Here is a 57,671-nt window from a genome sequence, read left to right on the forward strand (position 1 = left end):
GAACCACCACCGGAGCCACCGGAGCCACCGCCGCCGTCGCCGCCACCATCGCCGCCGCCATCTCCGCCGCCATCGCCGCCGCCATCGCCGCCGCCACCGGAGCCGCCACCGGAGCCGCCGCCACCGGAGCCGCCTGAACCACCACTGCCGCCGCCTTCACCGTCGCTGAGAGCGGCTGCGATGAGAGCCGTCGTGATGGGTGGGCACATTGCGATTTGTGCACGGCTCAGAATACTGCTGCGATTGCTCGCGATGCAGCAAAGCGCGTAGTTGGCTTCCGTCAGCGGCTGGCATTGCGCAGCCGTCATCCGCGGTCTGGGGCTATTCTGTGCTGCTGCTGGGAGTACAAAAGTCGCCGCCACGAGGGCGGTTGAAACAAGCAAGGTTGTGCGAACCCTGCTCGCGCAGGTTGAGTACAGGTGCATTTCTTCCTCCTAAGGGAAAAAAGGCGCTCCCGTCCCCAAACTGGGCGCTATATCAAAGTTTCCGACCATCGGAAACATATTGTTAAGTATACATTGTTTTAGAACCTGTGCAAACGCTATTGGCGAGCGTTGATTTACCATATTCCTCGAGCATGATCTCCGACGACGAACTCGAGGGGACGGAACGTGATTCGTTTGGCGGCGCTCATTGCCGCAGCCTTGGCCATGGCCGGCTGCAGTGAAACCATGCAAACCTCCGGCAGCGCGGCCATGATGGTCACCAAAGGCTATGCCTTTGCACCGCCCGCCTTTCGTCCCTTCTGCGCCCGGCAGCCACGGCTTTGCAGCACCGGCGGGCAGGTAAAGCAGGTTAAGCTCACACCGGCGCGCCGGGCTGACCTGCAGGCCGTGAACAGTTCCGTCAACGCCAGGATCAAAGAGCGGAGCGACGCTTCCGCCGGCAGCGCCGACGATTGGCGCATCCCGACGAAAGAAGGCGATTGCGAGGATTTCGCGATCCTGAAGAAGAGCGAACTCATGAAGCGCGGCTGGCCTGCCTCAGCCCTTCTGCTGACGGTCGTGACGCTTGGCGGTCAGGGACACACGGTGCTTACCGTTCGCACCGACAAGGGCGACCTGATCCTCGACAATCGCAGCGGCGCCGTCAGGAATTGGTCGCAGACCTCCTATCACTACTTTGCCCGGCAATCCCAGTCGCAAAACGGCAAGTGGACGCAGATCGACTCCTAAGGCAATTTCAGGAAAAGCGTACCGGGGTTCCGTCCGGAATTGCGCAAAAAAACATTTATAGCGATTTGGCGATTCAAAAGCTGAGCCGCTCCGACCGGCTACCCGGGCCAAATAGGCTGTTTTGCCTGCCGGTCTGACGGCAGGATTTCGCGCCTGGCTGTCTCCCGATCGCTCAATCCTTTGATCGTCTTGCAAGGCCAGTCCCGCCATGGGACCATGAGCGGCCTTGGCTTTGCCACGGGTTCGGGGGAAATAGCTCAGACCGCGACCAGCGCCTCTTGCCGACGCTCTTTGAGCACAGGTCAAACGCCATGCGTGTGGATGTCATCGATAGCTTCGATACTCTCGTTCAGCTGAGAGGCAATTGGGATGCGGTCTATGAGGCGGATCCCGAAGCTCAGTATTTCATGTCCTGGACATGGATGGCGGGCTGGTTCAAGCGGCTTCGCTACCAATGGCTTGTTCTGGGCGCGAGAGAAGACGATGCATCCGGCTATGTCGGCTTTTTCCCCTTGCAGCTTCGAACAGAGAGGGCCAGGGACGGCGCATTCCACAACGAACTGAGGACCGGAGGCGGCTACTTCGCCGGTTACGCCGGCTTCATCTGCGATCCGGACGTTCAGGATGCCGTCATCCGCGCATTCGCCGAACACACCAAGCAGCTGAACTGGGCCAAGCTGCACCTCGAGAACATCTTTGCGTCGCAGCGGCGGCTGGACGCCTTTCTGGGGGAGTTTGCGGCCCCCGAATTCCAGACCGGCAAGGTAAGGCGCCCGGACGACGGCGATCACATCGATCATGACATCTATGTCTATGTGAATCTGCCCGGCGACTGGGAGGAATTCCTCAACGAAAGGCTGGGCGCCGCGACGCGCAAGACCGCGAGGCGCACGCTGAGGGCAATCGACGATGCGGCCGAGTATCGGGTCGCCGATGTCACCGCCGCGACGCTGGAACGCGATCTGCAGACGCTTCTTCAGTTCTGGGAGAACCAGTGGGGCGCCAAGCTGGCGGCGCGGTATCACCCGGGCCTGCCGCAGGCCATGATGACCAATTTCCGCAACATGCTGCGGTGCGCTTTCGAGGATGATGCCCTCTACCTTCCCGTCCTCTGGCAGGGTGACAACCCGATCGGCGCGCAGGCCACCTTGATCGATCGGAAAAACCGGACGCTGATCGGCATGCTCAATGGGCGTGATCTCGAGATCAAAAAGCCGGCGCCCGGCTTTGCGCTTCACCTCTACAGCATACGCTGGGCCATTCAGAACGGCTTTGCCGTCTATGATCTGCAGACCGGGGACTTTTCTTACAAATATGATTTCGGCGGTCTCGAGCGCAGGGTCGAATGCCTTCTCGTGAGCACCGCGACGCGCCGCAATCTTCGCGACAGGCTGGAGGGCCGGGGCCTGCCCGTCGTGCTCGCGCGAGCAAAAGCGCTCCATCAGGCCGGCGACCTAGAAGGCGCCGCGCGCGCCTGCCGGCAAATCCTGGATGCCGATCCGGACCATGCCGGGGCACTTCAGCTGCTTCAGCAACTGGATACCGCGCGCCGGTCCCGTTTGCCGCAAGATCTCAGCACCGCCGCTCGCCTGCACCAGGCCGGAAACCTGGCTGAGGCGGAAAAGATGTATAGCGAGATACTGGATATCGAGCCTGGGCATTTTGATGTCCGCTATCTCCTTGGCGTGGTTTGTCTTCAGCAGCGGAGATATGAGGATGCGGAACGGCAGCTTAGCCAGGCAATAGCTATCAGGCCCGATGTGCCCGCGGCGCACTACAATCGCGGTCTCGCGCTGGTGAAGCTCGACCGCATCGAAGAAGGGCTCGCAAGTCTGGATGATTGTATCGGGCTGGAGCCGGGCCACGCCCAAGCTCTCGCCCTCCGCGACACTGTGTTGAAAACCTTTCAGCATGCCGCGCGCGCCGCGGAGTAGATGCGGCCCGCACGAAGAGCGCAACAGCAGCTTGCCCGGATCGCCTGCAGCGAGGCCACCTGGGATTATCTGAGCTTCTGAAGCTGGGGGCTTTGGTGGCCGCGAAGATACGTACGCCTCACCTCGGAAACGAATTCTCTTCAACAATTGACCAAATATCTTTGTTTATATCTCTTATGCGCTCGATAGACTCGTGTATTTTATTTATTTCCTTTTCGTCTATCTCTTCAATCTTGCCATACCTTACCTCGTCCTTGCCATCCACGATGCGCATCAGTTGCGTGCTTGCATGATTCCCGGTTTCGTCGAACGAATAAATGCAATGGCTGTATTTATTTCGCAACTTCGCTTGACGTGTAAGTTTGTCGGTAACAGTCAGGACTGCCTGGCGGCATGGCACCAACGTTTTCGGCATCTTCGCCAGCCGCTCGACCAGCTCGATCCGCGCCCGAGTTGTGTTCAGCGTCAGGAAAATGATGATTGCCGTTTCCTTGTCGACCTTCGCCAAGCCGGCAATCAGATAAATCAGCAGGCTTTCAGTATTGGTCCAGGTGTAATTCAACTGGCCAACGAGGAGCAGGACCTCCTGAAAGCGGGGCATCGTCGACTCAGAGCGAAGATTGAGAAAGGCGCGGCGGCCTTGCTCGTTCCATGTCGTTGAGAAACATACCCTTTCGATCATGGAATATCGCAGCCGCCTCGGTCCTGTTGTGGGCGCCGAGTTTGGTGATGATATTGTGCAGATGGATCTTGACCGTATGTTCGGAAAGACGGAGCGCCGCGGCGATGATCTTGTTCTGCAATCCACGAGCGACCATCTCGAGAATCTGAAATTCCCGTTCGGTCAGCTCGCCCATCTCATCGAAACCGCCATCGCTGCTCGTCGCTTGAAGAGCCCGTCCGACATCCGGAGCTTTGTCGGAAAAGCCCTTCGCATGGGACTGAAACATGGCCAGCGGAAAATACTCTCCGCCACGAAGCACGAGCCTGATGACGGAAAGCCAGACATCAAGTTTCAGATCCATCGGCAGCACACTGCGCACGATTTTCGAATCGAAGACCTCCTGGACGGAAACGGGAGCGCGGCTGTCGTGTTGCACCAGAACGACAGGTGCTGCCGAATGAAACCGCATGAGATCGGCGGCATGGTCGCCGATCCTGTCCAGGAATTCAGTGTCGACAAGTATCAAGCAAACGGGATGCTCGAACGTGGCGCATGCGGCTTCCAGGCTTGTAGCCTGCTCCACCGCTATGGAGGGAAATTCCCTCTCGATTGCGTATACAAGACATTCTGGAAAGCTGTCGGCCGAGGAAACTGTCAGTAGAATTCTGCGAGCCCAACTCTCTCCCACACCGCTACCCACGGTGCTACGCACATTGACGTTTGACATGGTTGCCACCCCACCTAGACCACTTTAGACCACTGTTTGGTCTCGTTTTTTTCCTTCTTCGATATCGCGGGCCTCTACCCCGCAAAACAGCTAGCCTTAACGACTTATACACTAAGTTAGCCCTGCCTGATATAGTTCGGAGGAGCTATTGCCGATTTACCACGTCGCTTCGAAGGCGGGCGGCGTCCAACGGCACGACAGCGACCGCAAATCATTGCGGAATTCAGGCTCATTAGAGGGCTGCAATACCTTTCGCCCCATTCCATTGAACGGGCTAGCCCGAACTGTCAGCTTACAATTCACCCCCCGTGGCCACAAACTTCCCGTGTTCACTACAGGAGCGGGGAGCTCCAGGCCTTGCCGTAGCTGAGCGACCGGATCTTTGAGGATCCGGCGCGATGACCGAGCATTGCCTGATCAAGCTGCCCCCTCCCCAGTCAACGGGAGGTATTCAAGCAAGCTTATGATGAAAGTCGGATTTCGGACCTCAGTCCCCTCGGTCCGACAATCCATTCACCGCATTAAACGCAACGTCCGCGAACAGCTCAAGACCGCGTAAGAGAAGAATGCGGTCCGGCAGTCGCGGCCTCAACTGAGGACACGATCATGTCTCTCGACCTCGACAAGAACAACATCAATGCATTCGGTTTGCAGATCGTCGATAGCGAATTCGATATCGGCGGCAGCGACGGTGAAAACAAGAACGAAAACAAGAACCAGAACACCAACGACGCCAAAAACGAAAACGAAAACGAAAACGAAAACAAGTCCTCGAACGAGAACGAAAATAAGTCCGAGAACCAAAACGAAAACAAGTCCTCGAACGAAAACGAGAACAAGTCCGAGAACGAGAACGAGAATAAGAACGCGAACGAGTCCAAGAACGAGAACTCGAACGAGAACAAGAACGTCAACGAGACCAAGGTCGACGTCGACGTCGATGTTGGCGTCAAGCTCGAAGGCGAGCTCGGAAACTCGGACGACGATTTCGCCGACATCTATTCCAGCGGCGACATGAAAATCGACACCATGATCAACAACAAGGACGGCAACGTCTCTTATGATCCTGGTGACGACGTCACGTTCAAGGACATCCTGAACAATTCGATGACCGGCGCCGGAACCAACACCGCGTCGATCATCAACCAGACCCTCAACATGTACGACAACGACAAGCTCGACAACGCGACCGTCAAGAACGACGCCGATTTCAAGCTTGATCTGAACGCCAAGGGTGGCGAGTCCCAGGCCGGCGACGGCATCTCGGCTGGCGGCGGTGGCGGCGACGGCGGCGATGACGCCAAGGCCAACGGCGGCGAAGGCGGCAATGGCGGCGACGCCAAGAGCGGCGACATCGAAGCCGGCGACGGCAAGGGTGGCCTGGCGCTCAGTGCGGCCATCGGTGGCGACTCCAAGAGCGACAACAAGGCCGACGGCGGCGACTCCAAGGCCGGCGACGCCGATAGCGGTGACGCCAAGGGCGGCACCGGCGATGGCGGCAACGCCAACGGCGGCGATGGTCTCGGTCTCGGTCTCGGGCTCGGCCTCGGACTCGGTGTCGGAGCGGCCGAAGCTGGCGATGCCAAGTCGGAAGACGGCGGCGACGCCAAGGCGGAAGCCGGTGACTCCAAGGCTGATGGCGGCGATGCCAAGGCTGATGGCGGCAATGGCGGCGACGGCGGCAACGGCGGTGACGTGACCGGCGGCGACGCCAAGTCGGACGGCGGCGACGGCCTCGATGTCGATGGCAAGCTGTCGCTCCTGAACTACGGTGAGGGTGGCGACGCCAAGAGCGAAGCTGGCGATGCCACCGGCGGTGGCGGCGGTGGCGGCGGCGGCGGCGGCGGCGGTGGTGCCGATGCTGACGGCGGCAACGCCAAGTCCGATGGCGGCAACGCCGATGCCGATGGCGGCGACTCCGAATCCTATGGCGGCGGTGCCCTCGGAGCAGGCTATGGCGCAGGCTACGGCGCAGGCGTGGGCGCAGGCACCGGTGGTGCTGGCGGCACGGGCGGCGACGGAACCGGTGGCACGGCCACCAGTGGCGACGCGACCGGTGGCGACAGCCTCGGCGGCTTCGCAGGGGCGTTTGGCGGTGACGGCGGTAATGCGCTGAGCGGCGCCTGGGCCGATGGCTACGGCGGCGATGCCAAGGGTGGGTTCACCCTCGCTGGCGACGGCGGTGCCGGTGGTGCTGGCGGCTACGCCTACAATGGTGATGGTGGCGCCGGCGGCGACGGCGGGACCTGGGGCTCGAGCAATGGTGATGACGGCTTCGTGACCGGCACCAGCAATGCTTCGGCCGACGGCCTGATCGACGTCAGTGCCTTCAACCAGCAGATCGTGATGGGCGCCAACCTGCAAGAAAACCTGGTCGATCAGACCGTGGTTGGCGGCAACTTCACCAACACGCTGACTGGCGAAGACGCCACCGACAACACTGGTGCGTAATTGGTTGCACGACTGATTTCTCAGGAAGTCAGACAGCTACGGGCTGCGCGGAGTTTTCCGCGCAGTCCTTCCATCCGGGAGACATGCCGCCCGATCGAGCGCGAATGATCTCAAGATACGGAGGCTACCGTGTATTCCATGCAGCTGGACAAGATCACCGAAGCTATTTCGCATTTCATAGGAATGCTCGAAATCTCGGTAGAGGAAGCACGGCAGCTTAAAACCTACGACGATTTCAAGATTGCCGAGGCCGTCGAGGAGGAGACCCCCGACCTTCCCAACACGAACATAAACGTCAAGGCGCCTTACACGCTGGACGATTTCGATCCGCATGTTCCGTATATGGGTCTCAAGCCGGAAATGGTGCCGTACACCGTCAGCACGAGCTTCTGGTACACGCCTCCCGAAATTCCGAACGCCGGCCATTTGAGCCCCGGCCACCACCTGTTTCAGATCCCGCATCTGCCGGGGTTCGGCAGCCACATGATCCTGCCGCACATCGAACCGCCCGGCGAGGTCGCCATTCACATCAACCAGGAGATCCGCCTGTCCGACAACGACTATGTCGGCGCTGGCGGACACGGCCTGATATTCACCCCGACGCTCGACGATGGCAGCCAGTTGGTGTCCTTGATGCACACCGCGGCGGAACTGTCGCCGCTCGATGACCTGGCAAGGCCAGGCTCCGCCGAGGACATCGCCACCACGGTCATCACCGCAAGCGAGCGCATCGCGGCTTATTCCGACAGCTATGATGGCGAAGCGAGCGTTTTCGTGTTGCACCCGGACGCGGCCTCGGGGCCGATCCAAGGAACCTACGTCAACGGACAGCTGATCGACGAAGCCGACGCGCCGAAGGCGGAGGACCATCTCAACATCCTCAAGGAACAGAACGACGACTCCGACGGAGCCGAGGAAGGCGCCGACAAGGACGACTACAACACGCCTCCGGACTCCTCCGACTTCATGTCGGGCTGGGGCAACGGCTTGCTGAATCCTGGTGTCGAATTGGACGCCGGCGGCAACACGCTGATCAACTCGGCCGTCATGACGAACAACTGGACAACGACGTCTGTCGTCGCCGTTGTCGGAAACAGCTATGAAATCAATGCCATCATTCAGATCAACGCGCGCTGCGACACCGATGCGGTCAGCTCCAGCCTGAACGGGTGGACGTTGGGCAACGCGCCTGACGAGAGCTTCAACATCGCGATGTTCAAGCACATCGATCCGTCGGCCGGCAGCGAAGCGCCAACCGCGGCGGACGGATTCCCCGCCGCCTGGGTGGTGACGCAGGTCACCGGCGACCTGATCATCATGAACTGGCTCGAGCAATACAGCTTCATGACGGACAACGACACCTTGATCCTGTCCTCGTCCGGCGTCAGGACCATGGTAAGCACCGGCGACAACACCCAGATAAACGATATATCGATCAATCAGCTGGGCCAGTACTACGACCTGATCATCATCGGCGGCAACATCTATGACGCCAACATCATCCACCAGCTCAACGTCCTGATCGACAACGACCTCATCGGCGCGGTGGATGGCTTCGAGACGTCCGGAGCCGGATCCTACTCGACAGCCGGAAACCTGCTGTGGAACGACGCCACGATCATCAATGTCGGCGGGCAGAACCATTTCGAGGCATTGCCGACCTCCTATCTGCAGGCGGCCCAGGATATGGCGGCAGGCAAGGGCGGCAATCCCGGCGACATCCTCAATGACGAAGCCTTCGCCGGTATCGCGACCTTGCGGGTTCTCTACATTTCGGGCGACCTGCTCAATGTGCAATACGTCTCGCAGACGAACGTGCTGGGCGACAGCGACCAGGTTGCCTTGGCGATGAACCAGTTTGTCGCCCACCCCGAAGCGGAATGGACAGTCACCACAGGCGGCAACCAGGTGGCCAATTTTGCCGGCATCGTCGACGTCGACGGAACCGACAAGACCTATGTGGGCGGCGAGCACTATTCGCAGGAAATCCTGATCCAGGCAGACATCATCTCGTGCGATCCGGAACTCGGCGGACAGAATCCGGACGCGCTGGTGAACGAGGCGGTTGCCTTCCTGGCCGACGACGCCACCGACGATGACGCGCAGATAGACCATCCGATCGTGCCGACGCCGGACCACGTCCAGGCGGACGGCATGCAGACAATTTTGGCCTGATCTGAGATCCGGGGGGATATCATGACCGACGAGCGCGATCTGGCTTGGGAGACGTTTGCCGAGGATCTTGAAGCAGCCTTGCAGGAGGGCGACCAGGCACCGCAAAACGCGAGTTCCGCGGCACCCCGCAAGACACTTTCGAACGCCTTGCGCCAGCATGAGCGGGCTATCGACCGGACCATCAAGGCGATCGACACCGTTGTCGACCAGCTGCACGACGTCGCAGCCCAGCCGGCGGCGAAGGCCGAGCTGGAATCCCGCAATCAGGCAGCCGAGGCTGCTGGTCGCAAGAGCACCCTCGCAACAGAGCAGGCCAAACCGCCTGCCGCTGCCTCCCAGGCCAGGATGGCGCCAGCCGCCGGAGCATCGGCGCCACCCATCGCAGCGAAGCTTGCGCCTGCGCCAAGCCGCGGCGAGATCAAGCCAGCCGGCACGGCGGCGACCCCAGCCGCGGACCCACAGTCCGTGACGGCGAGAAAGCCGACGGCCGATCCTGCCGCGCCCGCGCCTGCCATGCAGGAGAAGCGGCTTGAGGACAAAGCGATCTCCGCAGGACAGACGACCGCGCGTTCAAGCGACCCGTCCGCCCAGGCGCGTCCCGATGGCGCGCCGGCACCGGCCACCGTGCCAACCCCGAAGCCGGAGCCCGCCAGCGACAAGGCGACCGCTGAATCCTCCGGTCAGCCCGCCCGCCCGGAACCAGCCCGCCCGGAGCCGGCCCGGCAACCAAGCCAGAGCATCACGGCCGACGCCAGGGAGATCAATGCCGCGGCCTCGCCCGAACCCGTCCCGCCACGCGAGAGCAGGTTCCCGCGGCCGGCGCCAAAGCCGGAGCCAAGGGCAGCTTCGACGGCGGAGAACCAGGGCGCTTCGGCCGCGCCAGCGGCCAGACCGGAGCCTGTGCTGCAATCGCCTGCTGAACCGCTGGCCAAGGCAGCACCTGGTGCTCCCGGAACACCTGGTGCGCCTCGGACACCTGCTTCTCCCAAAACATCCGAGATGAAGGACGTCCCCAAAACACCGGGCATGATCGTCATAGAAGGCGACACGGGTCCGATAAAGGCCAAGGAACCGCACCAGGGCGGCGGGTCGCCTCCCAGCGACGACGACAGCGGCCGGCGCGGCGGAGGCGGTGGCGGCGGCGGCGTCTTTCACAAACGCCTCGGCCCGATCGATTTCGGCGCTTCTCTCAAAGCCGGGTTGCGAGCGGTCAAGAAAAACCTGCTCATCGTCATGCTGTTCACGGTCGCCTGCAATGTGCTGGTCTTGGCGATCCCGATCTATCTGTTCCAGATCTCGGATCGCGTTCTTACCAGCCGTTCCGCCGACACCTTGATCATGCTGACGGTGGTGATTGTCGGCGCGGTGGTCTTGCAGGCGGTATTCGATGCGCTTCGCCGCTTCATCCTGATGCGCACGGCGGTCGAGGTCGCGGCCCAGCTGGGCGCACCGATCCTCAGTGCCGCGGCCAGAGCCTCCCTTAACAGCAACGGCAAAGAGTATCAGGTCCTGGGTGACCTGCAGCAGCTGAGGACATTCCTGACATCCGGCACGCTGCTGTCGTTCCTCGACGCGCCCATGGCTCCCTTCATGATGCTGGCGGTGTTTCTCATCCACCCGCACCAGGGCTTCATCGTCATGGCCTCGGCGCTGCTGCTCCTGCTGATCACGCTTCTCAACCAGCGGGCGACGGCGGCGGCCTTCGGCGAGGCGAATTCGCATCAGAGCAAAGCCAACATCCATCTCGATTCGATGTCGCGCAATTCCCAGATCATCAATGCGCTGGCCATGATTCCCGAGGCGGTGCGGATCTGGGGCAAGGACACGGCAAACTCCCTGCGCGCACAGGTGATCGCACAGGATCGCAACATCGTCTTTGCTTCGATATCGAAGGCGGTGCGGCTTCTGACCCAGGTGACGATGCTTGGCTGGGGCGCTCATCTGTCGATCGAGGGCCATCTCACCGGCGGCATGGTCATTGCCGCATCGATCATCGCCGGCCGGGCTTTGGGCCCGATCGAAGGCGCCATCGAGGGCTGGAACCAGGTCGTGCATTCCCGTGCCGCCTACGGCAGGATTGCTTCGCTTCTGCAGTCGTCCCCACTCAATTTCGAACGATTGAATCTGCCCCGCCCCGAGGGCCGGCTCGACGTCGAACGCCTTCTCTTCGTGCCCCAGGGAACCAAGCGCGTCGTGCTCAACGGCATCTCGTTCGCGCTTTCGCCGGGCGACTCCTTGGCGATCATCGGCAATTCGGGCGCCGGCAAGACGACGCTCGGCAAGATGCTGGTCGGCTCGATCCTGCCCACATCAGGCAACGTTCGGTTGGACCTGATGGATCTGCGCAACTGGGATCCGCGCCAGTTTGGCGAGAACATCGGCTACCTGCCACAGGACGTTCAGCTGTTTCCGGCCTCCATCAAGGCCAACATCGCCCGCATGCGCGATGACGCGACCGATGCCGAAATCTATCAGGCAGCAGCACTGGCAGACGTCCACGAAATGATCTCCACCTTGCCGCACGGCTACGAGACCTTCGTGGCTGCCGACGGAGCGCCGCTTTCCGGCGGACAGAAGCAGCGTGTCGCCCTCGCCCGCGCGTTTTTCGGCAATCCTCGCCTGGTCGTGCTCGACGAGCCGAACTCGAACCTGGACTCGGCGGGTGACGCGGCACTCGAGCGCGCATTGCAGCACGCCAAGGAACACAAGATCACGGTCATCACCATCACCCAGCGCCCATCCTTGCTCAAGAGCGTCGACAAGATCCTCCTGCTCGTCAACGGCACCGTCGCCCTGTTCGGCATGCGCCAGGATGTGCTGCAGGCATTGGCGACCCGCGGGCTGAGCATCGAAGGCGGGGCGTTTGGTCATCAGATCCAGTAGCCGGGTAATCAAAAATGACAACCGAGATCGCAAAAGTTCACGACATGCAGTGGTACTCCGAGGTGCCACGCTCGATCTGGAAACAGACCATGTTTGGCGTCCTGCTCATCACGGTGGCCTTCGGCGGCTTCGGCACATGGGCTTTCACGGCGCCGTTGGCATCCGCCATCGTTGCCCAAGGCAGTTTCGTTGCCACCGGGCAAAACAAGGTCATTCAGCATCTCGAAGGCGGCATCATCAAGGAAATCCTGGTCAGCGAAGGCGACCATGTCAGCCTCGATCAGCCGCTGGTCAGGCTTGACGAAACCGCCGCCCAGACCAACGAACGGCAATTGTTCCTGCGAAAGGCCAGGCTCGAGGCCATCGCCGCCCGCTTGAATGCCGAGGTGCAAGGCAGCGCCGGGATCCAGTTTCCATCGATCATCCTCGACAACCGGCACGACCCGGAAGTCACGCCGATCATGGAGAGCCAGCAACTCAACTTCGAGGCTGCGGAACGCAAGCGTGACAGCGAGATAGGGCTGTTCGATCAGAACAAGAAGGCGATGGAATTCCGCAACGAAGGGATTGAGGAGCAGATCTCGTCGGTCCGGCGGCAATTGCAATTCCTCAAGGAGGAATACCAGGGCAAGAAGAAGCTTCTCGACCAGGGCTTGATCCGCGGAACCGAGGTGAAGGCGATCCAGCGGGCAATGGCGGACGCGGACGGCCAGATCGGCAAGATGCTGGCGGAAGTTTCCGAGAACCGCGAACAGATCGTCAGGTTCGAGCAGCAGATCACCCAGACGAAGGACGCCTACCGCCAGGCAGCGCTCCAGGAATTGCAGAGCCTGGAGGCCGAACTGGACGCGGTGCGCGAGCAGTCACGCGAGGCGCAGAATGTGCTTCGCCGTGTCACCATCAATGCGCCGGTGCCCGGCACGATCATACGCATGCATTACCACACCGCCGGCGGCGTCATCGAGAGCGGCAAGGCCATCCTCGAGATCCTGCCTTCAGACGTGCCTTTGGTCATCGAGGCGCAAGTCCCTCGCACCGACATCGACAACGTCAAGGTCGGGCAGCAGGCCTCGATCAGGCTGATCGCGCTCAACCGGCGCACCACGCCGGTTCTGGAAGGCGAGGTCTACTACGTCTCGGCCGACGCGCTGCCTGAGATGAGCGGCCCCACGTCTAAGGAGGTCTATCTGGCGCGCGTACGCTTGCCGGCAAGCGAACTGGCGAAGGCGCACGGCTTTACGCCGACGCCGGGCATGCCTGCCGAAATACTGGTGCAAACCGAGTCGCGGACGTTCTTCAGCTATCTGACGAAGCCGATCGCCGACAGCATGGCCAGGGCATTCATGGAACAGTGAACTTCGCAAACAAGGGACAAATTCGGGGGAAACCATGCATATCGATGTCATCACGACACGGGAGGGCCTCAACGGGCTCAGGCAGAACTGGGACGATCTTTACGAGAAGGACCCCGAAGCCCAGTTCTTTCTGTCCTGGACGTTCCTGTCGTCCTACCTTCGCCGGTTTGATGGCGCCTGGTCCATTCTGGCGGCACGGTCGGGACCGCAAGGGTCTCCCTATGTCGCCCTGCTGCCGTTGCGGCTCCGCACCAGGCTGAACAAGAAGACCGGCTTTTGCCACAACGAAATCAACATGGGCGCAAACTACGCGGCCGACTATACGGGCATCGTTTGCGCGCCAGGCTTTGCCGACCGCGCGATCCCGGCGCTTGCCAAACATCTCATGAAGATGAACTGGGCCAAGCTGCATCTCGAAAATCTGCGCATGTCGGAGAAGCGGCGCCGCCTGCTGCTCGACAACCTTGCCGACAAGCGGCTGACCGCCCAAAGGATGCAGCGCGTCAACAAGACCGACAATGTCGACAACTGCACCTGCCCGGCCACCAACCTGCCGGGGGATTGGGACGCTTATCTCGAGCAGAAGATCAGTTCAAACACGCGCCAGAAGATCAGGCGCTTCCTGCGCAAACTGGACGGGTCGGACGAATTTCGCATCACCCATGCCGACGCCTCGACGATCGACCGCGACATCGGCATCATCCTCGAAATGTGGCGCATCAAATGGGCGCCGCGGAAGGGCAACCTTTTGCCCGGCCTTTTGAGATCCAACCGGATACTGTTCAAGGATGCCTTCGAGAGCGGGACGCTGTTCCTGCCCATTCTCTGGCATCACGACAAACCGCTCGCAGGCTTGGCGTTCCTGGTCGACCCGGTCAAGAAGGCGATGCTCTTCCACCTCGCCGGACGCGACGAGACCGCCAACGAAATCCCCCCGGGACTTGTGCTGCATGCCTATTGCATTCGCCGTGCGATCGAGCAGGGCTTCCGCAGCTACGATTTCCTGCGCGGCAACGAGTCCTACAAATATTCATTCGGTGTCGAGGAGACCAGGATTCATTGTGTTCTGGTCAAAACGAGGACGGGCCGAAATCTCGGCGACCGGCTTGACGCCAGATCCGTGGCAAGCGTGCTTGAGCAGGCGACCAAATTCCACGAGGCGGGCAAGCTGGCCAATGCCGAAAATGCCTATCGCCAGATTCTCGAGGTCGCCCCTCGCCACGCTCGTACCCTGTACGGATTGGGTCAATTGCTCGCGGCCAAGGCGGATCACTGGTCAGCCGCCGATACCTTTGGCTCACTCGTGGAGATCGCCCCAAATTCGGTCAAGGCGTGGTCGCGGCTTGCCATTGAACTGCAGGCGCTAAGTCGCCACTCCGAGGCCGCGGACGCCTTCCGCAAGGTGCTTGAGCTCAATCCGGAGCTGCCCGGGGCACAGTACGGCCTTGGCCGCTGCCTGGCGGAACTTCGGCAGATTGACGAAGCGGCGAAGGTCTTGAGCGCGGTGCAGGATCGATCCGACAAGCCCATCGACCCTCTGCTTCGTGCCAAGGCACGCATGCAGTTGAACAAGCTCAAGCAGGATTTGAACCCTTGCTACATCAGGCTCGAACCGGTGAAGGCAAGCCCGCATCTCCTTGAGAAGGCTGACGCCTGACCGCCCCGATGGCCTAATCAGAGAGTTCCCATTTGGGCGCTCAAACGCCCTCTCGCCCGCGATGCGAAAACGCAGGATGCGCTCCATAGCATCTGCGTAGCGTCCGCTCTGCATCATCGATGAGCCTATTGCGCGCCATCTCCGGCACCGACGAAAAATCCATTTAGCACTCTGGAATTGGTCGACCGCCAACCGTCGGCGGTTCCCGGCCGACCTTGATCAATTGTACTCCTTACGTATAATTTCTGTGTACATATATTATACAATTTGTTGACTCCTTCGCCTAGGCATGCAAATCCTCCTGCCGTCGACACGGTCGATGGAAGCCGTTGTCGCGAGAATTCAGACAGCAGGGAGGCCTCGGTGAAGAGCGGAAAGAACGGTCTTTACGACGATCTGAAGCGTCAGATTCTGACGATGGAACTCGACCCCGACCAGGATCTGGACGAAGTGAGCCTGAGCGAGCGCTACGGCCTCTCCAGAACGCCTGTTCGGGAGATTTTTCGTCGCCTCGAGGGTGAAGGCTACATCGATATCCGCGCCAACCGCGGTGCGCGCGTCGTCCCCATGAACCATCAGACGCTCAGGCACTTCTTCCTGGTCGCGCCGATGATCTATGCCGCGATCGGCCGTCTTGCAGTCCAGAACTTCAAGCAGAAGCAGCTTGCGGACCTCAAGGACACGCAGGAACGGTTCCGCACGGCAAGCGTCACCGGCGACGTGCTCTCCATGGTCCTCGAGAACAATCGCTTCCACGAAATCATCGGCGAGATGTCGGGCAACGCCTACCTGCAGCCGAGCCTTGGCCGCCTCCTGATCGACCATGCCCGGATCGGCCACACCTTCTTCCGGCCCCGCAACGATGACATGCGCCGGCGCCTGGTGCTCGCCGTGGAGCACCATGATGGCTTCATCGCTGCCATCGGCTCGCACGACGAGGACACGGTCGTCGATCTTGTTTTCGAACACTGGGAACTGTCGCGCGAGAACATGGAAATGTTCATCGCGCCGCAAGGAATGAAGGCAGACGCGCTTGTCGAAGCGCCTGCCGGATCGATGGAGAAATCGTCTTGAAGTTCGAAGGTATCTACACACCGGCCATCACGCCACTCGGCCCCGACGGGCAGATAGATCGTGACGGCTTCGCGGCGGTGCTCGAGTCGCTCATCGAAGCCGGCGTGCACGGCATCATCGTTGGCGGATCGACGGGTGAATACTATGCCCAGAGCGCCCAGGAGCGCTTCGATCTCGCTGCCTACGCCAAGGAGGTGATTGGCACCCGGCTTCCGCTCATCATTGGAACGGGCGCCACCAGGACAGAGGACTCGGTCGAATACGCCAAGGCGGCGAAGGAGATCGGCGCCGACGCCATTCTCGTGTCGTCGCCCCCATACGCCTTGCCGACGGAGCGTGAGAATGCGGTCCACGCGCTTACGGTCGACCGCGCGGCGAACCTTCCGATCATGCTCTACAACTACCCGGCCCGCATGGGAGTGACGATGAGAGAGGACTACTTCTCCCGCGTCGGCAAATCCAGGAACGTCGTGGCCATCAAGGAGAGCTCCGGCGAGATGGGCAACCTCCATTTGCTGGCGCGGAAATTCCCCCATATCTCGCTCTCTTGCGGCTGGGACGACCAGGCGCTCGAATTCTTTGCATGGGGCGCCAGGAGCTGGGTCTGCGCCGGCTCCAATTTTCTCCCGCGCGAGCATGTCGCGCTCTACGAAGCCTGCGTGCTCGAAAGGAACTTCGACAAGGGCCGCGCCATCATGACCGCGATGCTGCCGCTCATGGATTTCCTCGAATGCGGGAAGTTCGTCCAGTCGATCAAGCACGGCTGTGAGCTGATCGGGCTGAACGCGGGCCCGGTGCGGGCGCCGCTGCGCCCGCTCAATTCGCAAGAAAAGCGAACTCTCCAGACTGTCGTCGCCACCTTGAAGCGCACGGTCGCCCAGATCACGTCGGGAGCAAACAATGCATGAACCTTTGACCGCTACCGAATACAAGGCGATCGCCGCGAACATCCAGTTCCCGACCAATGCCTTCATTGACGGGGCGTTCCGTCCTGCGAATTCCGGCAAGACATTCAAGACGACCAATCCGGCGACGGGCGACACACTTGCCGAGATCGCGGCGTGCGACTCGACCGACGTCGATCTCGCCGTGGCCAAGGCCAGGCAAGCCTTCGATGACGGCCGCTGGCATCTCCGCTCGCCTGGCGAGCGCAAGGCCGTGCTGCTCAAATTCGCCAAGCTCCTGGAGCGCAACCGTCACGAACTTGCGGTCATGGAGAGCCTCGATAGCGGCAAGCCGGTCCGCGAATGCCAGACCGTCGATATTCCGGATACGATCCACACCATCCGTTGGCATGCCGAACTGATCGACAAGCTCTATGACAACGTCGCTCCCGTGGGCTCGAACGCGCTGACCATGGTCGTGCGCGAGCCGGTCGGCGTCGTCGGTTGCGTCCTGCCGTGGAACTTCCCGCTGCTGATGCTGGCCTGGAAGATCGGTCCGGCGCTTGCCGCGGGATGCTCGGTGATCGTGAAGCCCGCCCAAGAGACGACCCTGACGACGCTTCGGGTCGCCGAACTGGCGCATGAGGCCGGTATTCCGGCGGGCGTCTTCAATGTTGTCCCGGGCGGCGGCAAGGATGTCGGCGAACCGATCGGCATGCATATGGGCGTCGACATGGTGGCGTTCACCGGATCGACGCCGACGGGTCGGCGCTTCCTGCACTACGCAGCGGACTCCAATCTCAAGCGCGTCGTCCTCGAATGCGGCGGCAAGAACCCGGCAGTGGTTCTGGAGGATGCCGAGGACCTCGACCTCGTCGCCGAACAGGTGGTCAACGGCGCGTTCTGGAACATGGGTGAGAACTGCTCGGCCACGTCGCGGCTCATCGTCCACGCCAAGATCAAGGACGAGTTGCTGCAACGGATCGGCGCCTATATGCGCGAGTGGAAGACGGGCGATCCGCTCGACCCGGAAAACCGCATCGGGGCGCTCGTCAGCAAGAGCCATTTCGACAAGGTGAAATCCTTCCTCGGTGACGTGAAGACCGAAAAGCTCTCCGTCGTCCATGGCGGCGGCACGCACAAGGGTATCTACATCGAGCCGACCGTCGTCGATGGTGTCACGCCTGCGAGCCGCCTGTTTCAGGAGGAGATTTTCGGACCGATCCTTTCGGTCACGACGTTCAATTCCCTGGCCGAAGCCGTGGCTCTCGCCAACGACACGAACTACGGCCTGACCGCATCCGTCTACACCGGAAGCCTGCGCAAGGCGATCAAGCTTTCGCGCGAAATCCGGGCCGGCGTGGTGACCGTCAACTGCTTCGGTGAAGGCGACGCGACGACGCCATTCGGCGGCTACAAGGAATCCGGTTTCGGCGGACGCGACAAGTCGGTCTTCGCGCATGACAATTATTGTGAATTGAAGACGGTCTGGATCGACGTCTCGGATCGCTCGCTCGACGAGACCATCCGGTGAACGACATCGTCGTCAAGCGGCTTCCGGCGGAATCCGGAACCTCGGGCTGGGAGGCGATCAGCAGACGCAGCTTCCCCGTCCGGACGCTCGACGGCGACATGTCGGCCGACTGGCTGGTCATCGGTGCGGGCTTCGCCGGCCTTTCCGCCGCGCGGCGGCTGTCTCAACTTCGGCCTGGCGACAGGATCGTCGTGCTGGAGGCGGGAGAGATCGCCAAAGGCACCTCGGGCCGGAACTCCGGCTACATGATCGACGTGCCGCACAATCTGTCCTCGGGCGAGTATTCCGTCGCCGACGAGACCGCGACCAAGGTGGAGATCGCTCAGAACCGTTTTGCGATCTCTTTCGCCGCCGACGTCGCCGCGGAATACGACATGTCCGAGCGCACCTTCGATCCATCTGGCAAGATCAACAGCGCGGCGACGGAGCGCGGAATAAAGCTCAACGCGAATTATGGCCGCTCGCTCAAGAGCATCGGCGAGGAGCACCGCTTCCTGGATGCGGGCGAGATGCGGGAGATCACCGGATCGTCCTACTATCTCGGAGGTCTCTACACGCCGGGCGCCGTGATGATCCAGCCCGCCGACTATATCCGCGGTTTCGCCGCCGGGCTGGCATCGAAAGCCGACATATTCGAGCACTCGCCGGTGCTCAAACTCGAGTGCCAGCGCGGAATGTGGAAGGCCGTATCGCGCAACGGAAGCGTCACGGCGCCGAAAGTCATCCTGGGCATCAATGGCCACATCGAGGATTTCGGCCATTTCCGCGACCGTTTGATGCACATCTTCACCTACGCATCGATGACGGCCCCCTTCACCTCGAGGTCCACGGGCGAGGACAGGTGGGCCTTGCTTCCGGCTGATCCGATGGGTGCGACAGTCAGGAAGATCACCACCGATGGATCCTCTCGTATCGTGATCCGGACCCGGTTCACTTACGACTGGACTGTTCAAGTGGGTGAGAAGCGCCTGGCCGGGATCGCCGCCGAGCAGCGGACATCCCTGAACGCCCGATTTCCGGATCTCAAGAACGTGCCGTTCGAGCACGTCTGGGCAGGACGGCTTTGCCTCAGCCGGAACCATGTGCCCGCCTTCGGCGAAATCGAAAAAGGCCTCTACTCCGCGTGCTGCGAGAACGGTCTTGGGACCGTGAAAAGCACGCTTGCGGGCGTCATGGCCGCCGATCTGGCGACCGGTACCCGCTCGGACATGCTCGACAAATTCTCGGATCAGCCGGAGCCCGCGCGCCTCCCTCCGGAGCCGCTCGCGTGGCTCGGCGTCAACACCGTGATCCGATGGCAGGAATTGCGTGCAGGCCGCGAGGGATGAGCCCTCGCCGCGCAATATGAAGGCGGAGCCGACCGCGAAGTCTTCAAGTGAAAATGGGAACAAAAATAAGGAGTGAGTAAAATGAAGACGTTGTGGAAAGCGCTCTGCGCTGCCGCGATGGTCGGTATGACCATGCTGTCCGCTCAGGCGGAAGAAAAGAATATTACCGTGGGCACGATGTCGTGGGAGGACCTCACCCCCATCACCGGCATCACCAAGAAGGTGCTTGAAGACGCCGGCTACACCGTAAAGGTCGTGGACTTTTCCGAATGGGGCATCGCCTACGCCGCGCTGACCAAGGGCGACATCCAGATCCTCGCCTCGCAGACGGACTATGTCGCCCAGGACTACTGGGACAAGAACAAGAAGAAGCTCGAGAAGATCTCCCCGGTTTCGCATGGCCTGTTCCAGGGCGTGGCGGTGCCGAAATACGTGACCATCGACTCCATGGACCAGTTGAACGACAACGCCGACAAGTTCGGCGGCAAGATCGTCGGTATCGAGCCGGGATCCGGTCTCATGCGCGATACGACTAACTCGGTGAAGGCATACGACCTGAAACTGCAGCTCGTGGAGGGCAGCACCGCTGCCATGACCGCAGCGCTCAAGTCGGCCGTCGACCGCAAGGAATGGATCGCCGTCACCATCTGGGAGCCCTCCTGGATGATGCAGAAATATGACGTCAAGTTCCTCAAGGATCCGAAGGCAGTTTTCCCGCCGCCGCAGAGCTATTACTGGATCGGCAAGAAGGGCTTCTCCGCCGACAATCCGCATGCGCGCGAAGTGATCGCCAGCGTCTACGTGCCGCTTGCCGACATCACCGCGATCAACTCTGCCGTCAACGAGGGCAAGACCATGGACGAGGCCATCAAGGCCTGGACCGACAGCCATGCTGACCTGCTGAAGCGTTGGGAAAACATCAAGGCCGAGTAATTTCGAAATGGCGGGCCGCTCAAATCGGCGGCCCGCACCCGAACTTCGAGAACATGAAGGCCAGCATCAGCCCGGCCCATGGGGAACGCAATGAACACTGCGATGAACGACTCCAGCGAAGTGCTGGTCGATTGCCAGTCCGTATGGAAGATTTTCGGTGGTCGTGCTCCGGCTGCCGTCAAAGCCATAACCGAACGTGGGCTCTCCAAGACACAGGTGCTGCAGGATTTCGACTGCGTGGTGGGTGTCTCGGATGCCAGCCTCCAGGTCCGCCGCGGCGAGATCTTCTGCATCATGGGGCTGTCGGGGAGCGGCAAGTCGACGCTGATCCGCCTGCTGAACCGTCTGATCGAACCAAGCCTCGGCAAGATCACGGTGAAAGGAAAGGAGATCGCGAAGCTCAATGCATCTGAGCTCCGCGACATGCGCGCGCGGAATATCGGCATGGTGTTCCAGAGCGTGGCCCTGCTTCCTCACCGAACAGTCCTCGAGAACGCCGCTTTCGGTCTTGAGGCCCAGGGCGTTGCAAAAGAGGAGCGCCACAGGATCGCCCGCGCGGCCCTCGAAAAGGTTGGGCTTGCAGACTGGACGTCGCGCTATCCCAGGGAACTGTCCGGCGGCATGCAGCAGCGCGTTGGCCTCGCAAGGGCCATAGCGGCAGATCCCGAGATCATCCTCATGGACGAACCGTTCAGTGCCCTCGACCCGCTGATCCGCCGCCAATTGCAGGATGAATTCCGACAGCTGACGAAGTCGCTCGGCAAGTCCGCCGTCTTCATCACCCACGACCTCGAGGAAGCCATCCGCATCGGCGACCGCATCGCCATCATGAAGGACGGCGTCATCGTCCAGGTCGGAACAGCCGAGGAAATCGTGACCAAACCCGCCGACGACTACGTCTCCGAATTCGTGGCGGGCATATCCAGGATCCACCTGGTCAAGGCGCACACCGTGATGCGGCCCGTCGCCGAGTTCAAGAATTCGCAGCCGAATTGCGATGTAAACGAGCTGCTTCGGACTTCTCCGGAGGCCGATATTGGCGAACTGATCGACCTCACCATGCAATCCGATCGCGACGCGGTTGCGGTCGTCGAGAACGGCACTGTGGTCGGTGTCGTCACCATCCGTGGTTTGCTCCGCGGTGTTGCCGGCAAGCCAGCAGGTTAGGTCGGGAGGGGGCAAATGGACATTTCAGTCATTACAGACACGTTCGATGCCTGGACGGATACTACGCTCGGCTGGATCAGCGACAACGGCGAATGGTTGTTCGAATTTATCCGGAGCGTGCTTGAAGGAACCTACGACGGCGTCCTGTGGCTTCTGCAACTGGCACCGTTTTATGTGATCGCCATTATCGCAGCGTTGCTCGGATGGCGATTGATCAACGCTTTGTCCGGCGTCCTCGCGGGGCTTGCCCTGGTCTTTTGCGCTGTCATGGGCCTCTGGACCGAAACCATGAGCACATTGGCCCTGGTGATCACCGCCACGATCCTCGCCCTTTTCGTCGGCATTCCCATTGGCATCGTGGCGGGCTTTGTCAGATCGTTCGACCGATTTCTTGAGCCGGTGCTCGACCTGATCCAGACCCTGCCGCCTTACATCTATCTGCTTCCTGCGATCGCGCTGCTCGGCTATGGGCCCGCGACCGCGCTCATCGCCACCTTTATCGTCGCGATGCCGCCCGCCATTCGGCTCACCTCGCTTGGCATCCGCATGACACCGCTCGAATTCATCGAGCTTGGCCAGGCAAGCGGCCTGACACCCTGGCAGATGTTCATCAAGATCAGGCTTCCTTTCGCCATTCCAAGCGTGATGGCAGGGATCAACCAGAGCTTGATGATGGCGTTCGGCATGGTCGTCATCGCGGGTATCGTCGGTTCGGGAGGTCTCGGCGAGACCATCTATTCAGCCGTGCGCACGCTCGACATCGCCACGTCGATCAACGCCGCGATCGCGATCGTCATCCTGACCATGGTGCTTGACAGACTCACTCAGAGCGCGGCCCGCCGTGCCAGCGGAGAAGCGAGATGAACCCTGATCTGGTCCGGTTTTCGCCGGGAGCTTACCTGGCCCCTGTAGTGGATTGGCTGAATACGAACTTCCATCCGTTCTTCGATGCGGTGACCAAGCTGATCGAAGCCGTGCTGAGCGCGATCGAAGCCACTCTCCTCTACCCGCCGCCCTACGCGACGATCGTCGTTGCAGTCCTTCTCGCCGCCTTCTTCGTCGGCGTTCGGGTCTCGGTGGTGACAGCCATCGCGCTCACCTTCTGCTTGCTGGCCGGGTTCTGGACCGCCTCGATGCAGACGCTGGCACTGGTGACGGTGGCGGTGATCATTTCCGTGTCGATCGCCTTCCCGCTCGGCATCCTGGCATCGCGGTATAAGAAATTCGAGGCCGGGATCCGGCCCGTGCTGGACATCATGCAGACCGTGCCGCCGTGGGTCTATCTCATCCCCGCCGTCATGATCTTCAGCCTCGGCCGTGTGCCGGCAATCATCGCGACGATCGTCTACGGCATACCTCCGATGCTGCGCCTGACCACCCTGGCCTTCAACCAGGTGCCGAAAGACCTCATGGAGCTTGGCCATGCGACCGGGACTTCACCGCGGTCGATTCTGTTCAAGATCGAAATCCCCTCGGCCACCCCGACACTGCTGGTCGGCCTCAACCAGTGCATCCTCCTGTCGCTGGCAATGGTCGTCCTGGCGGGCCTCGTCGGAGCAGGCGGTCTTGGAGCCGAAGTGACGCGGGGACTGACGCGGATGGAAATGGGTCTCGGCCTCCGGGCCGGACTGTCGATCGTCGCGCTTGCGATCTTCCTCGACAGGCTTTCCAGGGGCGCGCTGGAACGCGGTCGGAGTCCCGTAAGGTAAGCCGCCTGACCGCAAAAGGAAAAACCATGCGCCGCAGTTTCTTCTGCATCGATTCCCACACCTGCGGTAATCCGGTCCGTCTGGTCGCGGGAGGTGGCCCCTTGCTGCCGCATGTCCCGATCGCCGAGCGGCGTGACCTGTTCATGCGCGACCATGACTGGATCCGGCAGGCATTGATGTTCGAACCGCGCGGGCACGACATCATGTCGGGCGCGATCATCTATCCTGCGTATCGTGAGGACTGTGACTTCGCCGTGATCTTCATCGAAGTCAGCGGCTGCCTGCCGATGTGCGGCGCCGGCACGATCGGCCTGGTGACGGCGGCAATCGAGGAAGGCCTCGTAACGCCCAGGGTGCCGGGCAGACTGTCGATCGAGACGCCGGCCGGCAGGGTCGATATCGAATACGAGAAGCCGGGCGCGTTCGTGGACTCCGTCCGGATGTTCAACGTTGCCAGCTATCTGCATGCCGCGGACGTCGCCGTCGATATCCCCGGTCTCGGCCGGCTCGTCGTCGACATCGCCTATGGCGGCAACTACTACGCCGTCGTCGAGCCGCAGGAAACATGGCAGGGCCTGGACGGAATGTCGGCGAGCGACATCGTGGACCTCAGCCGCAGCCTCCGCGACGCACTCGAACCCGTCTGCGATCCAGTCCATCCCGAAGACGACAAGATACGCGGCGTGCACCACGCCATCTGGTGCGGCAAGCCTTCCAGCGGCAACGCCGACGGCCGCGGCGCGGTGTTCTACGGCGACAAGGCCATCGACCGTTCACCAGGCGGCACTGGAACTTCGGCCCGCATGGCGCAACTCCATGGCAAGGGGCGGTTGAAGGTCGGCGACACCTTCCGCCAGGAAAGCCTGATCGGCACGGTGTTCGAGGGCCGCGTCGAGGCGGAGGCCGACATAGGCCCCTTCAAGGGCATCAAGCCCAGTGTCGGCGGCTGGGCGCGGATCATCGGCCACAACACGATCTTCGTCGACGATCGCGATCCGTTGGCCCATGGGTTCCAGATCAACTAGGCGAAGCCTAGTGTTTGGTGAACATTGGGCGCGGAGGTGTGATCGGCGGAGTTGGATGGCAAGGAGCGGCGATCGACGCAGTTATTCTACGACGGTGGCGTCGTTTGTGGACCACAACGGGACGACAGCGGCTGGCATCATTTGCGATGCGGGAAAGCGGTTTCGAAACTGCGATCGAAGTTGGTCCGAACGCAGCGCCTCAGACGGCGCTGGCGCTGGCGGCCAGATGGGCAGAGGGTTAGGCCATGAAAGCAGCCAATGAAGCTCCGGGGGCCGGCCGATTGAAGATCGGCTTTATCCTGGCTCGTTCCTTCACTCTTTCCGCGTTCGCTTTGTTCGTCGACACTCTCAGATTGGCGAGCGACGAGATCGACAGGTCTGGCAGGGTTTTGGCTGATTGGCAGGTGCTGGCGAGCACCCGGCACCTGATCACCTCGAGTTGTGGTGTGCAGGTCGCTCCGACATCGGATTTCGTGGATCCCAGGGAATTGCACTACATCGTTGTCGTCGGCGGTCTGCTCAACAACGAGTTCCCGGTCGACAGCGAGACAGTCAGCTACCTGAAGAGAGCGGCAGCCAGCAAGGTTCCCCTGATCGGGGTTTGCACCGGCACGTTCATCCTCGCTGAGGCGGGCCTGATGAAATACCATCGGACCTGCGTAAGCTGGCTCCACTATGAGGCTTTCCGCCAGCGCTTCCCGGATCATGACGTCCGGGCGGACCGCTTGTTTAATCTCGACCAAGCCAGAGGTTCTTGTGCCGGGGGCAGCAGCGCGGCCGACATGGCCGCGTCGATCGTCAGGCGTCACATCAGCAATGAGGCTGAGAGAAACGCCCTCGAAGTGTTGCAGATCGAGAAGGCGCGCGCGCCCTCGGACATCCAGCCGCGCCGGCCCCCTTTCATCGAGTGCAAAAACCCCCGGCTCAAGGCGGCGCTGATCATCATGGAGAACCATGTCGACAACAAACTCTCCATACCCAAGTTGGCGGCATCTGTCGGATTGTCCCGGAGGCAGCTCGAGCGCCTCTTCAGGGAAGAAACAAAGAACTCTCCGGCACTGGTTTACCTAAGGGTGCGTCTTGAGCGGGCGAAGCGTCTCCTGATGCAGACCAAGGCTCCGATGATCGAGATCGCCATCGAGGTCGGGTTTGAAAACGCCTCGCATTTCTCGAAGGTCTTCCACAAGACGTTCGGGCAACCGCCAAGCAAGTTCAGGTCAGAGATTTCAAACTGACTTGCCGTGGCGGAAACCCAGGCTACCGCAACGCGTCTTGCAAGATCATCTCCGCCGCCTTCTCGGCTATCATGATGACCGGCGAATTGGTGTTGCCGGAGACGATGGTAGGCATGATCGAGGCGTCGGCGATGCGCAAGCCCGCAAGGCCATGGACACGTAAGCGGTCGTCGACCACGGCCATCCTGCCCTCCCCCATCTTGCAGGTTCCGACCGGGTGAAAGATGGTCGTGGCGATGTCGCCCGCCTTGCGCACCAGATCATCGTGACTGGAGAATTGCGGTCCTGGCAACATCTCTTCCGGCGAGAAACGTGCAATGGCCTTCGCCTTCATCAGCCGCCGCGCATGCTCGATCGAGGCCACTGCGATGCTGCGGTCGCCCTTCGTCGATAGATAATTCGGCCGGATCTTCGCGGGCTGTCGCGGGTCGTCGATTGCCATATGCACGGTGCCCCTGCTCTCGGGGCGCAGATTGCAGACCGAGACGGTCACGGCCGGGAAACGATGTAGCGGCTCGCCCAGTCGATCGGTGCTGAGTGGCTGCACATGATATTCGAGGTCGGGTGTTGAGAGCCGCGGGTCGGAACGGGCGAAGATGCCGAGTTGGCTTGGCGCCATGGACAGCGGCCCCCTGCGCCACAGGGCATATTCGGCCCCCATCGCCGCGCGGCTGAAGAGATTGTGGTAGCGCTGGTTGAGGGTAACGGCGTTCTTGACCTTGAAGACCATGCGTAGCTGCAGATGGTCCTGCAGATTTTCGCCGACACCCGGCATGGCGTGCCGGACCTGGATGCCAAGCTGCGACAGGAGTTCAACCTGTCCGACGCCGGAGAGTTCCAAGAGCTTCGGCGAATTGATGGCGCCGGCGGCCAGAATGGTTTCGCGGGCGCTGGCGAAATGCAGCGAGCCACCTTGACGGAAGACGACACCGTTGACGCGGCGGCCGTCGACCTCCAGCCGTTCGGTTTCGGCGCCGGTCAGGATACGAAGATTGGTGCGGCCCTTTATGCCACGCAGGAAGGCCTTGGAAGCGTTCCAGCGTACTCCCCTCCTCTGGTTGACCTCGAAATAGCCCGAGCCTTCATTTGTGCCCTGGTTGAAGTCTTCCGTGCGCGGAATTGCGAGCTCTTCGGCAGCATCGCGAAAGGCGTCGAGGATCGGCCAGGACAGCCGTTGCCGCTCGACACGCCACTCGCCGCCGGCGCCATGCATCGCGCTGGCGCCACCGTGATAATCCTCCGACTTGCGGAAATAGGGCAACACGTCGTCCCAGCCCCATCCGGCATTGCCGGCCTGCCGCCAGCCATCATAGTCGGCAGCCTGGCCGCGCATATAGATCATGCCGTTGATCGAGGAGCAGCCGCCAAGCACCTTGCCGCGTGGATAGTTGAGACTGCGTCCGTTCAACCCCAGGTCCGGCTCGGTCTTCATCAGCCAGTCGGTGCGGGGGTTGCCCATGCAATAGAGATAGCCGATCGGGATATCGATCCAATGATAGCGGTCGCTGCCGCCGGCTTCGAGGAGCAGGACTTTGTTTCGCGGGTCGGCGGAGAGCCGGTTGGCGAGCACGCAGCCCGCCGAACCGGCGCCGACGACGACATAGTCGAACTCACCGAAATCAGATGGACGAACGACGGTCACTGGAGAGCCTGTCGGCTGGCGATGCGTTCCCACATCGGGGCCATTGCCTCGTTGATCTCGCCATAGAGCTGGTAGCGCGCGGCATAGGCTGGGGCAAGCGCAGCGTTCGGCGCATAGCGGCGCGCGGCCGAGGTCATCGCCATGGCACCGGCAGCGAAATCCGCGAAGACGCCGACGCCGGTACCTGCTGCAATCGCCGCTCCCAGCGCGCCGGTTTCGCGGCTCTTCGCGACGGTGACCGGCACGCCAAGCACGTCAGCAAAAATTTGCGCCCAGACGCCGCTGCGTGAACCGCCGCCGGATAACACTGCTTCATCGAACCGCGCGCCCGCCGCATGCAGCGTTTCGATATGACGCTTGTGTTCGAAGACAACGCCCTCGAACAGGGCACGCAGAATATGCGCCCGAGTATGCCAGCCAGCCATGCCATAAAAGCCGGCGCGAGCCTGGCCGTTCTTCTGTGAACCGTAGAGGAAGGGGTGGTAGATCGGGATATCGCCGGTCGGATCTATGGAAGCGACAAGGTCGCTGCACAGTTCGAACGGCGACTTTCCTTCCGGTACATGATCGAGGAACTCGCGGACGATCCATTCCAGATTGGCGGCCGAAGTAGCGCTGGATTCAATCGCCAGATAGCGCTGCGGATCGAAGGTCGACAGCATGAAGATCGACGGCTCGCGGATCGGCTCGTCGGTGATGACCTGATTGATGCTCCAGGTGCCGGCAATGATCGAAGCGGCACCCGTGCGGGTGACGCCGGACCCGATGGCGCTGGCCACGACGTCGAACAGGCCGGCCACGACGGGAGTGCCGGCGCGCAGGCCGGTGAGCGACGCGACATCGCGCGTGACATGGCCGGCAATCTCGGCCGATTCCAGGACCGGCGGCAGCAGGTCGGCGCAGTCACCAAGGCCATAGGCCTCGAGCAAGTCCTGCTCGTAGCGCCGTCCCGGCATCGACAGCAAACCGCAACCGGACATATCGGTGGCATCCGTGGAGCGCGCGCCGGTCAGTCGGTTGACGATAAGATCCTTGCACAAGAATGCCGTGCCGATGCGGCCGAACAGTTCCGGGTCGAACCGCTTCAGCCAGGCGAGCAAGGTCGGCGACTGCGCGGCCCAGGGTTTTTGCAGGCAATACTTGTAGGTACGGTCGCCGACATTACTCTTCGCCCATTCGCCGACCAGGCCGACGGCGCGGGTGTCGAGCGACTGGATGCCGATCAGCGGCGCCCCCGCCCGGTCGAGTGCATAAAGGCCGTTGCCGTGCCCGGCGCAGCCGATCGCGACGATGTCGCCGGCGTCGATGCCGGCTTCAGCGATGCAGCGGCCGATCACCGTGACGGCGTTGCGCCACAGTTCACCAAGATCGCGCTCGACATGGCCGGGCTTCGGCATCGACGAATGCCCGTCGAGCGCCGCAAACGCCAGTTCGCGTCCCGTCATGTCGAAGATGATGGCCTTGATGACCGTATTGCCCGCATCAAGGCCCAGAATGTAACCGCTCATCGGCTTCTCCCGCAGTCGGCCTTACGCCTGGTTGTACAGATCCCAGGCGGTGGCGCCATCAGCGCCGTCGTGAATGATCGCCATCAGGCCCCGCACGACGGCGCTCGGATTGGCGTGCTGATAGATGTTGCGGCCATAGACCATACCCAGTGCGCCTTGCGCCATCAGCGCCGCCGATTTGTCGAACACGGCGTGCAGATCCTCCTTGCCGCCGCCGCGTACCAGCACCGGGCAGCGCGCCGCCTCGACCACGCGGTGGAAGTCGTTGGCGTCGGTCGTCGGGTCTGCCTTGATGACATCGGCCCCCATCTCGCGCGCCAGCCGCGTCAGCGTGACGATCTTCCCGGCATCGCCGTCGACCATGTAGCCACCATGCTCGGCGACCGGCAGCATGGCCAGGGGTTCGATCATCAGCGGCATGCCGTACTTTTCGCAGTCGGCGCGTACGCGGGCGATGTTCTGAACGCATTGGCGGAAGAGGTCCGGTTCGTCGGGCAGCATGAACAGATTCACGACCACGCAAGCGGCATCCATTTCGATGGCGCCGATCAGCGGTTCGACCTCGTTTTGCAGCACCGCCCACATCGCCCGGTGGCGCACCTTGTTGTACGGGTTGCCCATGTCGATGCGCATCACCAGTGCCGGCTTGTCCTTGCCGGGCAGGTTTTGCAGCAGGTCGGCCTGGCCGTAGTTCATCTGGATAGCATCCGGCCCGGCCTTCGCCAGTTTTTCGACCACGCCGGCCATGTCTTCCAACCCAACAAGGAAGCTCGGCTCGTTGCAGACCCCATGATCGATGGCAACGTCGAGGCAGCGTCCGTTGCCGAACAGCCGGTTCATGCGGACTTTCTTGTTCACGCGCATATTGCGCTCCTTTTGTTGTTTTCGCCGGGAAGGTTCGGCAGAAGGACGCCGTGCTGGTGCTCCAGCAGCGACAGAAAGGCGGTCCGTTCGGTATCGGCCTGAGCCATGCTCCAGCCCTTGCAGATGGCCAGGATTGAAAGCACGGCATCGACCAGTTGGCGTGTCAGGTCGCCTGCTATGGCTATGGTGGTACGACGCAGGAAGATGTCAGCCAGCGACTCGACGTGCTCACGCTCAATGATCAGCCGGATTTCACCGGTGGAATAATCCGTGCCAGGCAACATCGGGTCCGGCACGACCGAAATTGCCGCCGCGATTCCGCCCGCCGACGTGCCGTAGCGTTCCAGAAGAGTTTGCGCGCGCGGCATCGGCAATCCGTGTTCCGCCGCCAGCCTGGCACACCAGTCGGCGGGATCGGAAGGAAAATCGCGGCCACCGCCGATGGCGAGATCCTCGGTACCGACCGTGCGTACCAGCCCCGACCGCTCCAGCGCCATGTCGGCTGCCAGCGCGCCAAACGAGCGAAACGTCGTCCACTTGCCGCCGATCATGCACAGCGTCGCCGGCAAATTGCCAACCGGCTCGACGAATTCGCAGAAATGGTCGCGCGGGATGCGGCCCGTGAAACTGTGCTTGCTGGCTGGCAACGGCCTGACGCCCGAGAAGCGGAAGACGATCTCATGCTTGGCGATTTTGATCGATGGGAAGACAAAGGCCAGCGACTGCAGGATGTACTGGAGTTCGTCGTCCTCGCAGCGCACGGTGTCAGGATCGTCGACGCGGATTTCGGTCGAGCCGATCAGAACCTTGCCGAGATAGGGAAACAGGACGCAGATGCGTCCATCCTCGTTCTCGTAATAGACCATGTTCGCACCAAGCGCGTCCTGGAGCTCCTGGTTGTCGACGATCAGGTGCGAGCCTTTGGTGCCGCCCATCATGCGCGGTGCTGGCGCGCCGATCGCCTTGTTCGTCAGGTCGATCCAGCCGCCGGTGGCGTTGATGACGAGGCGCGGGCGCAGCGACAGGGTCTCCCCCGAAACGGTATCGGTCAGCGCGAGGCCGTCTTGGTCGGAGCCGATTCGCGCATAGTTGAGCGCACGCGCGGCGCGTGAAGCCGCCATCGCGTCGTTCAGCATTTCAAGGCCAAGCCGCTCGGGTCGACTCACCCAGGCGTCGTAATAGGTCGCCGAACTACGGGTCGCCGGATTGATGGCCGGCCACGTCTTCAGCGTTTCCTTGCGCCCTCGGAAGCGATGGGTCGGCATCAGCCGGCGCGATGCCGTGAAGACGTCATAGAGCGTCAGCCCGGCCTTGATGACGAGTGCGCCGCGCCGGCTCGGCCGCCGGGTGAGGCCGAGGAAACGGACGGCGCCATTGGCGATGCCGGAGAAGATGTCGAAGATCGGCACCGTCGTCGGCAGCGGCGCGACGTAGTGCGGCGCATTCCGCAAGAGCCGGTCGCGTTCCCGCAGCGATTCCTTGACCAGCTTGAACTCGCCATTCTCCAGATAGCGCAGGCCGCCATGCACCATGCGCGAAAGCGCTGCGCTGGCGCCGCTGCAATAATCGCCCTTCTCGGCGAGCAGCACGTCGACGCCCTGCAGGGCAAGCTCGCGAAAGACGCTGATGCCGTTGATGCCGCCGCCGATAATCAGCACGGCAATGTCGGGCCGCTCTCGCAGCGCGGCGAGTGTTTCGGTGCGCTTCATTGCGGAAATGCCTCGTTTGCTCAGGCAGCCATCTGGGAGAGATGCATGGCTATCGCTGTGTCGATGGCGGTCAGTTCATCGCGGCTGAGCCTGATCTCGCCGGCGCGCGCATTGTCGAGCGCCTGATCGGCGTTGCGGGCGCCGCATAGCGCAAAGGTGATGCCTGGCTGCGCCAGCGTCCAGGCAATCACGATCTGCGCCATCGAGGCTTCGTGCCGTTCGGCGATCGGGCGGATGGCCTGCTTGAGCGCCGCCACCTTCTGCCGGTTCCCGGCCGAGAAGCGCGGATTGTCCTTGCGCTGGTCGTCGCCGGTGAAGCTGCGCCCCGGATCGACCGACCCGGTGAGCAGGCCGAGCGCCAGAGAGGAGTAGCTCAGTGTCGCCACATCGTGCCTGCGCGTGATCGGCAACAGCGTGCCTTCGATCTCACGGTCGATCATCGAATAGCGTTCCTGGATGGCGTCAAGTTGCCCGGCGGCGACATAGTGCTCAAGGTCCCTGGTGCTGACATTGCTTGCGCCGATCGCCCTGATCTTGCCGGACGCCTTCAGCTTCTCCAATGCCGCAACCGTCTCGTCGATCGGCGTGGTCGGGTCCTGCCAGTGGGTGATGTAGAGGTCGATGTAGTCGGTGCCGAGCCGCTTCAGGCTGTGCTCCACCTCATAGGCGATGCCGTCGGCGCCGAGATAGCGGTGCACCGGCTTGTCGTCCTGGTCGAAGAAATGGTTGCCCTTGCCGGAATGCCAGTTCAGCCCGCATTTGGTGGCGATCACCACCTTGTCGCGCTTGCCCTTGATCGCCTTGCCAACGATTTCCTCGCTGCGACCGAGGCCATAGGCAGGCGCGGTGTCGATCAGGCTGACGCCGGCGTCGATGGAGGCTTCGATGGCGCGGATCGAGGCTTGCTCGTCAGTGCCGCCCCACATCCAGCCGCCGATCGCCCAGGTGCCGAGACCTACGGCGGATGCCTGGATGCTGGACGCGCCGATCGCACGCAGGATTTGTTCTGAACTCATGCTGCCTCTCTTTCGGCAAGGTCGAGAATGCCAAGGCCGGTGGCCTCGTCGGTTACGATGATGTCGAGATGATTGCCGCGCATGGCGCTGAGGATCGGCGCGATCTTGCTCGGCCCGCTGGCGACGCCGATGGAGCGCGGAATGGTGGCGAATTCGTCAAGGGTGAGCGACACCAGCGAGCGGTTGAGCGAATAGTCGCTGAGCTTTCCGTTTCGGTCGATCAGGTGTGCCAGCAATTCGCCGGATGCGCCCGAACGTTCGATAGCCTGGCGGTCGGCGCTGGAGGAGGGATGCAGGTCGTAGTAGCTGGAATCGTCGGTCAGGATAGAACCGACGCCGACCACGGCGACATCGGCCTCGCGCGCCCGGCGAAACACGTCCGCCACCGCGCGCACGCCCATCAGCATCTCTCGCTGTTCCGGCGTGTCGGCAAACAGCGGCGCATGGATCTGGTAGGCGCGGCCGCCCAGTCTGTCGGCCATCAGCGAGGCGACGTGATTGACGTCGGTGTAGTGTTTGCCCTGCACGAGCCCGGTCGCCGGAATGACTTCGACATCATAGCCGCGGCCGGGCTTCAGCCCGGCGACCAGCGCGCTGACGCCTTTGCCGCCGGTAATCGAGATGGTGTCGCCGTCCTTGATCGTTTCGAGCAGGAGGTTGGCCGCCGCCTCGCCGACTCGCAGCAAGGCCGTCTGCGGGTTTTCCGAGACCGTCGGCACCACGACCGCACGCTCGATGCCGCCGAGCCTCACCAGCCGCGCTTCGAGATCGACCAGATGGTCGATCGGCGACTTGATCTTGATCTCGACCAGGCCGAGCTGGTGGCCGCGCTTGATCAAACGGTTGACGGTGGCGTGCGAGATGCCGAGTTCCCTAGCGATCTCGGCCTGCGTCTTGCCCTCCATGTAGTGGAGGACAAGCGCCTGATGCATCTGGCGGACGGTCGAGATGTCGTCGCGTGTGTTTGGGGGTGCCATGATCGCTCTATCGTCTCGAACTCAGGACTTCTTGCGGTGCAGGAAGTGGTCGGCCGACACCGCAGCCAGGAGGATGCAGCCTTTGATCATGTCCTGCCAATAGACGGAGATGTCGAGCAGAATCAGCGAACTGGTGACCACCGACAACAGCGCCATGCCGAGTATGGCGCCGAAGATCGTGCCCGAGCCGCCCTTGAGCGAGGCGCCGCCGATGACGGCCGCCGCGATCACGTTGAGCTCCATGCCGGCGCCGAAGGTCGGCGTGGCGGCGCCGAAGCGCGCCATGTAGATCACACCCGCAAAACCGGAGAGCGTCGCGCACAGCACCGTCACCCAAAACTTCACCTGGTTGGTCTTGATGCCGGAGAACTGCGCCGCCTTCTCGTTCGAGCCGGTGTAGAACACCTTGCGGAAGGCGGTGGCGCGCCGGAGCAGGAAATCGAAGATCGCCACCACGACCACGAAGATGATGATGACATAAGGCACGCCCTGGAGGTTGCCCTGGCCGATCGCCTTGAATTCCGGCGGCAGCGTGAACAACGACAGTGGCGTACCCTTGGTGATGACCAGGCACAGGCCACGCACGATCACCATCGCCGCCAGCGAGGTGATGAAATGGTTCAGCCCCACGACCGTCACGAAGAAACCCATCACCGCGCCGATCAGCGCACTTACTGCGATGCCGATCAGGCTCGCAGTCCAGGGATCCAGCCCGGCCAGGAACAGCGCCCCCGAAACCACCATCGAGAAGCAGACGACCGAGCCTACCGACAGGTCGATGCCGCCGACGATCAGCAGGATGGTCATGCCGACGACGACAATGCCCTCGATCGAGAAGCTCATCAGCATGGCGCGGAAGTTGCCCCAGGTGAGGAAATGCGGCGAGGCGAGGCTCATGGCGATGCAGAGCGCCAGGATGATGACGATCAGGCCGGCTTCGCGCATCGAGGCGAACCGAGCGAAGCTGGCACGGCGGCTGGCATCCGCCACCTTGATCTCGGCATGCATCGTGGTTTCTCCCGCGCTAGGCGACATTCTGGGCCTGCCCCTCATACACTGCGTTCGGTTGCACGCCGGAAGCCAGCATGATGATCGTTTCCTCGTTGAGTTGACCCGTTCCGAGCTCGCCGGCGATGCGGCCTTCGCGTACCACGGCCACCCTGTCGCACAGACCGATGAGTTCGGGCAGTTCCGAGGAGATGACGATGATGCCGACGCCCTGGTTGGCGAGGTCTCGCAGCAGGCGATGAATCTCGACCTTGGCGCCGACATCGATGCCGCGCGTCGGCTCGTCCATGATGATGACCTTCGGTGCGACCGAAAGCTGCTTGGCAATCGCCACCTTCTGCTGGTTGCCGCCAGAAAGCGTCGATACAGCCGCATCGATGCCGGACATACGCACGCCGAGTTGCCTGGCAAGGCTGGTCGCCTGATCTGCTTCGGCGCGGCGGTCGAGCAGGCCGAAACGGCCGGTAAGCTTGCCAAGGTCGAGTGCCGAAACATTGGCCGCGATCGACAGATCGAGGAAGACGCCGGAACCCTTGCGATCTTCGGAGAGATAGACGAGACCAGCGCGCACGGCATCGGCATAGCTGCGGATCGCAAGGTTTTTTCCGTCGAGTACGACGCTGCCGGCGGTCGCAGGCCTCAGCCCGCAGATCGTCTGCGCGATCTCGCTGCGGCCAGCGCCGATGAGACCGCCGATGCCGAGAATTTCACCAGTTCGCAAGTCGAGATCGACATTGGTGAAACGGGTACCATCCGACAGGCCACTCACCGAGAGCAGTGCGCGGCCAGGCTTTGCATCGGCAGGAAGCTTGTCGGGATAGAGCTGAGTGATCTCGCGGCCGACCATCTTGCGGACCACGTCGTTGGGCGACGTCGCCTCGATGGCCTCGGTCGCGACATAGCGCCCGTCGCGGAAGACGGTGACGCGGTCGCACAGCGAAAAGATCTCGGCCATGCGATGGCTGATGTAGATAACGGAAATGCCGCGCTGCTTCAGCCCGCGCACGATTGCGAACAGGCGCTGCGCCTCGGTTTCGGTCAGTGCCGCGGTCGGCTCGTCGAGGATCAGCACCTTGCAGTCGAGCGTCAGCGCCTTGGCGATCTCGACCAGTTGCTGGCTGGAAATGGAAAGGTCCGCGACCTTGGTGCGCACCGCAATAGGTGCGAGCCGGTTCATCGCCTTCTCGGCGTCTGCATGGACCTGTTGGAAATTCATCAGCGGCGCGCGCCGGGAGTTGATCGCCGCCATGCAGATGTTCTCGGCGACCGTCGCATCCTGGCAGAGCGCGATTTCCTGATGCACCAGCGCGATGCCCATCTTCTGCGCCGCCGCGGGCGATGCGATCGTCATCGGCTTGCCGTCGATCAGGATGTCGCCCTCGTCTGGCTGCAGGATGCCGCCGATCATATTCATCAGCGTCGACTTGCCGGCGCCGTTCTCTCCGCACAGCGCATGGACCTCGCCGCGGCGCAGCTCGAACTGCACGCCACTCAGCGCCTGGACCGGCCCGAACGCCTTGGAAAGGCTCCGGATCTGAAGGATGGGCGCGTCGCTCACGCCATGCTCCTGCGAAAAGAGTTCGGAAGGGGGCCGGAAGGGAAGACCCCTTCCGGCTCTGATGTCGGTTCGGCTCGAGACTACTCTTCGATGCCCTTGGTGCCACGCCGCTTGAGATACTTGTCCCAATAGAAATCGTCGGCGTTGTCCTTGGTCACGATCGAGAAGCCATTGTCGACGAACGGCACCTTCATCGCGTTGGCACCGGCGCGCTTGGCGTCGTTCATCGGGTCGATCAGTTCGGGATGCTTGGCCAGCCACAGAAGCATGAAACCCATATAGCCTTGCATGCCCTGGTTGGGGTTGACCGAGCCGAAGATCTCGCCGGCCTTGATCATGTCGAGGATCTTGGCGTTGACGTCGGCCAGCATGACCCTGATCTTGCCGCCACCTTCCTTGGCCGCTTGAGCCGCGCCGATCGCCGAATTGGCTTCCGGCATGAAGACGGCACCGAGATCGGGATGGGCCTGGGCGAGGCTGAGCACCGCCTGATATGCCTTGGTCGGGTCCTGGTTGGACGCGGCGCGGCCGACCAGCTTCATATCAGGCCATTTGGCTTCCATGCGGGTGACAAAGGCCGAGATGCGCTTGTCGTGATTGTCCTGGCCGGGGTTCTCGAGGACAGCATATTCGCCCTTGCCGCCCATCGCCTCGGCGACGGCATCGGCGGCATAGGTGCCTTCGGCGACATTGTCGGAGGTGATGTAGGAGACACGCTTGGAATTGGGCGAGTCAGCGGCGAAAGTCACCACCGCCGTGCCGCCGTCGGTGGCGCGGTTGATCGGCTCGATGAACGGATCGGAATTCATCGGATGCACCAGGATGCCGGCCGGCTTCTGCGCCAGTGCCTGGTCGAAAGTGGCGATCTGCTTGTTCACGTCATATTCCGGCGTGCCGGTATATTCAGTCTCACAGCCGAACTGCTGCCCGGCCTGCTTGAACATTTCATAGACGGGGAACCAGTATTCGACACCCGAGACCATAACGTTCATGACATATTTTTCACCCGGCTCGCATTTGAACGGGTTGGCGGTTTCGGCGTAGGCCTGGGTCGAGACCAAGATGGTCGACGCGGCCGCCGCCATGGCGAGCGTGCTCAGAAATTTGCGCAAGATTCCTCCCTTGGCCGAAGCCATGCTCAATGACAATCGCGAACGCCGCAGCGTCTCGCTGTCTGGATTGATTGACGCCGGACATCCTCCAGAAACCCGACGCTCCGACAATTACCGGCTTTTCCAACGCTGTCAATAAAATTCACTATATGAAATATATTTCAATATAGTGGCTGGCGCCATTGTTCAGCGGCCCCATGCGCGCCTCAGACGCAGCGGCACGAGCAGGCGAGCGGCTCAACCGCAGTCTGTGCCCGATACACCAAAGATATCATGAGCAAGCGCCCTTTCACCGAGCACTGCTATCGAAGCTCAAAAAGACCGTCGCTCGCAGCCATGCGCTGCCAGCAATCCCTCATTACAGGACGACCATGACGCATTCAGCGTGCGCTTCGGCGCAGTTAGCGTCTTTTTTCTTTCGCGTTCGATCCACTATCCGCCCCCCGCCCTGGAAAACGAATAGGCAGATCGTCATGAACATCGCGCAGATGCAGGAACAGCGACTGAAGGCACTCCAACTGACCGGATCGGGCGCGCCAAAATTGCCGTCGAACCCGTTCTTCGGTGTCGGCCCGATCACCGATGCGACTACCGATGAAGTGGACAGCCGCCTGCGGCGCATCGCCTTCGACGCCTGGATCGAGAAGACCTATCGCAAGTTCGACGACAGGGGTAGCGACATCGGTGGCTTCACCACCGCCGAGATTTCCCGCAGCATGCACCGCGGCTATCCGGCAGACAAAATCCTGACCGACATGATGCGGGCGATCCATCGCTATTTCCACTTCCCGAAGGCGAACCGCATGGCAGTGGGACTCGGCGGTGGCCATAGCGGCTTCACTGTCTGCGTCCAGCACCTGATGAACGCCAACGACGCCTCCCAACGCGTCTATGTCGATACGCCGCAGCCAGAGAGCGATCCGTCCAAGTCCGCCGGCTTCTTCCGCCAGTCCTGGGCCACCCAACTGATCGAGATGCAGCGTTTCGCCGAAAAAGGCTGCGAGAGCCGCATTCATTTCGCCGTCTCCGAAGGCGTGATCCCGACGGCAGCCGAGCTCTCCGCCCTCGGCGTCTCGATCTTCGTCGGCGTCGGCCACGAAACGACGGGGGCAAATGCCTATACCAGTGCCGAGATCCACGAACTGCTGAGCTGGATAGACGGCGATCCGGCCAACCGTCATGCGGTGTTCGATGCCACCTCGATGCTCGGTGCCATGCCGTGGGAGCCCGAACTCGTCGACGCCGTGATGGCGAAGTGCTGCCTGTTCATGCCGTTCCAGAAGGCGATCGGCGGGGTGTCAGGCTATTTTGTCGCCTCCTTCACGCCGCACGCCCTGGCACCGATCGAGAAGAACCAGCAAAATCCCGCCTGGGCGATCCCGCGCCAGTTGAAGATCGCGCCGCCGGTCGACCCCAAGCTACCGCTTTCGGCCAAGCGCTCCGTAGATGCCGGGCCATTCTACGACGCCGCAGAAGACCGCATGCTCGGCGGCGTCATCAACACCTACAGCGCACTTGCCTTTGCCGAGACCACCTTCGGCCTTTTGCAGTCGGAGGCTCGGGTCGGCTCTGTCGTCGAGCTCAACCGCCGCTCCGCCACCAATCGCAAGGTGATTGACGAGTGGGTCAAGTCGCACCCGATGCTATCGCTGACAGTCACCGATGCCGAACGGCGCGGCGCGGCGGTAACGCTCCTTAAGGTCGAGGACGACGGCATCACCGACCCCGGCATCCACGCCCGCATCATCGCGCGGTCGAAACAGCTGCTCGGCTATGAGGGCATCACCCATCCGAATGGCGAATATGAGCCCGGCCTCGACGCGGCCCGCTACGTCAATGCCTTCCCGGGAACGCCAGGCGACTATCGCGCCTGGGTCGGTGGCATTCGCGAGCCCGAAGATATCGTCGCGCTGCTGGAGAACCTGCAATACGCCTATCTGCGCGCCAAGATCGTCGTTCTCGAAGAGGAACTGGCGAAGAACGGCGTGACCTTCGAGGCCCAGGCCAAGACAGGCGGCGGCATCCGCAAGGACGACCCCGCGCGCGCCTATGCGGTGCTGATCGCCGATCTGGTCGGCCTGCGCTTCGGCGCCGACGGCCAGCCGGATCACAGCGAGATAAAGGCCTACATCGAAGAAAAGGGGGGCGTCTTCCACCTCGGACCGCTTGGCGAGCGGTCGGCGCTTGAGAAGGGCCGCATCCATTTCTTCTATCAACCCGACCTGAGTACCGAGGCGGAGATCCTTCCGCAGACAGACAAGGGCCAGTACGACGCGCTGATCGCGGCGGCGACCTTCATCCCGAAGGCCTCCGTGTTCCCGCTCGGCGGCGTGCGCATTGGCGCCGGCACCGGCAACATGGGCTCGGCTTCCTGGGGCGGCGGCAATGGCGAGGGCGGCGAAGCGCCGCTGATGAACACGCCGGGCATCAACAGCCGGGCGACCGCCCAGATGGCGATGAAGGCGATCCTGAGAGTCGTTCCTGATCTGCCGGTCGACAGGCTGCACCGGATGGTCGCCGGCGGCGACTTCGACACCGGCCGACAGCTCAAGGATTTTCCGACCGCCAAGCTCGAGGGCCGCAAGATCGCCATTCTCGGCTACGGCAACATCGGCCGCGAAGTCGCCAAGCTCGCCAAGGCCTTCGGCATGAAGGTGACGATCTACGCCCGCGAGCACCACAAGCGCTGGATTGAGGCGGAAGGCTTCGAACATGCTGCAAGTCCGGTTGCCGCCGCAACCGGAGCCGACGTGCTCTCTGTTCATATCGGTCTCGGCCGCCTGGATGCGGCGAGAGGCGTCTATTCCAACGCCGGAACCGTCGATGCGAAGGTGCTCGACGTGATGAACGACGGCGCGGTGCTGGTCAATTACGACCGGGGCGAGGTCGTCGATGCCGCCGCGCTCGACGAGGCGCTGTCGTCCGGCAAGATCGCGCATGCGGCGATCGACGCCGATCTCTTCAAAGACGCCGCGACCGGCAGACTCAGCGGACCGATGCTTCCTTACCTGCCGCTCGAAGAGCGCCATAAGGGCAGGCTGGAGCTGCTGCCGCACGCCGCCGCCGACACCGACCACCCCTCCCGGGTGACCGGTGCCAAGCAGGCAGTCGACCAGGTCTTCGACGCCATCCGTTTCAAGTCGGTCACCAATCTCAAGGGCGATCTGCCAGAGGACTATGTGTCAGCCGGCAGCCGCACGCCCGCCGGCATCGGCAAGGTGACGAAGCAGGTGGTTGCTGAAGTCGGCGGCAAGGCGGAACTCCTGGACGAACTGCGGCAGGCCTCGGAAAAGGTCGCGGCGATCCTGGGGGCACTTTCCTCCGTTTCCGATCCGGATCATCGCGACCGGATCATCGGTCGCTACACCGGGCTGCTTGTCGAAAGCGCCGGCCGGCAACGGGCGCTGCTCGACCAGTTCGGCCTCTACGGGCCGGCGGAGGGGTGAGCCTGTCGCAGGCGGTTGCCGAGTCGCGCTGTGGGCTCAGACGCCTGCGCGCGACCGGCGCCATGCTTGCTCAGTCGGTCCGCTATGAGCCGCATCGTCGGACCGGCCTACACGATCGAACGCCGTCTCGGATTGGTTGCTCCGGCGAGGCCTGAACCCATCCTCCTTCATCGTCCTTAGCCTTCTCCATTTGAAATTTTTGAACGGTGTTCATTTTTCTCTTGAACGTCGTTCACTATGTGTTATGTTGCATTCGTGAACAGCGTTCATGGAGAAGGCAAAACCGCCGGTCACGGCGCACCGCTCAGGAGCAGTGCCGACGCGTGCTCGAACGGATGACGAAGCGGCCTGATTGTTTCCGGCCTGAAACAGGCCAGCGCCGACCCAACTTAACCCTGAAACGAAAGGATCATATCGATGCCAAGCTATGCTCCCAACCATTCAAGCATTTGGAGAACGTCCGTCACCATCACCAAGGCGTTGCGTGATGCGGAGGAAGCGGGCCGGTTTATCAACAGGTTGAAAGACGCCAAGACCGAAAAGCTGCTGATGGATATCAACCGAAGTAACGAAGTGTAATCCGGTTCCCGCTAACAACGAAGCTCAAACCGCGCAAGCAACCGCTCGATCCATTCGGATTGCTCGATGGCCTTGCCCAATGGAAATTGCCATGAACAACAACCTGATGACGTCACGGCGCTTCGCACCTCTCTTCTGGACGCAATTCCTCTCGGCCTTCAATGACAATTTCCTGAAGAACACGCTGGTGTTCCTCATTCTGTTCACGCTGGCGGCGGACAAAGCGGCGTCCTTGGTAACGCTCGCGGGAGCTGTTTTCATGGCCCCGTTCCTGCTTCTGTCCGCACTTGGCGGTGAGATCGCCGACCGCTTCGACAAGGCTGCCGTGGCGCGCAAGTTGAAGCTCGTCGAGATCGGCGCCGCCATGCTGGCGGTCATCGGCATCGCGCTCTCGTCGATCCCGGTCCTGTTGACGGCACTGTTCCTGTTTGGCGTGATTTCGGCGCTGTTTGGCCCGATCAAATACGGCATCCTGCCGGATCACCTCGAGCGCAAGGAACTGCCGCGCGCCAATGCCTGGATCGAGTCGGCCACCTTCGCCGCCATCCTTGGCGGCACGATCGTCGGCGGCACTGTCTCGGCCGACGGCATCGGCGTCGCGGTCTTCGGTCCGATGATGATGATCCTCGCCGTCGGTTGCTGGCTCGTCAGCCGCTACATCCCCGCGACCGGATCGGCCGCACCGAACCTGGTGATCGACAAGAACATCCTGCGCTCCACCTGGCGGCTGGTCAGCGAGTTGCGCACCAACCAGCGCATCTGGCGGGCGGCGCTGATGGCGTCATGGTTCTGGCTGGTCGGGGCCATCATCCTTTCCATCCTGCCCCCAATGGTCAAGGATTCGCTCGGCGGCACCGAAATCGCCGTGACCGCCTATCTCGCCGTCTTCGCGGTCGCCGTCGCCATCGGCTCGGCCATTGCCGCGTGGATGTCACAGGGGCGCATGGTGCTGTTGCCCGCCCCGGTCGGCACGGCCCTGATGGCCCTGTTCGGACTTGATCTCGGCTGGAGCGTCTGGGGCCTGCAAGCCTCGTCCCAGGTTGAGACGCTCAGCGCCTTCTTTGCCGGCCAGAACACCATCCGTGTCGCCATCGACCTGGCCGGCCTGGCGATTGCCGGTGCCTTCCTCGTCGTGCCGACCTTCGCGGCGGTGCAGGCGTGGGCGCCGGAAGATCGCCGCGCCCGTGTCGTCGCCGCGGTCAACGTCGTCAGCGCCGGCTTCATGACCATCGGCGGCGGCCTTGTCGCCGCCATCCAGGCAGCCGGCGTCTCCATTGCAGGCGTGCTGTTCGGCCTCGCCGTCATCAATGCCGTCGCCGCTTGGCTGATGCTGAAATATTTGCCGACGAACGCTTTCCGCGATTTCGTCTCCATCCTGTTCCGTGCCTTCCATCATCTGGAGGTGGAGGGGCTGGAAAACCTCAAGGCTGCTGGTCCGGCACCAATCCTGGCGCTCAACCATGTCAGCTTCCTCGACGGTCCGCTGGCCCTGACGCTGACCGATGAGGAGCCGGTCTTTGCCATCGACCACACGATCGCCCAGGCCTGGTGGATGAAGCCGTTCATGAAACTCGCCCGCGCTCTGCCGCTCAATCCGGCCAAGCCGATGTCGACCCGCACGCTGATCAAGATCGTGCAAGGCGGCGATCCGCTGGTCATCTTCCCCGAAGGCCGCATCACCGTCACCGGCGGCCTGATGAAGGTCTATGACGGCGCCGCCATGGTCGCCGACAAGACCGGCTCGATGGTGGTACCGGTCCGCATCGAAGGGCTGGAGAAGAGCTACTTTTCGCGGCTGACCTCGCAGCATGTGCGCCGACGCCTGTTCCCGAAGGTCAAGGTGACCATTCTGGAGCCGGTGAAGCTCGAAGTTGCGCCGGAGCTGAAGGGCCGCAAGCGTCGCGCCGCGGCGGGCGCTTCCCTCTACCAGGTCATGTCGGACCTCGTCTTCCGCACCCAGGATATCGACAAGACCGTGCTGGAAAAGATCATCCAGACGGCGAACGAACGCGGCATGAAAAAGCTCGCAGTGGAGGATCCGGTCACCGGTTCGCTGAGCTACGGCAAGCTGCTGACGGGTGCCGCGGTGCTCGGCGAGAAGTTCGAACACCTCTATGCCGACCAGCAGACGCTGGGCATCATGCTGCCCAACGCCAACGGCGCCTGCGCGACGTTGCTCGGCGTCATGTCGGCGGGCAAGGTTCCGGCGATGATCAACTTCACCGCTGGTGCCGCGAACATCCTCTCGGCCTGCAAGGCCGCCGACGTGCGGACCGTGCTCACCTCGCGCGCCTTTGTCGAACAGGCAAAGCTCGGTGCGGTGGTAGAGGAACTCGGCCGCGCAGTGGACATCGTCTGGCTAGACGATTTGCGGGCCAGCATCGGTCTCAAGGACAAGCTGCTCGGCCTGTTGCGCAAGAGCACGCCGCGCGTTGCCCGCAAGCCCGACGATGCGGCGGTGATCCTGTTCACCTCCGGTTCCGAAGGCACGCCCAAGGGCGTGGTGCTCAGCCACCGCAACATCCTGGCCAATGCCGCCCAGGCCGCCTCGCGCATCGACTTCCATTCGGGTGACAAGGTCTTCAACATCCTGCCGATCTTCCATTCCTTCGGCATGACGGCGGGCACGGTGCTGCCGCTGATCTCCGGCGTGCCGGTCTACTTCTACCCCTCGCCGCTGCACTACCGTATCGTGCCGGAACTGATCTACGCGTCGAACGCGACGATCATCTTCGGCACCGACACGTTCCTCTCAGGCTATGCGCGCACGGCACACCCCTACGACTTCCGTTCGGTGCGCTACTGTTTTGCCGGCGCCGAGCCGGTGAAGGCCGCGACGCGCATGACCTACATGGAGAAGTTCGGCCTGCGCATCCTGGAGGGCTACGGCGTGACAGAAGCAGCACCGGTGATCTCCATCAACACGCCGATGTACAACAGGTCCGGCAGCGTCGGCAAAATCATGCCCGGCATGGAGTACCGGCTGGATCCGGTGCCCGGCGTCGATGATGGCGGGCGGCTCTACGTGCGCGGCCCCAATGTCATGTCGGGCTATCTGCGCGCCGAAAAACCCGGCGTGCTCGAGCCGCTGGAAGATGGCTGGCATGACACCGGCGACGTCGTCACCGTCGACGAAGCAGGCTTCATCACCATTCGCGGCCGCGCCAAGCGCTTCGCCAAGATCGGCGGCGAGATGATCTCGCTGGCTGCCGTGGAAGTGCTGGCCGGCGAATTGTGGAAGGGATCGCTTTCGGCCGTCGCCACCGTGCCGGATGCCCGCAAGGGCGAAAAGCTGATCCTGATCACCGAGGCGGCCAACGCCACGCGCGCCGAATTCCTGGCCTTCGCCAAGGCCAACGGCGCCATGGACCTGATGGTGCCGGCCGAAGTGCGCATCGTTGCGAAAGTGCCGGTCCTCGGTTCCGGCAAGCTCGACTTCGCCGGCGTGACGAAGATGGTGCGCAGCGAAGAAGACATGAAGATCAAGGCAGCTTGATCCGCATGCGAACGGGCCGGCGCAAAACGCCGGCCCGTTCGTGCGATCTCTCAGCCTTGGCGGTGATCGCAGGGCAAGTCGCCATCACCCGGGCTCAGGGCCTAGCAACGAGCTTTAATCCCAAATTGCACGCTTGTTCAAAGATCAGCGAATGCGCACTCCCTCGGCGTCGAAGATGCGGGCGCGCATCGGTTGGAAGCGCAGCGTGATCGTCTCGCCGAAGCGTGGCTGGTCCTCGCGCCGTTCGGCGACCACGGTTTCGCCGCTCGCCAGCGCCCCGTGGACGTAAGACGTCGACCCCAGGCGCTCGGTGACATCGACAGCGAGCGACAGCGTCACCTCCTGCTTTTCGCCGAGATGTTCCGGCCTGATGCCCAGCAGGACGTTGCGGCCCGGCTCGAGCCGCCTCGCCAGATGCGAGATGTCGACGCTCGCCTCGCCGGCAAGCAAGGTTCTGCCATCGTCGGCCACCGTGGCCTTCAGGAAATTTCATGCGCGGCGTGCCGATGAAGCCGGCCTTGTCGAAATCGCTGCCGCGACCGCGGCCGTGCTAGGCGACGAGGCCTGGTCTAACTTGGTTTATCTCTTCGATTGGGACGGGATGACCCGTGAGAAAACCCTGTATCGAATGGACGCCCAAGCGCTGCAGCAACATCTGCTGCTCTTCAGTTTCGACGCCTTCCGCGAGCACGGCATGGTCGAGATTGCGCAGAAGTCCGACCATGTCCTGCAACAGGCTTAGGCCACGAGATGTCTGGCAATCGTGGAGGAAACTGCGATCGATCTTAACGACGTCGAATTTGAAACGGCGGAGCCAAGAAAGGCCTGCAAATCCCGTTCCGAAGTCATCCAGCCAGATTTGAACACCCAGGTTTCGCAGCCGTTCCATGTTTCTTACGGCTTGTGCCTCCAAAAAGATGTCGCTTCCTTCGGTGATCTCGATGGCAAGCTTCTGTGGCGCAAGGCCGTGCCGACCGAGGATCTCGGTAATTCGCAGTGAAAAATTAGCAGCCTTGAGCTGACGAACTGATACGTTCGCCGTCACGACCGAGCCCAATCCATATTCCACCATGTCACTGCAGGCTTGATCAATTAACCACGTACCCAGTTCCACTATCGCGCCAGTTTGCTCGGCAACCGGTATGAACACGGATGGACTGATCATAGTGCCGTCAAAGTCGCACACGCGCATGAGCGTCTCATGGCCCAACAGTCGTCCTGACGCCAGGTCGCAAATTGGCTGATAGGCCACGGAAACGAGTTGCTTGGAAACTGCGAGCTTCAACAGTTCTGAAAGATTTTCGCTGGAGCGATCTCGGTCGGTAGCGTGCGGATCGTAAATGGTGAACGTTGCGCGGCCAGCAAACTTGGACGTGTAGAGGGCGCGATCAGCTTCCTGCAGCAGGACGCGAAGTTCCATGCTTTGATCGGCGCGCGTCAACGAGGCGCCGGCGCTGATGGTGACAATGTTTAGCTTGTCGCCCCGATCGGGGTGGTGGATATGCAAATCCTCTACAGCGCGACAAAACTGCTGCGCGAGTTCATTAAGATGAGCACGCCCAGTGACCTTGCAGAGGACAACGAACTCTTCACCGCCATAGCGGGCCGCGATGGCATTGTTCGAAGCTGCCGTCTCGGAAAGGACATGGGCAAGCTTGATCAGGCAATCATCGCCGGCCTGATGACCAAGTCCATCATTGAACCTCTTGAAGTAGTCCACGTCGATCAGAATGAGGCCTATTTCGTCGTCGTCCGTGGCCCATTCGTTGCGCATCTCCGAGAATTCTCGAATGATCGCCCGGCGATTTTTCATTCCCGTGAGCGGATCCGTATCCGCGATTTCCGTCAGCTTTTGCCCCTTTTTGATAGCAGCCTGTTCTTGAATTTGCGCCCGAAGTGCATGCAGGAAAGTTTGGTACCGCTCTACGCTAAGTCGCCAGGAAAGGTAGAGCGACAGCACCAGGCAATTCACGAAATAGGCTGACAGCACGACGCGGGCGACGATGTCGGTCTGAAGGAAAAAAAACGCTGCGCCTATGAAGCTTATGGTCACTGTCGCCGATGAAATCGCTGAAAGCCAGAAACGAAAGTTAAAGAATAAGTTCGCTCCAAGAATAAATACTGTTCCAAAGACCATAAAGTGGGACAGCGCCGCCTGGTGGCCTGTTCCAAAAGCAGATAGCAGCCACCCGACTGCACCGACTACAATCGCCAGCGCAGCGACGAGATGTAAGGTCGTAAGAGCGAAGCCCCTTCGGGCAATTAGCTCGACGAGCGCCAGGGAGGTGATCCCCAGCGTTAGGCGGGTCAGCACAAGCCGATTGGCGATGTCCGGAAAAAGAAACCAATCGAAGAGACCGTACGCCACATAGCTAAGAACAGCAGCCCTCATACCCCATTGCACGAGCTTGCGGTTTTCACCGGCCTCCTTCTGGAGGAACCTCGCCAAAAGTGTCGGATCGGGCGAATGCCACCGCGGGCGCGCCAGCGCTGCGACCACCCTCTGAGCAACCTCCTCAGTCAGTTGCATTGTAACGCTCCTCCGCCACCCCCGGTAGCGAATGCAATAGCCGAGGTCGCTTGTCGGACGCAGGATGAAGGCATCACTCTCCGCAAAAAAGGCTGAATATCGCTAACCACCAGTAAACGCGGGTAGTTCGGATTTAGCGGAGTCGCGTCGACGCCGGCGCTCCCGCCACTGCATAAAATTTTATGAAAATATTTCGCATCATCCACACCGCGTCTATAGTTGTTCGCCGTGGACCGGAGGGTATACGGCATGCGGCTCAACGCAGAATTGCAACTCGACGAATACAGCCTCGTAACTACTAAGTTGATGAAGAGGCATGCCACGACATCTGACGAAACTGTCGATGCCGACGAGTTGCGGAAGAGGACGGCCCAGCTCGCACTCGTGCTGGATCTCGCGAATCAAGCTTTCGTGCGGCACAAACCGGCCGGCCTGACTGTCGACCGCCTGGCAGGGAGACTCCATAAGCTTCGCAGGCAGGTTGCTCCTGCGGTCTGGCAGAAACTCATCCCTTTGGCTCAGCAACATCCCGTGGCGCAATATTTGATCCAGGATCCGTTCACGCGCTGGTCGGTTGAAAAGCCGCGCGGGTATTCGGGCGATGCAAGCCTGCTGGACATTTACTACAAGCACCCCGTCGCCGAAGAGATCGTTGCTTCGTCGACCTCGCTTGGCCGACAGATCTACGCCTATACCAGTGAAGCGGCGAGTTCTGTGGCGGGGCGCGAGCGCCGGGACATACTAACCAGAACTGTGGACGAAACGGTCCGCAGGGTGGAAAAAGCAGAGGTGCTGGCAATTGCATGCGGTCACCTACGAGAAGCTGAATGCTCTGACGCGCTCGCCAAGCAACAACTGCAGCGTTGGGTCGGCCTGGATCAAGACCCCGTCAGCGTAGCCACGGTGAACCACGACTTTGTCGGCACTGCAGTCGAGGCACTCCACGGCTCTGTACGTGGTATTCTTCGCCGCGCCTACGCCCTTGGTACATTCGATCTCGTCTACGCATCGGGGCTCTACGACTACCTGCCGCGCGCCATCGGCGTCCGCCTGCTTCAGAGAGCGATGGAACTGGTCAAGCCTGGGGGCGAATTCCTGTTTGCCAATTTCAGCGATGAGATCACGACGGATGGCTACATGGAGACGTTCATGGATTGGCCACTCATCCTGCGTTCGGCCGACGATATGTGGAACATCATCAATGCCGCAATCGGCAAGGGTTCCTTCGAAGCCCAAGTATATTATGGATCGAACCGGAACATCGTTTACGGCAAAGTCAGGAAGGGTGATCTCTGAGCGCGAAATTTCGCGCAGGCATCCTCGGAACAATGTGAGGATCTACCAAGGCAAATCCGCCAGGGTCTACATTTTCCAGCGACTTGGCGGGCCTGACAGGCGCGCGCCATCATGGAGGCAATGGAGCATTCCTCGATGACAGTGGCGGACGACTCTATCCGTGATGCCCCCATAACCGACACGTATTGTGGCGATGCCGATGCGGGTTCGGTTCGCTGGGATCACCGTACGCACGGCAACCTTCTTGCCCTGTGTAAGATCTGACCGGCATCGACCTTGCAGCTGCCAATCGTGTCACGACGGAGACCCAACTGGAACGGCGCAGGAATCTCTGACAATCAGGGTTGATTTCAGCCTGACGGACCGCGGTGCGGAAGACAATCCGTGGATCCGTTCAACGAGCATCTGCGCCGCTCTGCGCCCGATTTCAGTGCAGGGCTGCGCGACCAAGGTCAGCCGAGGCTCGAAAAAGTCCGCCCATTCAAAATCGTCGAAGCCGGCAAGCGATATGTCTTCGGGTATTCTCAGGCCCGCTGTGCGGATTGCTGCCACGGCTCCGATCGTTGTCAGATTGTTTCCGGTGATGATGCCGGTCGGCGGATTTGCCAATCTCAGCAAGGTTGCCACCGCGTGCTGAGTGGCCTCGAAATTCCGGTTCGAAGGCTGCACAAGGTCCGCATCGAAGCCGATGCCATTGCGCTCGAGGCCCAGCCTGTAGCCTTCGATGCGCTCGCTTGTGGTGCTGAACCCTGCCTGACCGCCGATCATGCCGATCCGTCTGTGGCCAAGCCCCGCCATATGTGAAACCAGACTGGCGACAGCATGCTTGTTTTCAACACCGACATGGTCGAAGGCAGACTCAGCGAACCTGTCGACGAGCACGGTCGGAATGCCGCTCGTCTCCAGGTAGCGAATGGTCTTGTTTTCGGGGTCGCCGCACGGGGCCAGGATGATGCCGTCGACCCTCCGCTCCTGCAACGCCTGAACGACGGCAAGTTCGTGATCCGGCTCGTCGCGTGTGTCGGCGAGGAAGACCAGCAGGCCGAGGCGCGCGCACTCGCTCTCGATGGCGCAGATGATGTCGCTGAAATAGGGATTGGTAATCGCCGATATCGCGATGCCGACATAGTTGCTGACGTTGCGCGCGAGCGACCGCGCCAGCGCATTTGGCTGATATCCCGTTGCAGCGATCGCCTCGTTCACCAAGGCCGTTTTTTCGGGGCTGACGAGGCGCGTGCCGTTGATTACATGCGACACCGTGGACATGGACACTCCGGCTCGGCGAGCGACGTCGGTGATCGTTATAGCCGCTCTTCTCGCCATCCCCTCACCTCAATCCGGCACCTGTCTGTCCAGGAATGTCCCGCGGCCGCCGACTCGCAGCCGACTATTCATTGTTGCCGGGCATAATCAATGAGGTTTTCGCCGCTGTCGCCGTTGAAGTAATGGACGTGGTCCATGTCGATGGAAAATAGCCGGCCGTCCCCAAGCTTGGAACGGTCGCTGGGCGGCAGCCGCGCGATGCATCTGTGGTCGCCGGCGCTGAGGTCGAGAAGAATCTCGTGGCCGAGATGCTGAACCACATCGACATTGAACGCGATCGAATCGCTCCCTGGGATGGCGCCGGGCTGCAGGATCCTGAAATGCTCCGGCCGCACGCCCAACGTGACCGTTTTTCCCTGCTGGCCGGCAAGCGCCGCGCGCCGGCACTCCGGAACCTCGATCCGCAACCGGCAGGCCTGGTCCAGGAGGGCGTTGCCGTCGTAGACCAGGCGCAGGAAGTTCATCGCGGGCGATCCGATGAAGCCGGCGACGAACTGGTTGGCCGGCCGGTTGTAGACCTCGAGCGGTGCGGCCGCCTGCTGGATCTTGCCGCCGTTCATGACCACGATCTTGCTGCCCATGGTCATGGCCTCGGCCTGGTCGTGAGTGACATAGACCGTCGTGGTTCCGACCTCCTGGTGCATCTTGGTCAGGAAACTGCGCGCCTCGATGCGCATCTTCGCATCGAGGTTGGACAGCGGTTCGTCCATGAGAAACACGCCGGGACGGCGAACCAGAGCCCGCCCAAGCGCGACGCGCTGCCGCTGGCCGCCGGACAGCGCCTTGGGCAGCCTGTCGAGCAGGTCGTCGATGCGCAGCCGCTGCGCCACCTGCCGTATCTGCGTTTCGATCTCGGCTTTCGGCGTCTTCCGGATCTTCATGCCGAAGGCGATGTTGTCGCGCACCGTCATGTGCGGGAACAGCGCATAGGACTGGAACACCATGGCGATGTCGCGGTCCTTCGGCGGCAGCGTGGTGACGTCGCGTGCGCCGATGCGAAGCGTGCCGCCGGTGATCGATTCCAGCCCGGCGATCATGTTCAGCGTCGTCGTCTTGCCACAGCCGGACGGTCCCACCAGCACGGTGAATTCGCCATCGGCAATGTCCAGGTTCAGCCCGGACAGAACCGGCACCATGGCATAGCGCTTCTCGACGTTCTTCAGGGACACTTCAGCCATTACAAAGTCCTTGTTGCGCAGTCATCGAAATCAGCCCTTCACGGCGCCGGAGAGATTGCCGCCCGAGATCTGCCGGTAGGTCAGGATGAACAGGATGACGATCGGCAATTGCGAGATGACGAGGCCCGCCGCCGGCAGGTTGAAGACGGCAAGGTAACGGTCGCTGTTCAGCTTCAGCATGCCGACCGTCACCGGGAAATTCTCCTCGCTGTTGAGGAACACCAGCCCGAACACGAACTCCTTCCAGATGGCGATGAAGTTCAGCGTGTAGCCGACCAGAATGCCGGGAACCGACAGCGGCAGGATCACCTTCCAGAAAACCTGGAAGTCGGTCGCGCCCTCGACATAGGCAGCCTTCTCGATTTCCGGCGGGATCGTCGTCATGAAGCCGCGCAGGATCAGCGCCTGCAGCGGCATTCCATAGACGCCGTGAACGATGATCAGTCCGATCTTGGTGTCCAGAAGATGGAAGGTGCGCAGGGTGTCATAAAGCGGGATCAGCACCGTCTGCTGCGGCAGCATGAGGCCGGTCAGCAGCAGGCCGAAGATCCATTTGCGGCCGGGCACGTTCATGCGGCTGAGCGCAAAGGCCGGAACCAGCGCCAGCATCACCGCCAGCGCCGAGCCGGCCGTGGCATAGATCAGGCTGTTCCTCAACAGCGTGCCGAAGCCGAGGCCGAACCAGACGTCGATATAGGGCTGGATGGTCGGCGACCTGGGCAAGGCGAACGGCCCGGCCAGGAACTCGGCGTTCGACTTGATCGACGTCATCACGATAAGGAGCAGCGGTCCGAGCCACACCGCCGCCAGCACCAGCATGAGCAGGGTCGCGGCGAGTTTGGGCAGGACCGAGGCGAAGCTACCGCGGCGCATGGCGCTGGCGTTCAGGGTCGCGTCAGACATCGAAGGCACCCTTCAGAACCTTGCCGAGCAGGACAGCTGCCAGCGATCCGGCAATCACCAGGATGACGACGCTGAGTGCGGCGCCGTAGCCGAAGCGGGAGTTCCAAAAGCTCTCCATGTAGACGAGATAGCCGAGCACGTTCGTCATGCCGAACGGCGCGCCCTTGGTCAGCACCGCGATCAGGTCGAAGGCGCGCAGCGATTCAAACAGCGTCAGCATGACGATGATCGCGGTGACGGGGCGCAACTGGGGCAGGGCGACGCTGCGGATCATGCGCCAGTGTCCGGCACCCTCGATGCGCGCGGCGTCGAAGGTTTCCTTCGGAACATCGCCAAGGCCGGCGAAGTAGAAGATCATCGGCATGCCGGTGAAGGCCCAGCCCGAAATGACCGCCAGCGTGTAAAGCGCGATGCGGTAGTCGCCGAACCATTCATGCACCAGGAAGCCGAGCCCGACCGACCGCAGCAAGGTGTCGAAGGCGCCGAACACCGGGTTGAGGATGAGCAGGAACATCAGCCCGACCGCGATCAGCGACATGGTCACCGGAAAGAAGACGATCGTGCGCAGCAGCGACGGGGCAAACACCAGCCGCGCCTTCATCACATAGGCGATCAGGAAACCGAGCGAGACCGGAAAGACCAGCGATACGATCAGCCATTTGGCGTTGTTGACCAGCGCTATGTAGAAATACTTGTCGTGGAGGAGGTAGGCGTAGTTGGCCAAGCCGACGAATTTCTTCTGCGGCGCCATGCCGTTCCATTCGAAGAAGCTGAGGTAGATTGTGTAGACGATCGGGTAGCCGATGAAACAGGCGAACACCAGCAACGGCACGGCGACGCCGAACATGGTCACGAACACATGCCGGCGGGCGAAGCCGACGAAGGTGCCGTCATCGAAGCGGCTTGCGCTGCTGGCCATGGTTGCGCCTTTCGATTTGATTTCGGAAATGGACGGGTAGCGTCGGCGTCGCGTTTCGTCGGCACGCGGGCTCCTGCCGTTGCGGCGGCGCACTGAAGCGCCGCCGCCAGGGAGGATGCGGGAGAAGCGCGCAGCACTTCTCCCGCTCGGTCATCGCCTAGGACTTCTTGACGCGCGCCGCTTCGTCCTCGGTCAGCTTCATGGCGTCTTCAGGTGACATGGCGCCGGCCAGCACACCCTGGACGCCGTCGAGGAACTTGTCCGAGATCGCCGGCGGCGTGGCGTGGTCGACATGCATGAAGGTGAAGGAGCCGGACTCCGCCATCGCCTTGCCGAGCCGCTGTTCCATCTCGCTCAGCCGCGACAGATCGGAATTGACGTTCGACGGGAAAGGCTTGTCGATCTCGAGCTTCTTGCTCATCGCTGCGTCGGACACCATCCAGTCCAAGAACTCCGCCGCGGCATCCTTGTTCGGGCTGTTCGCATGGATCATGATCGTGTCCTCGGCGAACACCGACATCACCGGCTTCTTGCCCGGGAAGGCCGGCATCGGGAAGAAGTCCATCGGCACGACGCAGCATTGCGGCTGGTCGCCGCGGAAGCGGCCGAGATTGAACGAGCCCTGATACCAGTGCAGGCCGTGGCCCTGCGTCCACGGCACCATGGCAGGCCCGAGATCGATCGAGTTGAACGACGGCTCGAACATCCCGTCCTGGGCCAGTTTCTGCATTATGGCGGTGACATCGACGGCGCGCGGGTCGGTCCACGGAATGGTGCCGTTGATCAGCCCGTCATAGACGTCCAGCCCATGCTTGTTGACCAGGATCGCCGACCACATGAATTGCGAGGGCCACTTCTTCTGGTTGGCCAGCATGAAGGCGGCAAGGCCGGCTTCCTTGCCCTTCTGGGCATTGGCCATGAGTTCGTCCCAGGTGGTTGGAACCTTGAGCCCGAGCTTCTCGTAGATGTCCTTGCGGTACCAGACCACCGAGGCGCACATCTCCGTCGGCACGAAATGCTTCTTGCCGTTGTAGACGGACAGCGTGACGCCGGCCGGGTTCAGTTTCTTGTCCCAGCCATACTTTTCGTAATAGGGCGTCAGATCGGCGGAAAAACCGTTGTCGACGATCTCCTTGCCGCGTCCGCCTTCCCAGGAATAGAAAAGGTCCGGCGGATTGCTCGAAGACAGTTCGATGGTCTGCTTGGTCTTGTAGGTCTCGCCGTCGACGCTGGCGCCGGTAACATGGACGCGGTCGCCGTTCTTCTTGTTCCATTCGTCGATCAGCCAGTTGGCGTAGACCTCGGACGACGGCCACGGCGCCCGGTAGAAATACCGGAGTTCGGCGGGTGCGGCCCGCGCCATCTTGACCCCTGACGCAGCCGCCACGGCCGTGGCGCCAAGAGCCGCCGAAGCTTTCACGAAGGTGCGGCGAGACAGTCCGTTCTGCTTGAAGTTCATCGGTTCCTCCCGTTCGGTTTGACAATTCACAGGCAGCATCAGGCCGCCACGAAGCGCGGGCGCGACGTGTGCCGGCAAGGGCTGTTGCTGATCCTCCGAAGGCGAATACGGCAGTGCGGTTCTGCATCACCAAATTCGTCACGGAGATTGAATTAATCCAATCGAAGCGCTTGCGCAAGCGCTTCGATGCACATTTTTCGTCTTTCTGCGCGTGTCATACGGCCTGTCGACATCTATCGCCTGGCAGTGCCCTTCCGTCGCTTTCTCGATCGCAATTCTTTGGTGTCACGGATGGTCCCGGAACAGAAAAAAAGCCTGGGCGCCGCTTAGACGCCCAGGCTTCCATGAAGGGTGATGCGGGTTCAGTTCTTGCCGGCGGCAGCCTGCTTGATGAGGCTGGCGATGGCTGCTGGATCGGAGACGTAGACAGCGTGGCTGCCGGGCACTTCCACGGTCGTCGCCTTGGCGCGGGTCGCCATCTGGCGCTGCGCCGGCGGCGGGATCATCTTGTCGTCGGTGGCGACGAGATACCATGAGGGCTTTGCCTTCCAGGCCGGAGCGGTGACCTTGCCTTCGAGCGCCGCCACACCCCACGGCACCTGCGAATCCGCCATGAAGGCGGCGAGCGAGGGACGGACATCGGCGGCGAACGAGGCGGCGAACTTCTCCTTGTCGAGCATCAGGAAGCCGCCGACGGGCGGCAGGATCGGCGGCACCGGCGCTCCGGGCGGCGGGTTGGCGATCAGGCTCGAAACCGATTCTCCGGCATCCGGCGCGAAGGCCGCGATATAGACCACAGCCGCCACCTTCGGATCGGTGCCGGCTTCCGACACGACGACGCCGCCATAGGAATGGCCGACCAGGATAACATTGCCGGGAGCGGCGGCGATGGCGCGCTTTGTGACAGCGACATCGTCGGCGAGCGAGGTCGTCGGGTTCTGGACGATGGTGACGTCATAGCCGTCCTTCTTGAGGATCTGGTAGACGCCGTCCCAGCCGGAGCCATCGACGAAGCCGCCATGCACGAGGACGACGGAATTTGCTGCGTTGTTGGACATGTGAGTTCTCCCTTTTCAAAAGCGTTGTTTGCGTTGGTTGCAGGAGGACTATGCGTCAGGGCCGGCGGGCGCGCTTTGAGGCGGCCTTCAGGCCCGCTTGATTTTACCTTTAGATCGCTTTGATTTTGAGCCCGCGACGCGGCTAGAGTGTTCGGAGTCGCCATTTCCCACGGTCTGGAGCCAGCATTTGCCGTATCATTTCGAGGATTTCGCTTTGGATGGCGACCGGCGCGAGCTGCGCCGCGGCAATGACCTGATCTCCGTCGAGCCGCAGGTGTTCGACCTGCTGCAATTTCTGATCCGCAATCGCGAACGGGTGGTCAGCAAGGACGATCTGGTCGACGCGGTCTGGCAGGGCCGCATCGTTTCCGATGCCACGCTCGCCAGCCGCATCAACGCCGCCCGCAATGCGCTCCAAGACAGCGGCGAGGAGCAGCGCCTCATCCGCACCATCCTGCGCCGGGGCTTTCGCTTCGTCGGCGCCGTTCGCGAGGAGGCCCAGTCGACGGAAACGGGGGCGACGGCACCGGCGGAGAAACCGAAGTCTGGCCTGGGCATTCCCGCCCGCCCCTCCATTGCCGTGCTGCCCTTCGTTAACCTGAGCGGCGATCCCGAGCAGGATTATTTCGCCGACGGCATGGTCGAGGACATCATCACCGGCCTGTCGCGCATAAGGTGGCTGTTCGTCATCGCGCGAAATTCCTCCTTCACCTACAAGGGCCGCGCCGTGGACGTGAAGCAGGTCGGGCACGAACTCGGCGTGCGCTACGTGCTGGAAGGCAGCGTGCGCAAGGTGGGAAGTCGCGTGCGCATCACCGGCCAGTTGATCGACGCCGAAGACGGCAGCCATTTGTGGGCCGAGCGCTACGACCGCGAGCTGACCGACGTGTTTGCGCTACAGGACGAGATCACCATCAGCGTGGTCGCGGCAATAGAACCCAATCTGCGCCGGGCCGAGATCGAACGCGTCAAGCGCCAGCGCCCCGACAGTCTCGACGCCTACGATCTCCTGCTTCGTGCACTGCCCGATGTCTACACCTTCATGCCGCAGGGTGCAGCCAAGGGGCTGCCGCTGCTGAACCAGGCTTTGGCCATCGAGCCGACCTATGCCCTTGCCCATGGGTTTGCCGCCTGGGCGCATCAGTCGCTGTTCGTGCGTGGCGGCATGCAGCCGGAGAATCAGGAAAGATCGATCCGCCATGCCCATGCGGCGATCGAACACGGCGCGGGCGATGCGATGGCGCTCGCTCTGGCCGGGTTCACCATCGGCATCGTTGAGCACGACTGCAGGCTGGCCGACGAGGCGTTTGCACAAGCTTTGACGCTCAGCGCCTCCTGCGCCTTCGTCTATGCCTTCGGTTGCGTTCCGGTGGCCTATGGCGGCGATGCTGCCCGGGCGATCGACTGGAGCGAGCAAGCGCTACGACTGAACCCCCTCGACGTCATGAGCTGCGTGCCGCAAGGCATCATCGGATTCGGCAGTTTTCTCACCGGCCGACACGAGCAGGCCGTCACAGCGGGCCGAAGGGCGGTCGAGATGAACCCCGGCTTCAGCATGCTGCATGGATGGCTGGCGGCACCGCTTGCCAGGCTCGGCCGGTTCGAGGAGGCAAAAGCCGCGGCCACGCGGCTTTTGTCACTCGACCCGCAGTTCACCATCGGCCGCTGGTCTGCCGCCGTGGGAATTGCACCGGATATCATCGACGACGTCACTGACGCCATGCGATTGGCGGGATTGCCGGCATAGCTGGTAAAGGCGCATGCCCGAACAGCGAACGTCGGTTGCCGGCAAAGTGCTGCGACCCGCGCCATACGTGACTCCGGCTTCCGATGACGCCTCGCGGCGATCCATGCTATGCGGCCTGAGGTTGTCAAATTTCAACGACCAGCAAATGTCGGTACGCTTCAGTTCGATTTGGCGTCGAATTCGACCTTGCATCGCTGGCCAGCGGGCAAACGGTTGCCGGCATTGGGCAGCATTGTGCGCACGCCGAACGTCCTGCTGGCCGCGTCCAACACCCGGTCGATCACCTGAACTGTGCCGACATGGACTTCATCGCGCGGCTCGCTGACGGTCACCCGGACGGCGAGGCCGACGCTGAACTTGCTGTATTCGCTGTCGGCGACGAAGGCTTCGACGCTCAACGGGTCGAGCTGTGCGATCGTGGCCAATTGGCCGT

42 protein-coding genes (1 of these 42 running past the window's edge) are annotated in these 57,671 nt (G+C 61.9%); 22 read left to right on the forward strand and 20 right to left on the reverse strand.

The features are described from left to right. Positions 1-650 precede the first annotated feature (650 nt). Together DH08_RS16030 and DH08_RS16035 are read left to right on the forward strand one after the other, a co-directional pair. Positions 651-1,175, forward strand: coding sequence for a transglutaminase-like cysteine peptidase (locus DH08_RS16030; protein ID WP_428338451.1), 525 nt, complete (start codon positions 651-653; stop codon positions 1,173-1,175). Between the two features lie 422 nt (positions 1,176-1,597). Beyond that, a complete protein-coding gene (locus DH08_RS16035) occupies positions 1,598-3,109 on the forward strand; it encodes a GNAT family N-acetyltransferase (protein ID WP_246800873.1) in 1,512 nt (503 codons plus the stop codon). A 118-nt stretch (positions 3,110-3,227) separates the two neighbouring features. Here DH08_RS16035 and DH08_RS16040 read toward each other — a convergent pair whose 3' ends face one another. Further along, positions 3,228-3,710 (reverse strand): hypothetical protein, encoded by a 483-nt coding sequence (locus tag DH08_RS16040; protein WP_192180228.1) that lies wholly within the window; start codon positions 3,708-3,710, stop codon positions 3,228-3,230. Positions 3,711-3,717: 7 nt separating this feature from the next. Next, on the reverse strand, positions 3,718-4,500 hold the full coding sequence (locus DH08_RS16045) for a helix-turn-helix transcriptional regulator (RefSeq protein ID WP_246800874.1): 783 nt from the start codon (positions 4,498-4,500) through the stop codon (positions 3,718-3,720). A gap of 606 nt (positions 4,501-5,106) precedes the next feature. Between DH08_RS16045 and DH08_RS16050 the strand changes: the two genes are divergently transcribed. From DH08_RS16050 to DH08_RS16120, 15 genes are all read left to right on the forward strand, one after another. After that, positions 5,107-6,951: a hypothetical protein gene (locus DH08_RS16050; protein WP_192180229.1), complete on the forward strand. Its 1,845-nt coding sequence runs from the start codon at positions 5,107-5,109 to the stop codon at positions 6,949-6,951. A gap of 129 nt (positions 6,952-7,080) precedes the next feature. Then, entirely contained in the window at positions 7,081-9,126 is a 2,046-nt protein-coding gene (locus DH08_RS16055; RefSeq protein WP_192180230.1) for a type I secretion protein, read from the forward strand. A 738-nt stretch (positions 9,127-9,864) separates the two neighbouring features. Beyond that, positions 9,865-12,009, forward strand: coding sequence for a type I secretion system permease/ATPase (locus DH08_RS16060; protein ID WP_428338453.1), 2,145 nt, complete (start codon positions 9,865-9,867; stop codon positions 12,007-12,009). A 14-nt stretch (positions 12,010-12,023) separates the two neighbouring features. Then, positions 12,024-13,364 (forward strand): HlyD family type I secretion periplasmic adaptor subunit, encoded by a 1,341-nt coding sequence (locus DH08_RS16065; protein ID WP_192180232.1) that lies wholly within the window; start codon positions 12,024-12,026, stop codon positions 13,362-13,364. 34 nt (positions 13,365-13,398) lie between these two features. Then, positions 13,399-15,021, forward strand: a complete 1,623-nt coding sequence (locus DH08_RS16070) for a GNAT family N-acetyltransferase (RefSeq protein WP_192180233.1) — start codon at positions 13,399-13,401, stop codon at positions 15,019-15,021. Between the two features lie 417 nt (positions 15,022-15,438). Then, the gene (locus tag DH08_RS16075) at positions 15,439-16,095 is read left to right on the forward strand and encodes a GntR family transcriptional regulator (RefSeq protein ID WP_210328762.1); all 657 of its coding nucleotides are present in this window, start codon (positions 15,439-15,441) and stop codon (positions 16,093-16,095) included. Then, on the forward strand, positions 16,092-17,003 hold the full coding sequence (locus DH08_RS16080) for a dihydrodipicolinate synthase family protein (protein ID WP_192180235.1): 912 nt from the start codon (positions 16,092-16,094) through the stop codon (positions 17,001-17,003). The genes DH08_RS16075 and DH08_RS16080 overlap by 4 nt, the downstream gene beginning before the upstream one ends. Next, positions 16,996-18,513 carry an aldehyde dehydrogenase gene (locus tag DH08_RS16085; RefSeq protein ID WP_192180236.1) on the forward strand — a complete coding sequence of 506 codons (1,518 nt, stop codon included), beginning with the start codon at positions 16,996-16,998 and terminating at the stop codon, positions 18,511-18,513. The genes DH08_RS16080 and DH08_RS16085 overlap by 8 nt, the downstream gene beginning before the upstream one ends. Continuing rightward, positions 18,510-19,841: an FAD-dependent oxidoreductase gene (locus DH08_RS16090; RefSeq protein ID WP_192180237.1), complete on the forward strand. Its 1,332-nt coding sequence runs from the start codon at positions 18,510-18,512 to the stop codon at positions 19,839-19,841. The genes DH08_RS16085 and DH08_RS16090 overlap by 4 nt, the downstream gene beginning before the upstream one ends. 81 nt (positions 19,842-19,922) lie before the next feature. Further along, complete coding sequence (locus tag DH08_RS16095) at positions 19,923-20,774, forward strand: glycine betaine ABC transporter substrate-binding protein (RefSeq protein WP_192180238.1); 852 nt, start codon at positions 19,923-19,925, stop codon at positions 20,772-20,774. 90 nt (positions 20,775-20,864) lie between these two features. After that, positions 20,865-21,941, forward strand: a complete 1,077-nt coding sequence (locus tag DH08_RS16100; protein ID WP_192180239.1) for a quaternary amine ABC transporter ATP-binding protein — start codon at positions 20,865-20,867, stop codon at positions 21,939-21,941. 15 nt (positions 21,942-21,956) lie between these two features. Further along, positions 21,957-22,805, forward strand: coding sequence for an ABC transporter permease (locus DH08_RS16105; RefSeq protein WP_192180240.1), 849 nt, complete (start codon positions 21,957-21,959; stop codon positions 22,803-22,805). Next, positions 22,802-23,650: an ABC transporter permease gene (locus tag DH08_RS16110; RefSeq protein WP_192180241.1), complete on the forward strand. Its 849-nt coding sequence runs from the start codon at positions 22,802-22,804 to the stop codon at positions 23,648-23,650. The genes DH08_RS16105 and DH08_RS16110 overlap by 4 nt, the downstream gene beginning before the upstream one ends. A gap of 26 nt (positions 23,651-23,676) precedes the next feature. Continuing rightward, positions 23,677-24,675: a 4-hydroxyproline epimerase gene (locus tag DH08_RS16115; protein ID WP_192180242.1), complete on the forward strand. Its 999-nt coding sequence runs from the start codon at positions 23,677-23,679 to the stop codon at positions 24,673-24,675. Positions 24,676-24,920: 245 nt separating this feature from the next. Beyond that, entirely contained in the window at positions 24,921-25,910 is a 990-nt protein-coding gene (locus tag DH08_RS16120; protein WP_006206598.1) for a GlxA family transcriptional regulator, read from the forward strand. A gap of 22 nt (positions 25,911-25,932) precedes the next feature. Here DH08_RS16120 and DH08_RS16125 read toward each other — a convergent pair whose 3' ends face one another. The 9 genes from DH08_RS16125 to DH08_RS16165 form a co-directional block, all read right to left on the reverse strand. Next, on the reverse strand, positions 25,933-27,552 hold the full coding sequence (locus tag DH08_RS16125; protein ID WP_192180243.1) for a GMC family oxidoreductase N-terminal domain-containing protein: 1,620 nt from the start codon (positions 27,550-27,552) through the stop codon (positions 25,933-25,935). Then, complete coding sequence (locus tag DH08_RS16130) at positions 27,549-29,060, reverse strand: FGGY-family carbohydrate kinase (protein WP_192180244.1); 1,512 nt, start codon at positions 29,058-29,060, stop codon at positions 27,549-27,551. The genes DH08_RS16125 and DH08_RS16130 overlap by 4 nt, the downstream gene beginning before the upstream one ends. A 21-nt stretch (positions 29,061-29,081) precedes the next feature. After that, positions 29,082-29,924, reverse strand: a complete 843-nt coding sequence (locus DH08_RS16135) for a class I fructose-bisphosphate aldolase (protein ID WP_192180245.1) — start codon at positions 29,922-29,924, stop codon at positions 29,082-29,084. Further along, positions 29,915-31,633, reverse strand: coding sequence for a glycerol-3-phosphate dehydrogenase/oxidase (locus DH08_RS16140; protein WP_192180246.1), 1,719 nt, complete (start codon positions 31,631-31,633; stop codon positions 29,915-29,917). The genes DH08_RS16135 and DH08_RS16140 overlap by 10 nt, the downstream gene beginning before the upstream one ends. A 20-nt stretch (positions 31,634-31,653) precedes the next feature. After that, positions 31,654-32,649, reverse strand: a complete 996-nt coding sequence (locus DH08_RS16145) for an aldo/keto reductase (RefSeq protein WP_192180247.1) — start codon at positions 32,647-32,649, stop codon at positions 31,654-31,656. Then, entirely contained in the window at positions 32,646-33,626 is a 981-nt protein-coding gene (locus DH08_RS16150) for a sugar-binding transcriptional regulator (protein WP_006206592.1), read from the reverse strand. Before DH08_RS16150 ends, DH08_RS16145 begins: the two co-directional genes overlap by 4 nt. A 21-nt stretch (positions 33,627-33,647) precedes the next feature. Next, the gene (locus tag DH08_RS16155; protein WP_006206591.1) at positions 33,648-34,634 is read right to left on the reverse strand and encodes an ABC transporter permease; all 987 of its coding nucleotides are present in this window, start codon (positions 34,632-34,634) and stop codon (positions 33,648-33,650) included. A gap of 16 nt (positions 34,635-34,650) precedes the next feature. Further along, on the reverse strand, positions 34,651-36,192 hold the full coding sequence (locus DH08_RS16160) for an ATP-binding cassette domain-containing protein (protein ID WP_192180248.1): 1,542 nt from the start codon (positions 36,190-36,192) through the stop codon (positions 34,651-34,653). Between the two features lie 80 nt (positions 36,193-36,272). Next, positions 36,273-37,304, reverse strand: coding sequence for a substrate-binding domain-containing protein (locus tag DH08_RS16165; protein WP_006206589.1), 1,032 nt, complete (start codon positions 37,302-37,304; stop codon positions 36,273-36,275). A 473-nt stretch (positions 37,305-37,777) separates the two neighbouring features. On the opposite strand from DH08_RS16165, the gene DH08_RS16170 reads away from it, so the two are divergent. From DH08_RS16170 to DH08_RS16180, 3 genes are all read left to right on the forward strand, one after another. Further along, positions 37,778-40,750 carry an NAD(P)-dependent oxidoreductase gene (locus DH08_RS16170; RefSeq protein WP_192180249.1) on the forward strand — a complete coding sequence of 991 codons (2,973 nt, stop codon included), beginning with the start codon at positions 37,778-37,780 and terminating at the stop codon, positions 40,748-40,750. A gap of 417 nt (positions 40,751-41,167) precedes the next feature. Continuing rightward, the gene (locus DH08_RS16175; RefSeq protein WP_192180250.1) at positions 41,168-41,329 is read left to right on the forward strand and encodes a hypothetical protein; all 162 of its coding nucleotides are present in this window, start codon (positions 41,168-41,170) and stop codon (positions 41,327-41,329) included. 91 nt (positions 41,330-41,420) lie between these two features. After that, positions 41,421-44,825 (forward strand): acyl-[ACP]--phospholipid O-acyltransferase, encoded by a 3,405-nt coding sequence (locus DH08_RS16180; RefSeq protein ID WP_192180251.1) that lies wholly within the window; start codon positions 41,421-41,423, stop codon positions 44,823-44,825. 144 nt (positions 44,826-44,969) lie between these two features. Here DH08_RS16180 and DH08_RS16185 read toward each other — a convergent pair whose 3' ends face one another. Continuing rightward, positions 44,970-45,296 carry a TOBE domain-containing protein gene (locus tag DH08_RS16185; RefSeq protein WP_192180252.1) on the reverse strand — a complete coding sequence of 109 codons (327 nt, stop codon included), beginning with the start codon at positions 45,294-45,296 and terminating at the stop codon, positions 44,970-44,972. Positions 45,297-45,375: 79 nt separating this feature from the next. After that, positions 45,376-47,355, reverse strand: coding sequence for a putative bifunctional diguanylate cyclase/phosphodiesterase (locus tag DH08_RS16190; RefSeq protein WP_192180253.1), 1,980 nt, complete (start codon positions 47,353-47,355; stop codon positions 45,376-45,378). Positions 47,356-47,604: 249 nt separating this feature from the next. Between DH08_RS16190 and DH08_RS16195 the strand changes: the two genes are divergently transcribed. Next, the gene (locus DH08_RS16195; RefSeq protein ID WP_192180254.1) at positions 47,605-48,651 is read left to right on the forward strand and encodes a class I SAM-dependent methyltransferase; all 1,047 of its coding nucleotides are present in this window, start codon (positions 47,605-47,607) and stop codon (positions 48,649-48,651) included. A 294-nt stretch (positions 48,652-48,945) separates the two neighbouring features. Here the strand turns inward: DH08_RS16195 and DH08_RS16200 are convergent, their stop codons facing one another. From DH08_RS16200 to DH08_RS16225, 6 genes are all read right to left on the reverse strand, one after another. Beyond that, positions 48,946-49,917 carry a LacI family DNA-binding transcriptional regulator gene (locus DH08_RS16200; protein ID WP_246800875.1) on the reverse strand — a complete coding sequence of 324 codons (972 nt, stop codon included), beginning with the start codon at positions 49,915-49,917 and terminating at the stop codon, positions 48,946-48,948. 125 nt (positions 49,918-50,042) lie between these two features. Beyond that, complete coding sequence (locus DH08_RS16205) at positions 50,043-51,152, reverse strand: ABC transporter ATP-binding protein (RefSeq protein ID WP_192180256.1); 1,110 nt, start codon at positions 51,150-51,152, stop codon at positions 50,043-50,045. Positions 51,153-51,182: 30 nt separating this feature from the next. Next, complete coding sequence (locus DH08_RS16210; protein WP_192180257.1) at positions 51,183-52,055, reverse strand: carbohydrate ABC transporter permease; 873 nt, start codon at positions 52,053-52,055, stop codon at positions 51,183-51,185. Then, the gene (locus tag DH08_RS16215) at positions 52,048-52,974 is read right to left on the reverse strand and encodes a carbohydrate ABC transporter permease (RefSeq protein WP_192180258.1); all 927 of its coding nucleotides are present in this window, start codon (positions 52,972-52,974) and stop codon (positions 52,048-52,050) included. The genes DH08_RS16210 and DH08_RS16215 overlap by 8 nt, the downstream gene beginning before the upstream one ends. Before the next feature lie 157 nt (positions 52,975-53,131). Then, a complete protein-coding gene (locus DH08_RS16220) occupies positions 53,132-54,433 on the reverse strand; it encodes an ABC transporter substrate-binding protein (protein WP_192180259.1) in 1,302 nt (433 codons plus the stop codon). Between the two features lie 362 nt (positions 54,434-54,795). After that, a complete protein-coding gene (locus DH08_RS16225; protein WP_192180260.1) occupies positions 54,796-55,491 on the reverse strand; it encodes an alpha/beta hydrolase in 696 nt (231 codons plus the stop codon). 187 nt (positions 55,492-55,678) lie between these two features. Between DH08_RS16225 and DH08_RS16230 the strand changes: the two genes are divergently transcribed. Beyond that, entirely contained in the window at positions 55,679-57,238 is a 1,560-nt protein-coding gene (locus tag DH08_RS16230) for a winged helix-turn-helix domain-containing protein (RefSeq protein ID WP_192180261.1), read from the forward strand. A gap of 158 nt (positions 57,239-57,396) precedes the next feature. Here the strand turns inward: DH08_RS16230 and DH08_RS16235 are convergent, their stop codons facing one another. Next, on the reverse strand, positions 57,397-57,671 hold the 3' portion of the coding sequence (locus tag DH08_RS16235; protein WP_192180262.1) for an efflux RND transporter periplasmic adaptor subunit. 436 nt of this gene lie beyond the right edge of the window; 275 of the gene's 711 nt are visible here — the last part of the coding sequence; its start codon lies beyond the right edge, outside the window — the gene reads right to left on this strand; its stop codon occupies positions 57,397-57,399.

The sequence above is a fragment of the Mesorhizobium amorphae genome, assembly GCF_014843845.1.
GTDB lineage: Bacteria > Pseudomonadota > Alphaproteobacteria > Rhizobiales > Rhizobiaceae > Mesorhizobium > Mesorhizobium amorphae_A.

Coding starts and splice junctions, on each gene's coding strand:
- DH08_RS16075 (WP_210328762.1), top strand. CDS start 15,439: ATGGAACTCGACCCCGACCAGGATCTGGACGAAGTGAGCCTGAGCGAG.
- DH08_RS16030 (WP_428338451.1), top strand. CDS start 651: ATGGCCGGCTGCAGTGAAACCATGCAAACCTCCGGCAGCGCGGCCATG.
- DH08_RS16115 (WP_192180242.1), top strand. CDS start 23,677: ATGCGCCGCAGTTTCTTCTGCATCGATTCCCACACCTGCGGTAATCCG.
- DH08_RS16200 (WP_246800875.1), bottom strand. CDS start 49,917: ATGTCCACGGTGTCGCATGTAATCAACGGCACGCGCCTCGTCAGCCCC.
- DH08_RS16175 (WP_192180250.1), top strand. CDS start 41,168: ATGCCAAGCTATGCTCCCAACCATTCAAGCATTTGGAGAACGTCCGTC.
- DH08_RS16035 (WP_246800873.1), top strand. CDS start 1,598: ATGGCGGGCTGGTTCAAGCGGCTTCGCTACCAATGGCTTGTTCTGGGC.
- DH08_RS16100 (WP_192180239.1), top strand. CDS start 20,865: ATGAACACTGCGATGAACGACTCCAGCGAAGTGCTGGTCGATTGCCAG.
- DH08_RS16095 (WP_192180238.1), top strand. CDS start 19,923: ATGAAGACGTTGTGGAAAGCGCTCTGCGCTGCCGCGATGGTCGGTATG.
- DH08_RS16140 (WP_192180246.1), bottom strand. CDS start 31,633: ATGAAGCGCACCGAAACACTCGCCGCGCTGCGAGAGCGGCCCGACATT.
- DH08_RS16070 (WP_192180233.1), top strand. CDS start 13,399: ATGCATATCGATGTCATCACGACACGGGAGGGCCTCAACGGGCTCAGG.
- DH08_RS16135 (WP_192180245.1), bottom strand. CDS start 29,924: ATGCGCGTGAACAAGAAAGTCCGCATGAACCGGCTGTTCGGCAACGGA.
- DH08_RS16120 (WP_006206598.1), top strand. CDS start 24,921: ATGAAAGCAGCCAATGAAGCTCCGGGGGCCGGCCGATTGAAGATCGGC.
- DH08_RS16040 (WP_192180228.1), bottom strand. CDS start 3,710: ATGCCCCGCTTTCAGGAGGTCCTGCTCCTCGTTGGCCAGTTGAATTAC.
- DH08_RS16045 (WP_246800874.1), bottom strand. CDS start 4,500: ATGTCAAACGTCAATGTGCGTAGCACCGTGGGTAGCGGTGTGGGAGAG.
- DH08_RS16130 (WP_192180244.1), bottom strand. CDS start 29,060: ATGAGCGGTTACATTCTGGGCCTTGATGCGGGCAATACGGTCATCAAG.
- DH08_RS16205 (WP_192180256.1), bottom strand. CDS start 51,152: ATGGCTGAAGTGTCCCTGAAGAACGTCGAGAAGCGCTATGCCATGGTG.
- DH08_RS16065 (WP_192180232.1), top strand. CDS start 12,024: ATGACAACCGAGATCGCAAAAGTTCACGACATGCAGTGGTACTCCGAG.
- DH08_RS16190 (WP_192180253.1), bottom strand. CDS start 47,355: ATGCAACTGACTGAGGAGGTTGCTCAGAGGGTGGTCGCAGCGCTGGCG.
- DH08_RS16225 (WP_192180260.1), bottom strand. CDS start 55,491: ATGTCCAACAACGCAGCAAATTCCGTCGTCCTCGTGCATGGCGGCTTC.
- DH08_RS16210 (WP_192180257.1), bottom strand. CDS start 52,055: ATGTCTGACGCGACCCTGAACGCCAGCGCCATGCGCCGCGGTAGCTTC.
- DH08_RS16145 (WP_192180247.1), bottom strand. CDS start 32,649: ATGAGTTCAGAACAAATCCTGCGTGCGATCGGCGCGTCCAGCATCCAG.
- DH08_RS16050 (WP_192180229.1), top strand. CDS start 5,107: ATGTCTCTCGACCTCGACAAGAACAACATCAATGCATTCGGTTTGCAG.
- DH08_RS16150 (WP_006206592.1), bottom strand. CDS start 33,626: ATGGCACCCCCAAACACACGCGACGACATCTCGACCGTCCGCCAGATG.
- DH08_RS16220 (WP_192180259.1), bottom strand. CDS start 54,433: ATGAACTTCAAGCAGAACGGACTGTCTCGCCGCACCTTCGTGAAAGCT.
- DH08_RS16180 (WP_192180251.1), top strand. CDS start 41,421: ATGAACAACAACCTGATGACGTCACGGCGCTTCGCACCTCTCTTCTGG.
- DH08_RS16155 (WP_006206591.1), bottom strand. CDS start 34,634: ATGCATGCCGAGATCAAGGTGGCGGATGCCAGCCGCCGTGCCAGCTTC.
- DH08_RS16215 (WP_192180258.1), bottom strand. CDS start 52,974: ATGGCCAGCAGCGCAAGCCGCTTCGATGACGGCACCTTCGTCGGCTTC.
- DH08_RS16085 (WP_192180236.1), top strand. CDS start 16,996: ATGCATGAACCTTTGACCGCTACCGAATACAAGGCGATCGCCGCGAAC.
- DH08_RS16105 (WP_192180240.1), top strand. CDS start 21,957: ATGGACATTTCAGTCATTACAGACACGTTCGATGCCTGGACGGATACT.
- DH08_RS16170 (WP_192180249.1), top strand. CDS start 37,778: ATGAACATCGCGCAGATGCAGGAACAGCGACTGAAGGCACTCCAACTG.
- DH08_RS16110 (WP_192180241.1), top strand. CDS start 22,802: ATGAACCCTGATCTGGTCCGGTTTTCGCCGGGAGCTTACCTGGCCCCT.
- DH08_RS16195 (WP_192180254.1), top strand. CDS start 47,605: ATGCGGCTCAACGCAGAATTGCAACTCGACGAATACAGCCTCGTAACT.